Annotated in this window: 54 protein-coding genes, 2 tRNA genes and 1 riboswitch (2 of these 57 only partly in view); of the genes, 25 read left to right on the top strand and 31 right to left on the bottom strand. The window is 64.5% G+C overall.

The features are described from left to right. On the top strand, window positions 1-294 hold the 3' portion of the coding sequence (locus GQ651_RS02575) for a formate/nitrite transporter family protein (protein ID WP_160762648.1). It extends 555 nt beyond the left edge of the window; 294 of the gene's 849 nt are visible here — the last part of the coding sequence; its start codon lies off the left edge, out of view; the stop codon is at window positions 292-294. 4 nt (window positions 295-298) lie between these two features. On the opposite strand, the gene GQ651_RS02570 is transcribed toward GQ651_RS02575, so the two are convergent. The 4 genes from GQ651_RS02570 to GQ651_RS02555 form a co-directional block, all read right to left on the bottom strand. Beyond that, window positions 299-868 (bottom strand): hemerythrin domain-containing protein, encoded by a 570-nt coding sequence (locus GQ651_RS02570; protein ID WP_160762647.1) that lies wholly within the window; start codon window positions 866-868, stop codon window positions 299-301. A gap of 338 nt (window positions 869-1,206) precedes the next feature. Continuing rightward, entirely contained in the window at window positions 1,207-1,911 is a 705-nt protein-coding gene (locus GQ651_RS02565; protein WP_160762646.1) for a response regulator, read from the bottom strand. A 44-nt stretch (window positions 1,912-1,955) separates the two neighbouring features. Next, window positions 1,956-2,423 (bottom strand): response regulator, encoded by a 468-nt coding sequence (locus tag GQ651_RS02560; RefSeq protein ID WP_160762645.1) that lies wholly within the window; start codon window positions 2,421-2,423, stop codon window positions 1,956-1,958. Continuing rightward, window positions 2,420-4,300 carry a sensor histidine kinase gene (locus GQ651_RS02555; RefSeq protein WP_160762644.1) on the bottom strand — a complete coding sequence of 627 codons (1,881 nt, stop codon included), beginning with the start codon at window positions 4,298-4,300 and terminating at the stop codon, window positions 2,420-2,422. The genes GQ651_RS02560 and GQ651_RS02555 overlap by 4 nt, the downstream gene beginning before the upstream one ends. 105 nt (window positions 4,301-4,405) lie before the next feature. On the opposite strand from GQ651_RS02555, the gene GQ651_RS02550 reads away from it, so the two are divergent. The 5 genes from GQ651_RS02550 (at window position 4,406) to GQ651_RS02530 (ending at window position 9,780) form a co-directional block, all read left to right on the top strand. Continuing rightward, on the top strand, window positions 4,406-5,860 hold the full coding sequence (locus tag GQ651_RS02550) for an extracellular solute-binding protein (protein ID WP_160762643.1): 1,455 nt from the start codon (window positions 4,406-4,408) through the stop codon (window positions 5,858-5,860). Between the two features lie 22 nt (window positions 5,861-5,882). Beyond that, window positions 5,883-6,608, top strand: a complete 726-nt coding sequence (locus GQ651_RS02545; protein ID WP_160762642.1) for a sensor histidine kinase — start codon at window positions 5,883-5,885, stop codon at window positions 6,606-6,608. 67 nt (window positions 6,609-6,675) lie between these two features. Beyond that, window positions 6,676-7,377, top strand: a complete 702-nt coding sequence (rpe, locus tag GQ651_RS02540) for a ribulose-phosphate 3-epimerase (RefSeq protein WP_319637295.1) — start codon at window positions 6,676-6,678, stop codon at window positions 7,375-7,377. 89 nt (window positions 7,378-7,466) lie between these two features. After that, complete coding sequence (locus GQ651_RS02535) at window positions 7,467-8,243, top strand: prepilin peptidase (protein ID WP_160762640.1); 777 nt, start codon at window positions 7,467-7,469, stop codon at window positions 8,241-8,243. Beyond that, a complete protein-coding gene (locus tag GQ651_RS02530; RefSeq protein WP_160762639.1) occupies window positions 8,233-9,780 on the top strand; it encodes a hypothetical protein in 1,548 nt (515 codons plus the stop codon). The genes GQ651_RS02535 and GQ651_RS02530 overlap by 11 nt, the downstream gene beginning before the upstream one ends. Before the next feature lie 32 nt (window positions 9,781-9,812). On the opposite strand, the gene GQ651_RS02525 is transcribed toward GQ651_RS02530, so the two are convergent. Further along, window positions 9,813-9,899: transfer RNA gene (locus tag GQ651_RS02525), tRNA-Leu, on the bottom strand. 157 nt (window positions 9,900-10,056) lie between these two features. Between GQ651_RS02525 and lipB the strand changes: the two genes are divergently transcribed. From lipB to GQ651_RS02500, 5 genes are all read left to right on the top strand, one after another. After that, on the top strand, window positions 10,057-10,707 hold the full coding sequence (gene lipB, locus GQ651_RS02520; protein ID WP_160762638.1) for a lipoyl(octanoyl) transferase LipB: 651 nt from the start codon (window positions 10,057-10,059) through the stop codon (window positions 10,705-10,707). Then, window positions 10,704-11,525 carry a transglutaminase-like domain-containing protein gene (locus GQ651_RS02515; RefSeq protein WP_160762637.1) on the top strand — a complete coding sequence of 274 codons (822 nt, stop codon included), beginning with the start codon at window positions 10,704-10,706 and terminating at the stop codon, window positions 11,523-11,525. Before lipB ends, GQ651_RS02515 begins: the two co-directional genes overlap by 4 nt. A gap of 276 nt (window positions 11,526-11,801) precedes the next feature. Continuing rightward, window positions 11,802-13,475, top strand: coding sequence for a cytochrome c oxidase subunit I (gene ctaD, locus GQ651_RS02510; RefSeq protein WP_160762636.1), 1,674 nt, complete (start codon window positions 11,802-11,804; stop codon window positions 13,473-13,475). After that, window positions 13,472-13,888 carry a hypothetical protein gene (locus GQ651_RS02505; protein WP_160762635.1) on the top strand — a complete coding sequence of 139 codons (417 nt, stop codon included), beginning with the start codon at window positions 13,472-13,474 and terminating at the stop codon, window positions 13,886-13,888. The genes ctaD and GQ651_RS02505 overlap by 4 nt, the downstream gene beginning before the upstream one ends. A 149-nt stretch (window positions 13,889-14,037) precedes the next feature. Further along, window positions 14,038-14,514, top strand: coding sequence for a DUF2244 domain-containing protein (locus GQ651_RS02500; RefSeq protein WP_160762634.1), 477 nt, complete (start codon window positions 14,038-14,040; stop codon window positions 14,512-14,514). 6 nt (window positions 14,515-14,520) lie between these two features. Here the strand turns inward: GQ651_RS02500 and GQ651_RS02495 are convergent, their stop codons facing one another. Continuing rightward, window positions 14,521-14,988, bottom strand: a complete 468-nt coding sequence (locus GQ651_RS02495) for a GatB/YqeY domain-containing protein (RefSeq protein WP_160762633.1) — start codon at window positions 14,986-14,988, stop codon at window positions 14,521-14,523. A gap of 183 nt (window positions 14,989-15,171) precedes the next feature. Between GQ651_RS02495 and carA the strand changes: the two genes are divergently transcribed. Both carA and GQ651_RS02485 read left to right on the top strand, forming a co-directional pair. Beyond that, entirely contained in the window at window positions 15,172-16,335 is a 1,164-nt protein-coding gene (gene carA / locus GQ651_RS02490; RefSeq protein WP_160762632.1) for a glutamine-hydrolyzing carbamoyl-phosphate synthase small subunit, read from the top strand. A gap of 61 nt (window positions 16,336-16,396) precedes the next feature. Beyond that, window positions 16,397-16,603, top strand: coding sequence for a GspE/PulE/PilB domain-containing protein (locus GQ651_RS02485; protein WP_160762631.1), 207 nt, complete (start codon window positions 16,397-16,399; stop codon window positions 16,601-16,603). Window positions 16,604-16,627: 24 nt separating this feature from the next. Here GQ651_RS02485 and GQ651_RS02480 read toward each other — a convergent pair whose 3' ends face one another. Further along, on the bottom strand, window positions 16,628-17,299 hold the full coding sequence (locus GQ651_RS02480; protein ID WP_160762630.1) for a GntR family transcriptional regulator: 672 nt from the start codon (window positions 17,297-17,299) through the stop codon (window positions 16,628-16,630). 99 nt (window positions 17,300-17,398) lie between these two features. On the opposite strand from GQ651_RS02480, the gene GQ651_RS02475 reads away from it, so the two are divergent. Both GQ651_RS02475 and GQ651_RS02470 read left to right on the top strand, forming a co-directional pair. Next, complete coding sequence (locus tag GQ651_RS02475; RefSeq protein ID WP_160762629.1) at window positions 17,399-18,043, top strand: pyrimidine 5'-nucleotidase; 645 nt, start codon at window positions 17,399-17,401, stop codon at window positions 18,041-18,043. 54 nt (window positions 18,044-18,097) lie between these two features. Next, window positions 18,098-19,288, top strand: a complete 1,191-nt coding sequence (locus tag GQ651_RS02470) for an FAD-dependent monooxygenase (protein WP_160762628.1) — start codon at window positions 18,098-18,100, stop codon at window positions 19,286-19,288. Here the strand turns inward: GQ651_RS02470 and GQ651_RS02465 are convergent. From GQ651_RS02465 to GQ651_RS02455, 3 genes are read right to left on the bottom strand one after another with little or no spacing between them, the layout of a single operon-like run. Next, the gene (locus GQ651_RS02465) at window positions 19,285-20,424 is read right to left on the bottom strand and encodes an aminotransferase class V-fold PLP-dependent enzyme (RefSeq protein ID WP_160762627.1); all 1,140 of its coding nucleotides are present in this window, start codon (window positions 20,422-20,424) and stop codon (window positions 19,285-19,287) included. The two genes, GQ651_RS02470 and GQ651_RS02465, sit on opposite strands and share 4 nt — an antisense overlap. Before the next feature lie 56 nt (window positions 20,425-20,480). After that, the gene (locus GQ651_RS02460; RefSeq protein ID WP_160762626.1) at window positions 20,481-20,963 is read right to left on the bottom strand and encodes an Lrp/AsnC family transcriptional regulator; all 483 of its coding nucleotides are present in this window, start codon (window positions 20,961-20,963) and stop codon (window positions 20,481-20,483) included. Next, the gene (locus tag GQ651_RS02455; RefSeq protein WP_160762625.1) at window positions 20,960-21,415 is read right to left on the bottom strand and encodes an Lrp/AsnC family transcriptional regulator; all 456 of its coding nucleotides are present in this window, start codon (window positions 21,413-21,415) and stop codon (window positions 20,960-20,962) included. Before GQ651_RS02455 ends, GQ651_RS02460 begins: the two co-directional genes overlap by 4 nt. Window positions 21,416-21,551: 136 nt before the next feature. Here GQ651_RS02455 and ilvC point away from each other — a divergent pair, with 136 nt between their 5' ends. From ilvC to GQ651_RS02440, 3 genes are all read left to right on the top strand, one after another. Continuing rightward, window positions 21,552-22,574 carry a ketol-acid reductoisomerase gene (gene ilvC / locus GQ651_RS02450; protein WP_160762624.1) on the top strand — a complete coding sequence of 341 codons (1,023 nt, stop codon included), beginning with the start codon at window positions 21,552-21,554 and terminating at the stop codon, window positions 22,572-22,574. Between the two features lie 82 nt (window positions 22,575-22,656). Next, entirely contained in the window at window positions 22,657-23,580 is a 924-nt protein-coding gene (locus tag GQ651_RS02445; RefSeq protein WP_160762623.1) for a DMT family transporter, read from the top strand. 51 nt (window positions 23,581-23,631) lie between these two features. Continuing rightward, the gene (locus tag GQ651_RS02440; RefSeq protein ID WP_160762622.1) at window positions 23,632-24,564 is read left to right on the top strand and encodes a DMT family transporter; all 933 of its coding nucleotides are present in this window, start codon (window positions 23,632-23,634) and stop codon (window positions 24,562-24,564) included. Here the strand turns inward: GQ651_RS02440 and glmM are convergent. The 6 genes from glmM to GQ651_RS02410 all read right to left on the bottom strand — a co-directional run bounded on the left by glmM (window position 24,561) and on the right by GQ651_RS02410 (window position 33,202). Continuing rightward, window positions 24,561-25,904, bottom strand: a complete 1,344-nt coding sequence (gene glmM, locus GQ651_RS02435) for a phosphoglucosamine mutase (RefSeq protein WP_160763918.1) — start codon at window positions 25,902-25,904, stop codon at window positions 24,561-24,563. The two genes, GQ651_RS02440 and glmM, sit on opposite strands and share 4 nt — an antisense overlap. Before the next feature lie 112 nt (window positions 25,905-26,016). Continuing rightward, complete coding sequence (locus GQ651_RS02430) at window positions 26,017-26,697, bottom strand: cell wall hydrolase (protein WP_160762621.1); 681 nt, start codon at window positions 26,695-26,697, stop codon at window positions 26,017-26,019. A 188-nt stretch (window positions 26,698-26,885) separates the two neighbouring features. After that, a complete protein-coding gene (locus GQ651_RS02425; protein WP_160762620.1) occupies window positions 26,886-29,432 on the bottom strand; it encodes a putative PEP-binding protein in 2,547 nt (848 codons plus the stop codon). 106 nt (window positions 29,433-29,538) lie between these two features. Beyond that, a complete protein-coding gene (gene glyS / locus GQ651_RS02420; protein ID WP_160762619.1) occupies window positions 29,539-31,689 on the bottom strand; it encodes a glycine--tRNA ligase subunit beta in 2,151 nt (716 codons plus the stop codon). A gap of 36 nt (window positions 31,690-31,725) precedes the next feature. After that, complete coding sequence (locus GQ651_RS02415; protein ID WP_160762618.1) at window positions 31,726-32,244, bottom strand: DUF6446 family protein; 519 nt, start codon at window positions 32,242-32,244, stop codon at window positions 31,726-31,728. A 31-nt stretch (window positions 32,245-32,275) separates the two neighbouring features. Further along, window positions 32,276-33,202: a glycine--tRNA ligase subunit alpha gene (locus GQ651_RS02410; RefSeq protein ID WP_160762617.1), complete on the bottom strand. Its 927-nt coding sequence runs from the start codon at window positions 33,200-33,202 to the stop codon at window positions 32,276-32,278. A gap of 133 nt (window positions 33,203-33,335) precedes the next feature. Between GQ651_RS02410 and GQ651_RS02405 the strand changes: the two genes are divergently transcribed. Continuing rightward, on the top strand, window positions 33,336-35,030 hold the full coding sequence (locus GQ651_RS02405; RefSeq protein ID WP_160762616.1) for a serine protease: 1,695 nt from the start codon (window positions 33,336-33,338) through the stop codon (window positions 35,028-35,030). Between the two features lie 55 nt (window positions 35,031-35,085). On the opposite strand, the gene GQ651_RS02400 is transcribed toward GQ651_RS02405, so the two are convergent. The 6 genes from GQ651_RS02400 to speB form a co-directional block, all read right to left on the bottom strand. Beyond that, window positions 35,086-36,471 (bottom strand): TrkH family potassium uptake protein, encoded by a 1,386-nt coding sequence (locus tag GQ651_RS02400; RefSeq protein ID WP_160763917.1) that lies wholly within the window; start codon window positions 36,469-36,471, stop codon window positions 35,086-35,088. Window positions 36,472-36,566: 95 nt separating this feature from the next. Further along, window positions 36,567-37,157 (bottom strand): DUF6151 family protein, encoded by a 591-nt coding sequence (locus tag GQ651_RS02395; protein WP_160762615.1) that lies wholly within the window; start codon window positions 37,155-37,157, stop codon window positions 36,567-36,569. Window positions 37,158-37,527: 370 nt separating this feature from the next. Then, entirely contained in the window at window positions 37,528-38,628 is a 1,101-nt protein-coding gene (gene folE2 / locus GQ651_RS02390) for a GTP cyclohydrolase FolE2 (RefSeq protein WP_160762614.1), read from the bottom strand. 94 nt (window positions 38,629-38,722) lie between these two features. After that, on the bottom strand, window positions 38,723-39,454 hold the full coding sequence (locus GQ651_RS02385) for a glutamine amidotransferase (protein WP_160762613.1): 732 nt from the start codon (window positions 39,452-39,454) through the stop codon (window positions 38,723-38,725). Then, window positions 39,451-40,632: an O-succinylhomoserine sulfhydrylase gene (metZ, locus tag GQ651_RS02380; RefSeq protein ID WP_160762612.1), complete on the bottom strand. Its 1,182-nt coding sequence runs from the start codon at window positions 40,630-40,632 to the stop codon at window positions 39,451-39,453. The genes GQ651_RS02385 and metZ overlap by 4 nt, the downstream gene beginning before the upstream one ends. Window positions 40,633-40,683: 51 nt before the next feature. Continuing rightward, window positions 40,684-40,762, bottom strand: a riboswitch (SAM riboswitch). Window positions 40,763-40,959: 197 nt separating this feature from the next. Next, window positions 40,960-41,907 carry an agmatinase gene (gene speB / locus GQ651_RS02375; protein ID WP_160762611.1) on the bottom strand — a complete coding sequence of 316 codons (948 nt, stop codon included), beginning with the start codon at window positions 41,905-41,907 and terminating at the stop codon, window positions 40,960-40,962. 119 nt (window positions 41,908-42,026) lie between these two features. Here speB and GQ651_RS02370 point away from each other — a divergent pair, with 119 nt between their 5' ends. Both GQ651_RS02370 and GQ651_RS02365 read left to right on the top strand, forming a co-directional pair. Then, complete coding sequence (locus GQ651_RS02370) at window positions 42,027-42,740, top strand: glutathione S-transferase family protein (protein ID WP_160762610.1); 714 nt, start codon at window positions 42,027-42,029, stop codon at window positions 42,738-42,740. 60 nt (window positions 42,741-42,800) lie between these two features. Next, a complete protein-coding gene (locus GQ651_RS02365; RefSeq protein WP_160762609.1) occupies window positions 42,801-43,094 on the top strand; it encodes a PilZ domain-containing protein in 294 nt (97 codons plus the stop codon). A 27-nt stretch (window positions 43,095-43,121) separates the two neighbouring features. Here the strand turns inward: GQ651_RS02365 and GQ651_RS02360 are convergent, their stop codons facing one another. The 5 genes from GQ651_RS02360 to GQ651_RS02340 all read right to left on the bottom strand — a co-directional run bounded on the left by GQ651_RS02360 (window position 43,122) and on the right by GQ651_RS02340 (window position 48,952). Then, on the bottom strand, window positions 43,122-44,072 hold the full coding sequence (locus tag GQ651_RS02360) for a homocysteine S-methyltransferase family protein (RefSeq protein WP_160762608.1): 951 nt from the start codon (window positions 44,070-44,072) through the stop codon (window positions 43,122-43,124). 72 nt (window positions 44,073-44,144) lie between these two features. After that, complete coding sequence (locus GQ651_RS02355; protein ID WP_160762607.1) at window positions 44,145-44,753, bottom strand: inner membrane-spanning protein YciB; 609 nt, start codon at window positions 44,751-44,753, stop codon at window positions 44,145-44,147. 80 nt (window positions 44,754-44,833) lie between these two features. Then, entirely contained in the window at window positions 44,834-45,733 is a 900-nt protein-coding gene (locus GQ651_RS02350; RefSeq protein ID WP_160762606.1) for an EamA family transporter, read from the bottom strand. A 31-nt stretch (window positions 45,734-45,764) separates the two neighbouring features. Next, window positions 45,765-47,057: a signal recognition particle-docking protein FtsY gene (gene ftsY, locus GQ651_RS02345; protein ID WP_160762605.1), complete on the bottom strand. Its 1,293-nt coding sequence runs from the start codon at window positions 47,055-47,057 to the stop codon at window positions 45,765-45,767. Window positions 47,058-47,266: 209 nt separating this feature from the next. Next, window positions 47,267-48,952 carry an NAD(P)H-dependent oxidoreductase subunit E gene (locus GQ651_RS02340; protein ID WP_160762604.1) on the bottom strand — a complete coding sequence of 562 codons (1,686 nt, stop codon included), beginning with the start codon at window positions 48,950-48,952 and terminating at the stop codon, window positions 47,267-47,269. A gap of 134 nt (window positions 48,953-49,086) precedes the next feature. Here GQ651_RS02340 and GQ651_RS02335 point away from each other — a divergent pair, with 134 nt between their 5' ends. Continuing rightward, a complete protein-coding gene (locus GQ651_RS02335; protein ID WP_160762603.1) occupies window positions 49,087-49,482 on the top strand; it encodes a hypothetical protein in 396 nt (131 codons plus the stop codon). 35 nt (window positions 49,483-49,517) lie between these two features. On the opposite strand, the gene xseA is transcribed toward GQ651_RS02335, so the two are convergent. Then, window positions 49,518-51,062 carry an exodeoxyribonuclease VII large subunit gene (gene xseA / locus GQ651_RS02330; protein ID WP_160762602.1) on the bottom strand — a complete coding sequence of 515 codons (1,545 nt, stop codon included), beginning with the start codon at window positions 51,060-51,062 and terminating at the stop codon, window positions 49,518-49,520. A gap of 96 nt (window positions 51,063-51,158) precedes the next feature. Between xseA and purD the strand changes: the two genes are divergently transcribed. From purD to GQ651_RS02315, 3 genes are all read left to right on the top strand, one after another. Further along, window positions 51,159-52,427: a phosphoribosylamine--glycine ligase gene (purD, locus tag GQ651_RS02325; protein WP_160762601.1), complete on the top strand. Its 1,269-nt coding sequence runs from the start codon at window positions 51,159-51,161 to the stop codon at window positions 52,425-52,427. Window positions 52,428-52,590: 163 nt separating this feature from the next. After that, window positions 52,591-53,991 (top strand): FAD-binding oxidoreductase, encoded by a 1,401-nt coding sequence (locus GQ651_RS02320; RefSeq protein ID WP_160762600.1) that lies wholly within the window; start codon window positions 52,591-52,593, stop codon window positions 53,989-53,991. Further along, window positions 53,988-54,731, top strand: coding sequence for a glycosyltransferase family 25 protein (locus GQ651_RS02315; RefSeq protein ID WP_160762599.1), 744 nt, complete (start codon window positions 53,988-53,990; stop codon window positions 54,729-54,731). Before GQ651_RS02320 ends, GQ651_RS02315 begins: the two co-directional genes overlap by 4 nt. A gap of 10 nt (window positions 54,732-54,741) precedes the next feature. Here the strand turns inward: GQ651_RS02315 and GQ651_RS02310 are convergent, their stop codons facing one another. The 3 genes from GQ651_RS02310 to GQ651_RS02300 form a co-directional block, all read right to left on the bottom strand. Beyond that, on the bottom strand, window positions 54,742-55,008 hold the full coding sequence (locus tag GQ651_RS02310; protein ID WP_160762598.1) for a hypothetical protein: 267 nt from the start codon (window positions 55,006-55,008) through the stop codon (window positions 54,742-54,744). Window positions 55,009-55,128: 120 nt separating this feature from the next. After that, window positions 55,129-55,205: transfer RNA gene (locus tag GQ651_RS02305), tRNA-Pro, on the bottom strand. Between the two features lie 15 nt (window positions 55,206-55,220). Further along, window positions 55,221-56,200 carry the 3' portion of a DMT family transporter gene (locus tag GQ651_RS02300; RefSeq protein ID WP_160762597.1) on the bottom strand. The gene runs 25 nt beyond the window's last position, so the window shows 980 of its 1,005 coding nt (coding positions 26-1,005); its start codon lies beyond the right edge, outside the window; it ends in the stop codon at window positions 55,221-55,223.

Below are 56,200 nucleotides of genomic sequence, written 5' to 3'. Positions count from 1 at the left end.
ATTCCCGCGGGTATCTTGGTCGCAGCGCTGGTCTGGTCGATGCCTCAGGCGTCGGGAACACGTTTCTTCGTGATCCTTGCCTTCACCTGGCTGATCGCCGCGGGCGACTTCACCCACATCATCGCGGGTTCGGTCGAGATGGCGTATATGCTGGTCAGCGGAAACATCGGTCTGCCGGCGGCTCTGAGCGGCTTCTTTTTCCCCACCCTGATGGGCAATATCGTTGGCGGCACCGCCATCTTCACGATGATCGCTTATGGTCAGGTCGTGGACGAGTTGCCCCCGGAGGAATGATCCGTCAGACGAGGCCCGCCGGGGCGTATTTAAGCAGAATGGGCACGACAAGGTCTTCTTCGTCTTCGAGGTGCCGGTTGAGAAAGCGTTCGGACGTCTCGAGCACTTTCTCCATCGCTGCGGCCGCGTCCTTGTCCGCCTGCCCCGCAACCGTCGCCTGAATCAGAGCGTTTGCGGCGGTTGCAAAATCGTTCAGGTGGCCGTCAATCGCGTGATGATCGCGGTCGAGGATGTCGAAGCCGCGGCTCAACCGGTTATCCAGCGAGATGAGCTGCGGGAAATAGTGATGGTCTTCGATGGAGTGATGACCGTGAAGCTCATTCAGGAACATGCCACCATAGCGTGACAGGCGCGCGGCATGGTTTTTTGCGTCCAGCCGGTCATCGAGTCGATTGCGCATATCCTCCTGCATGCTTCCGAGAAGCCGGCGGAACATGAGATGACGGTCGAGCCAGAAACGGATCAGGCCGCTGAAATTCGGATCCGCCTCCCAGGCGTCGCGCGGATATTGTTCGAGGAGAACGCGCAGCGCATCTGGAAGCGCGTCGCGGGTGGCGAGATCGGTTGCCGTCATCGGTCTTTCCTTCTTCCGGCCGGAAACAGAGCGATACCGTTTTCCGGGCGCCCGCACCACGCACCATTCTTGTGCGGAAAAGATGACCTGACCGGCTGCCAGAGAAGACCTTCACGCCAGGCGCTGCAGTGCCATGCGCAGGTTAGAGCGGATCCGTTCGGGAGCAAGCAGGCGTTTTATCGTCGGAGAACGTGAAGATGGTCCCCTGCGCAAGAGCGATGTTCGATCGTTCCAGACAGTTCGCTCTGTCGGTCCGGGCGGAGCGACCCAAGACGAGCCGCGCCGAGGGTCAGCAGACGAGAACGCGCGCCCGCACTTTGCCAGTTCCGGCATGAAGATCAGTGCAGGCGGCGCTTTTCAGAATTGAACCCGGCGAGGTAGGACTGAAATTCTTCGAGAAACTCCCAGAGCCGCGTGGAATTCGCCTCAAGCCGGTCGAGGTCTTCCGGCAGGATGGGGTCGGGCGACACTGCCTTGTGACGGAGCCCACGCGTATGGCGCAACATGGACGACAGGATCGTGCGCATCTCGGCGCCAGAACCGATGGCGAAGCGCGCCAGCGCCACCTGAAGCGCCGACGGCTCCTGGGGTTCCTCGGGAGCAGCAGCAGATCGGCTGAGCGCGCCCAGGACCGCACGGGACATCATGTCGGGGCCCATCATGTCCTTGATGAGGAAGTCACGGCACCCCGCTTTCATGGCGTCGATGGCAACCTGTATCTGGCCTTCCCCCGCCACCATGATCGACGCCGCACGCTTCTGGTTCGGATGGCGCTTCAGCATTTCGAGTGCGATCAATCCATCCCCCTGAACCAGCCGGTAGTCCAGAAAGAACAGGTCATAGACGGCCTGGTCGATCTTCGATGCGAATTCGGCGATGGTCGACACCTCGGTAAAGGAGATCTCGATATCGGCCTCGCGGCAGAGTCGCTGGATGCGGCGACGGTCGACAGCGTTATCGTCGAGAATGACTGCGCGGATGGCCGCCGTGCTGAGCGGGCTGGGTCGTACTTCCTGACTATTCTGGGCGATCTGGTCCGTCATTCTGTCTCCTTTCTTCCGGCGAAATCCGGCTGCACCTGAGAAAATCAAACAACTCTCAATTCCATGAGTCTCGGCGGTGTCGAGCCCGGCAGGCGGACGACCATCATGTAGGCCTTGAGCATGCCGAGCGCGGATTTCAGCGTTTCGTAAGCGTTGTCCTTGACGATGTAGCCCGCGATATTCTTCGCATATGCGGCAGCAATATCGGTCGGCGCGTCGCTTGTGGTGACGACGAAAATCACCGCGTCATGCAAAGACGAATCCTTCCGGATCTCTTCCAGAAACTGAAGACCGCCCATCCGTGGCATGTTCAGATCAAGCGTCACCACATAGGGTTTCTCGATCCCGTCAGCGCCACCATCGCGCAGTTTTTCAAGCGCCTCGACGCCGTTTCGCGCCACTTCGACCGGGTTGGCGAGGTCTAGTTTGCGGATCGCGCGTTTCATTCCCATGATCGCTACATCGTCATCATCGACAATCAGGAAGGTGACACGATCCCCACGTCTGCTCATGCTGCGGCTTCCCCGATTGAAGGTGTTCTACTCTCATCAACCGGCATAGGAGAAATCGGTATACGAAGGATGAAGACCGAACCCCTTGATTGCTCGGGGTTTGAGACAAGTTCGATCTGCCCGTCCAGCTGACCGATCAGACGCTCGACCATGGCAAGCCCCAGCCCACTGCCTTCGACCCGGTCGCGGCTTTGAAGCGTGCTGAACAACTCGAAGATCTGGTCCTGGTACTGGATCGGTATGCCGGGCCCGTCATCCTCGACCTCGAGCAGGAGGCGGTTGTCCATCAAACGCGAGGTGACACGCACCATTTTCGCGTCGCGATCATGGTGCTTTATTGCGTTGCTGACGAGGTTCAGAAGAATGGTGCGCACCGGCGTCTCTGGCACCCAGACCTGTTGATCGCCTTCGAACAGCAAGGTCACATCGTGGTCATCACCCAACATGTCACGAATGTCGATCAACATGGTCTCGAGATCGACAGAGGTCGCACTGTAGCCGGTCGCCCCGGCGCGGGCATAGTCCAGCAGATCGCTGAGAAGCTGAGACAGCCGGTCGGTCCGACCGCGGATCAGGTCGAGATTTTCAAGCGCCGCTTCAGGCAATCCCTCGGCGTGGTCCTCGATCGTCCATTCGACGAGGTCGCTTATCGCCCGGAGGGGAGAGCGCAGATCATGCGACGCGGCATAGGCGAATTGAGCCAAATCCTCGTTTGATCGCCTCAGCTCGCGCGCGTTCGTCCGAAAGACCTCCAGCGCTTCGGTGACCCGGCCCAGTTCGTCATTACCCGCTTTGATTCTGAGGGGGGCAAGATCGCCCTTGGCGATACGCAAAACCTCATCGGTCAGACGCTCAAGCCGACCGCTGATGCGCTTTGTGAAGATCAGCCACACGGCCAGCACGATGCCCAGACCGATGCCGGCATTCAGGATGATCTCGTCGAAGATCTGCCCCCGCGCGTCGGACGCCGCCTTCGTGTAGACCTCGGCGATATCTGTCTGGCTGGCTTCACCATAGCGCGCGAGAACAGACCCCACGGCGGCAATCGCGACGGACACTTCCGCTTCGCTTTTTCTGGCGCCTGCCTGCACAGAAATCATACGCTCGGTCATCTGAAAAAGCCCGTCAGGCCCGGACACGCGCACCCTGATGTCGCCAAGGATTTCTGCGATGGGACCCTTTGCAGCAGTGCCTGGCAATCGTGACAACGCGCGGACGCTGCCGTTCAGGATCTGACCGAGGTCTGTCAGAACTTCCAGTGCGTGTGGCGCGGTCTCGGCTGTGCCGAGGTCGTCGATGCGGTCAAGAAGCGCGGCCATTTGCATGCGGAACCGGAAGCGTCGCTCGAAATCGTCACCCGCGCCGACGCCGTCCCGCTGACTGGTCAGCAGGTCGGCTTCGAACGGAAGAACCAGACCGCGCAATCGCGTCGCGTCGCTTGCAAGGGCGCGTTTCAAGTCGGCCATGCGACTGGCAAGGGTTATGGCGGTTTCATAACCGTCGAGTTGTTCGGTGAGTGCCAACTGCAGACCGGCAAGACGATTGCCAAGCTCCGCTCCAGTCGAGTCCGACGATCGCAACGTCCGAGAAACCGAGGATATCTCGCCGAGGACATCGTCGATATCGGCCCGGATCCTTGCGATTTCCGCAAGGTCCATGGCCGCCAACAGATCCTGCTCGATCAATTCGACGCGGCGCGTGGCGTTCGACAACCGCTGAATATCCTGGATCGTCGTTTCAACGCGCGCCCCGAGATCGAGAAACACCCGCGCCGAATTGTGCAGATGGCTGACACGCTCGAGCGATTGCAGTCCCATCACAAGAGCGAGCGGCAACAGCAGCAGGCTGATGCTTGTTCTGATCGAGATCGACCGCATTTGTCCCCCGGTTCCAGGCATTTCACACAATGGACCGGTCCGGATTTACCATGAGTTAAAGCTTGTCGGTTTTGTTGCGGCGCCAGGGGCTAGGAGAATCCTGAGATGCCGGAACCGACGACTACGCTTTCGCGCCGCACGCTATTGGGGGCAGGCCTTGCCTCGTTCTGCACCCCGGCCTTTGCCGAAATGAGGGATGGGACGCATTTCGCGATCGCTGATCTCGTGCGTGGCGCGCCGGAGGCCATTGGAAGACCGTTGCGGATCGTCTTGCCCGCCGGCAGCGCGGCCAATCTCGTTCCCGTGGCACGGCAATTCACCGACCTGACCGGTATCGATGTCGAGCTCGATCCGGCCGGCGTACACGATGTGGCGTCGAATGTCCTGATCGCACATCTCGAAGAGGTGCATCGGTACGACTTCGCACTTCCAGCGACCTATGACATTCCCGACCTCGTGGCTGCCGGTGCCCTCGTCCCGATGGACGATATCGAACTGCCTGGCCGCGTTCCCCCGTCTGCCGCCGCGATCTATAGCGAAGGGGACAGCTTCGACGGAAAACATTATGGATATCAGACGGATGGGGACACGTATCTGGTCTTCCTCAACCGAAACATTCTCGAGGATCGGGCGATCGCGGATGGCTATGAGGATGCGTATGGCGCGCGCTTTGCGGCACCTGAAAGCTGGGGCGAATTCGACCGGCAGGTCGCATATGTATCGTCTTCGCCGGGGGATGCCTTCGGGGCACTTCTCCCAAGGGCCCCCGGTTATGTGGAATGGGAATTCTGGCTGCGCTTTCTCGCGAAAGGGGTCTGGCCCTTCTCTCCCGAATTTCGCCCGCAGATCGCGGGTGACGCGGGCGTAGAAGCGCTCGAAGACATGCTCGCGCTGTCGCCCTTCCTCGCACCCGATGCATCGAGTCACCGTGGCCTCAGCGGAAACTGGCAGAGTTTCCAGACTCTGCCGATCTACATGACGTTCGGCTGGGGGGGCGCGCAGAAGCTCATGAACCAGCCGGGCAAACCGCTTCACGGCCGCCTGTCCCACGCGGTGATTCCCGGTGGCGACGGTCCGAACACCCCAGCCGCGTTGCCTTGCTTCAACTGGGGATGGTCCTATTCGGTTGTCAGCCGGACGGAGATGCCGGCAGTCGCCAAAGCCTTCGCCCTCTTCGCGGTGTCATCCTCGGTTTCGACGGATGCAGTCAGACAGGCCGACGGGTTCTTCGATCCGTTTCGCGACGAGCATTACCGCGACCCGGACATCCGCGCGATTTACGGCGACGCATTTCTCGAAACCCACCGGGCGTCGCTCGCCAATGCCATTCCCGACCTCTACATCGCCGATCGCGGTGCTTTCTTCTCGACCCTCGGCATGTGGCTTCGCCTTGTGCTCGACGGTGTCGTCCCTCCGGCCGAGGGCCTGACGCGCGTGTCTCAGCAATGGGAACTGCTCACGGACAGGCTCGACCGGGCGAAGCAGGCCGAGCGTTGGCTAAGCCTGCGCCGGAAATTTCCCGACCGCGTAGCGGCCAATCTTCGCGACCTCGTCGCCTGAAACCATCGACAGGAGACCCGCCATGCACGCACTCGACATCCGCGTCACGCCGGACGGCGACGAAATCGACGACATCGTCTACCGAATCTCGCACGATCTGAGGGCGTCGGTACGCGCGCTGCGCGAGCTTCCGGTCTGGTTGAGCGAGGATCTGTCCGAACAGGGCATCCGGCTCGAGGGCGAACCGAAGGATACTCTGAACCTCATGCAAAGCCACGCCATTCGTCTGGACAACATGCTGGACGGACTTCTGGCCTATTCGCGGGTCGGACGGCTTCAGGACATGGTCAAGGCCAATCCGCAAACCATCTTCAACTCGGTTCTGGCCGAATTGTCGCCCGGCGACGCGCCCCGGTTCTTTGCACAGTTCAACCCCGTCGCCCTGAGAATCGGGTCCAGCGACGTCGCCCGCATCTTCCAGATCCTCCTGTCGAACGCGCTAAGACATGCCGGAGAGACACCGAAGATCGAGATCACCTCCTGCAAAAGCGGCGATGTCTGGGAGCTTCTGGTCTCGGATGACGGCCCCGGAATTCCAGATGCCGACAAAGAGCGGGTCTTCCGACCCATGGTGAAACTGGTATCACGAGACGAGGATGACGGCGGCGGCATGGGCCTCGCCATCCTGCGGAAGATCGTCGAGAATTACGGCGGCTCGGTGCATGTCGAAGACCGCCTGCGCCGGGGCGGGGTCACTTTCCGTCTCCGCCTGCCGGTTCTGGATTATTCCGGCGTCGACATGGTCTGAAATCCTATGGCAGTCCCCGCCTCGGGGGGGTAAACCCGCCCTGCAGACCGCCAAGGGGGACGCCGTCGTGACCAATTCACATCCGATCCGTATCGCTCCATCCATTCTTGCCGCCGATTTCGCGAATTTCGGCGCAGAATGTCGTGCCGCAGAGGACGCGGGCGCCGACTGGATCCATGTCGACGTGATGGACGGGCATTTCGTCCCCAACCTGACCTTCGGCCCCGCCATGTGCAAAGCGCTTCGTCCGCATATCAGGGGCACAATGGACGTCCACCTCATGATCGCGCCCGTCGATCCCTACATTCAGGCCTTCGCCGATGCGGGCGCCGACGTGCTGACGGCCCATGTCGAGGCCGGCCCACACATCCACCGCACGCTTCAGGCGATCCGGGCGGCCGGCGTGAAGGCCGGTGTCGCGCTCAACCCCGGCACACCGGCCAGTGCGGCTCAACCGCTTCTCGACATGGTGGACCTGATCTGCGTGATGACCGTGAACCCCGGCTTCGGCGGACAGAGCTTCATCGCCTCGCAGCTTCAGACCATCCGCGACGTGAAAGCGATGATCGGCGACCGGCCGATCCATATCGAGGTGGATGGCGGCGTCGACACCAAGACCGCGCCGGACGTGGCACGGGCGGGCGCGGACGTTCTGGTCGCGGGCTCGGCGGTGTTCCGGGGCGGCTCGGTCGAGGCACCGGACGCCTATGGTGCGAACATCGTAGCCATCCGGGCCGCCGCCGAGTCCGCGCGCGGTGAAATGGCCTGAGGCCGGCGAAGGCGCTCTTGCTTTTGGGCAACGTCCGGACCGCTTGAGCGCCGCGCCGCTTGACCCAACGGGCAGCCAACGGACAACTGGTGCGCAGTTCAAACCGCGACATCGAGCAGCAAACGGTGCCTCTGGAGAATTTCGCCATCGCCGCCGCCATCACGCTGGCGGTCCTGTCGCCCATGACGGGCAGCTTTCTGAAATGCTGGGCCGACCGTGCGGCGATCGGCCAGCGCGTGTCCGATGGCCGGTCCTATTGCGACAATTGCGGCAAGACGCTTGGTGCGATTGACCTCGTGCCAGTCCTCTCCTGGCTCTGGCAGGGCGGCAAAAGCCGGTGCTGCGCGATGCCGATCAGTCCGACGCTCTTGACCGCCGAGATCACAGCCCTGCTTTTGGCCGTCTGGGCCTTGCTGGTTCTGCCTCAGTCCGCATGGCTTCCGGCGATGATCGTCGCCTGGTGCCTGCAGGCCATCGCCCTTCTCGCAGTGCCGGCGACGCAAACGGCAAGCCGGATCACAGCTGTTCTCGTCCTCGGCATTATTCTCTGGGCCAGCTTCGGCGCGCCCGTCGCATCCATGGCTCTGGTGGGCGCAGGCGTGGGCGCCGGGCTTCTCCTGATCGCGCGGGTATTGGCGCCTGCGCATTGGCCCGCCACGCTTATCCTGCCCGCGGGCGGGGCACTTCTGGGTCCGGCGCTGATCTTCGCGGCGGCGCTGCTCGGGCTGGTATTTGCCGCGCTCCACCGGTTGTATTCCCGCACAGTCGCGAAACGCGCCGTGCCGCTTGCGACTTCGGTTGCCATTGGGACAGCGGGCGGCGTCTGGGTGCTCTGGCTGCACGGGAGCTCACTTCTTGGCGGATAGGTCGGTGCCGCGCCAATCAGCGACCGCATCGCTTGTCGCCGCGGCGCTGGCCTTTGTGCTGCTCGCCGTTCTCGTCTCCACTCAAAGCCGCGCGGGCTGCGTGTGCCTCGAGTCATTCGGTGTCGACACTCTCTTCATCCTAGACATCCTGTCGCGCGTCTCGGTGGGCGAGACGCCACATGTCGATTTCACAACCCCAATCGGGGCACTGCCCTTCTGGGCCGTTGGACGCGGCGGTGGCCCGCTGCCCGACGATTTCATCCTGATGCAGGGCGTCTTCACCGCCTTTGTCATGGGCGCGGGTGCGTGGCTGGCATTGTCACGGCTGGGTCCGTTTGCGACGCTCACCCTCCTCTGCTCGGTGGCGGTCCTTGGCACATCGCTCACATCGAGCGCGGATCCCGGCGTCACCATGGCGCTTTATTACAACCGATGGGGTTGGATCGCGGCGCTTGTCCTTGCGGTCAGCGTTGCCGTCCCGCCGACGAGGCCGAACCGCCCCTGGGCGGATGGCCTCTGCTTCGGCACCCTCGCCCTTGCGCTCCTTCTGACCAAGATCACCTTCTTCGTCGCCGTTAGCCCGCTCGCCGCAATTGTCCTGCTCTCAAGGCGCGACTGGGTGCGCTTCACCGCCGCAGCGGTCAGCTTTGCGGCTGGCATGGCGATTGTCGCCCTCCTTGCGGGTACAGAGTTCTGGCCCGCCTATCTGGACGACCTGATCTGGGTCGCGACGAACCCGATCCGCCTGACGCCCGGCGTATCTGCAGCCGACATTCTGTCCGCGCCCGAGGTCTGGGCTGCCGCGGCGGCTGTTCTTCTGGCATTCCGTTTCCGGGGCCCTGCCACCGGCACGTTGGCGCTTCTGGCGGCTGGCGCGGCGCTCTTCATCCAGCTTCAGAATTTCGGCGCTGCTCCGCTTTGGACGATCGGGGCGGTGACTTTGTCACTGGTGCTGGTCAAAATCGCCCGCTCTAAGGTCGAAAGCCTGAGCTGGGGCGCAGCGGCGATCGTTTTCGGGGGCTTCGCGCTCTTGCAACTGACGCCGATGGTTCTTGGCACCATCAGGACCGTGGACACCGCCAAGAGCGACGCGTTCGTCCCGATGCTTCCCGGGGTGGCACGTCTCGACGGGTTGCGCGTCCCTGCCTTTCACATCGGCCCGATTGTCAGATCACCCAGCTCGGACGGCGCACCCGTCCCGATCCAGTCCGAGAGTTGCCTCGTGACCGGCGGCTATATCGGTCACCTGACGGACGTCGCGGAAACGCTGGCCCATGTTCCCGGCCCGGTCTTCGTCGCAGACGCGCAATCGCCCTATTGGATGGTGAACGGTCAGCCACCCCTGCCCGGCGCAGCACCCTGGAACTATGCGTCGTTGAAGGGCCTCGAGCACGCCACCCATATCGCGGTGCCTACCTGCGCCTTCAAGCCGAGCTACCAGCGCGCCCTTCTTCGCCGCATCGACACCGAGGGTTTGTTGCTGGAAGAGGTCTACAGAACCGAGGCAGCGACGCTTTACAGCTTTAGGCGGCCCTGACGGGCCACGCCTGATCTCTATGTCGGAAAAAATGGTGCGGTCGAGAAGACTCGAACTTCCACGGGAGTTACCCCACAGCGACCTCAACGCTGCGCGTCTACCAATTCCGCCACGACCGCACTGTCTGTGACTTGGTGCGGCGTCTCTTAGCGGCGTCTTTGGCGGATGTGAAGGGGGATTTGTCGGGAATTTCCGAAATCGTCATCGGCGCATCTCCTTGACCGTCAATGGCGAACCATGGCACGGCCTCTGAGTGGCTGAACCCCGGGACTGAACATGGTCGACTGGCGGACATCCGAAGGGCTGACGGACTATGAATTCGCTCTCCGCGAGATGGAGGCGCGGGCCGAAGCCATTCGCGCCGGCACTGCGAACGAGGCGATCTGGCTGGTCGAGCATCCGCCGCTCTATACTGCCGGCACCTCGGCCAGTCCCGCCGATCTGACCGACCCGGACCGCTTTCCCGTCTACGAGGCGCGGCGCGGCGGGCAATACACCTATCACGGACCGGGGCAGCGTGTGGCCTACGCCATGCTGGATGTCGACGCACGCGGGCGCGACATTCGCCGCTTTGTCGCCTCGATGGAGGAATGGGTGATCCTGACGCTGGCCGAGTTCAACGTGACCGGCGAGCGCCGTCAGGGGCGCGTCGGCGTCTGGGTCGTGCGCCCCGACAAACCGGCCAACCCCGACGGCAGCCCGCGCGAGGACAAGATCGCCGCCATCGGGATCAGGCTGAAGAAATGGGTCAGTTTCCACGGGCTGTCGATCAATGTCGAACCCGATCTCGGGCATTTCGACGGCATCGTCCCCTGCGGTATCAGGGAACACGGAGTGACCAGCCTCGTTGACCTCGGGTTGCCGGTGACAATGGAGGACGTGGACGTGGCCTTGAAGAGAACTTTTCCGCTGGCGTTCGACGCATGAGCCGGTCTGACGCCGGGGGCGAGCGTCCTAAGGGTGCCAGCGGTGGCCGGGTGGTCGAGATCGACGTGCACATGGTCTACGACGTCGATCTGCCGACCGACATGATCCTGCAGATCGAGGCGGCGGAAGGCGAAGGCCAGACGATCCTGTCCCAGTCGCTGAGCCTTTCGGGCGCAGAGGCGGAAGCCCACGGCACCGGAGAGGCCGGCATCGGCAGACGCAGCCGGTTCATCGTGTCCGACCGCCTGACATGCCGCTACAAGGCCCAGGTCGAGATCACCCGGCCCTCCCCGCGCCTCCGCCGACTTGCAGGCACCCCACTGACCGACCTGCCCGGCGACACGATCCGTTACCTCATGCCGTCGCGCTATTCGGTCCCGAGCGACTTTGCCGCCACAGACGACACCCTCTTCGGCCAGAAGTCGGGCGGCGCCTTCATCGCGGCAGCAAGCGACTGGATATCCGAAAACATCACTTACAGCCCGGGCGCCAGCACGCCCGACACCACCGCCGCAGATACCTTCATGCGCCGCGAGGGCATCTGCCGCGACTTCGCTCATGTGCTGATCTCGATGGCCCGTGCCCGGGGCATCCCGGCGCGATTCGTGGCCTGCTACGATCCCGGCGTGGAGCCGCCGGATTTCCATGCGGTCGCCCAGGTCTGGCTGGACGGCGGCTGGCATCTGGTCGATCCGACCGGCATGGCCTCGCCCGAAAGCATCGCGATCATCGGCGTCGGACTGGACGCGGCCGAGGTCTCGTTTCTGACGGTTTTTGGCCGAACCGAGCTGGTCAAACAGCGCGTCACTGTAAGCTGACCCGCTGCCCAGGACCGAATCGTCTCTTGCGAAAATTCAATGATGGAGGGATCGCAAGGCCCTGATTTCAGACACTTATGGCGCCTTTCGCATGTCTTTTTGCGCGCCGTTCGGTACGATTCTCCGAAACGGGGTCGACCGGTCCGAGTGAGACAATTTTACCTGCCCCAAAGCCCACTTCCGGCATTGCCCATGCGGGGCCACCCCTTTAGAACCGGGTGAAAGAAATTGGGCCGGTATTCCCCGGCCCCAAAGACTAGGGACTCAGGAGGCTCCATGGCCGACGCAGCAGCACACGGGCATGAGGGGCATGACGAACGCGGGTTCTTCACCCGCTGGTTCATGTCCACCAACCACAAAGACATCGGTATTCTTTACCTGTTCACTTCCGGGATCGTCGGTTTCATCGCCGTCGCCTTCACCGTTTACATGCGGCTGGAGCTCAAGGACCCGGGCGTTCAGTACATGTGTATGGAAGGCGCACGCTTCATCGCGGACAGTGCCGCCGCCTGTACGCCGAACGGTCATCTCTGGAACGTCCTGATCACGGGTCACGGCATCCTGATGATGTTCTTCGTGGTGATCCCGGCGCTTTTCGGCGGTTTCGGCAACTACTTCATGCCGCTCCATATCGGTGCGCCGGACATGGCCTTCCCGCGGATGAACAACCTCAGCTACTGGCTCTATGTCGCCGGTACTTCGCTGGCCGTCGCCAGCGTCATCAGCCCCGGTGGCAACGGTCAGCTGGGTTCGGGCGTGGGCTGGGTGCTCTATCCGCCCCTGTCGACGACGGAACAGGGCTGGTCCATGGACCTCGCCATCTTCGCGGTGCACCTCTCGGGCGCGTCGTCGATCCTTGGCGCGATCAACATGATCACCACCTTCCTGAACATGCGCGCACCGGGCATGACGCTCTTCAAGGTGCCGCTCTTCGCGTGGTCGATCTTCGTGACCGCATGGCTGATCCTTCTGGCGCTGCCGGTTCTGGCTGGCGCGATCACCATGCTCCTGACCGACCGGAACTTCGGCACGACCTTTTTCGATCCGGCTGGCGGCGGTGACCCGATCCTCTACCAGCACATCCTCTGGTTCTTCGGTCACCCCGAGGTCTACATCATCATCCTGCCGGGCTTCGGTCTGATCAGCCACGTGATCGCGACGTTCTCGCGCAAGCCCATCTTCGGTTACCTGCCGATGGTCTGGGCGATGATCGCGATCGGCGCGCTCGGCTTCGTCGTGTGGGCACACCACATGTACACCGTTGGCATGAGCCTTACCCAGCAGACCTACTTCATGCTGGCCACCATGGTCATCGCGGTTCCCACAGGCGTGAAAATCTTCTCGTGGATCGCCACGATGTGGGGCGGCTCGGTCGAATTCAAGACGCCGATGCTCTGGGCCTTCGGCTTCCTCTTCCTCTTCACCGTGGGCGGCGTGACGGGCATTGTGCTCAGCCAGGCCGCCGTGGACCGCGCCTATCACGACACCTATTACGTGGTCGCGCACTTCCACTACGTCATGAGCCTAGGCGCCGTCTTCTGCATCTTCGCAGGCGTCTACTTCTGGATGGGCAAGATGTCGGGCCGCCAGTACCCGGAATTCTGGGGCAAGGTGCACTTCTGGATGATGTTCATCGGCTCGAACCTGACCTTCTTCCCCCAGCACTTCCTGGGCCGTCAGGGCATGCCGCGCCGCTACATCGACTATCCGGAAGCCTACGCGCTCTGGAACGAGGTTTCGACCTGGGGCGCCTTCCTGTCCTTCGCGTCGTTCCTGCTCTTCATCGGGATCGTGGCCTACACCCTCCTGTACGGCAAGAAGGTCACCGAGAAGAACCTCTGGAACGAGCATGCCGACACGCTGGAGTGGACCCTGCCAACCCCGCCGCCGGAGCACACTTTTGAAACGCTCCCGAAGCGTGAGGACTGGGATCGCGGACACGCGCATTGATCCGGACCGAACAAACAGGAAAGGGCCCCGCACTCGCCGGGGCCCTTTTTCTTTCGGGGTGTGACGACCCCTCGCCGTTCCACGACACATATTACGTCGTCACGCGACCGATAGAGCTGCTGACAGGCTATCTGCTGATCCTCTGCCTCATCCTGGCGGCATGGTGGGTTATCCTCCGCTTCGCGCAACACATGCCCAAACGCGGCCTCACTCTCGTTCTCGCATTACTGGCCGGCGGCTTCCTTCTTTCGGCCCTCCCGACACTCATGCTCGTCACCGGCGTTCTCTGGCCCTCAGTGACGGTCATTCTGCAACTGGCGGGCCTCGGGGGCGCTCTCATCCTGCTCGCACTCGCAGCAACCGCTGTCGTGTTCGTCTGGACAGTCATCCATGCCCTCTCCCGGCGAGGCTGACGCCCGCCCCATTATCGGCCCCGAAATATCCCGGGGGAAGTCCCGCAAGGGATTGGGGGCAGAGCCCCCTGAAAAATCCAGTGCGCGCGCAAGCGCGCTCCGCTGGATTGGGTCTTGAGATCGCGGGCACGGGACATATCATCACTGTCATGCCCTACCACTGGTCCGAATCCTCTACCGAGACCCGCCTGACGCTCTGGCCCCACCAGTCGCTGACGCCGCAAGGCTTCACGTGGTTTATCGGCCTGACGGCGGCGATGCTCGCCATGCCGCTCATCGCGGTTCTGGGCTCGCCCGTGGTCTGGGTTCTGATGGTGTTCTTCCTGGCGGCGCTATGGGCCGTTTGGCGCGCCATCGCGGCGAACCAGCGCCACCGCTCGACCACCGAGGCGCTCACGCTTCAGGGAGAGACGGTGCACCTTGCCCACCGGCCCGCTGCGGGCCCTGCCCTGACATGGGAAGCGAACCCCTACTGGGTCAGCGTGCATCTTCGTCAGGACGGTCCTGTCGAAAACTACCTGACCCTGAGGGGCAACGGGCGCGAAGTGGAACTCGGCGCCTTTCTGACGCCCGGGGAACGCGCCGATCTCTACGAGGAACTGTCGGTGGCCTTCGCCCGCCGATAAGGCACGTCAGCTCAGCTGCGCCTTCACCATCGGGCCGACCTTGCCGAAATCCATCTGGCCGGTGTAGCGCCCTTTCAGAACGCCCATCACTTTGCCCATGTCCCGGATCGAGGTCGCCCCGGCCTCGTCGATCGCCGCGGCGACTGCCTTGTCGGTTTCTTCTTCCGAAAGCTGGCGCGGCAGGAATTCCTCGATCACCGAGATTTCGTTCCGCTCGGCCTCGGCCAGCTCAAGGCGCCCGCCCTCTTCATAGGCACGCGCGCTCTCCTGGCGCTGTTTCACCATCTTTCCAAGGATTTGCAGGATTTCCCCGTCCGAGACGCCAGCCTCTCCGCCATCGCCGCCCTCGGCGCGTTTGGCGATATCCCTGTCCTTGATGGCGGCATTGATCAGCCGCAGCGTCGACAGGCGCTTGGCATCCTTGTCGCGCATGGCACTCTTCAGCGCCTCGCCAATTCGGTCCCGCAATTCCATGTCCGTCTCATCCCTAACGACCAGAGCCCGGACCATAGCGAATTGGCAAAGGCTCGGCAACTCGTCTCACGCAGCGTAAGTCTTTGTTTTGAATTGAAAACACAAATCGTCCGATCCCTTGACCCGCCCCGCTCTTGGGCGTAAACCCCTGACCGTTTACCCAGAGCGCGAGGAGCAAGGCACATGACGGACACAACATCCAGACCCACTGCCTGCCTCGTTCTTGCCGATGGCACGATCTTCTACGGCAAGGGCTTCGGGGCGACCGGCGTGACGGTCGCCGAACTCTGCTTCAACACCGCCATGACCGGTTATCAGGAGATCATGACCGACCCCTCCTATGCCGGTCAGGTCGTGACCTTCACCTTTCCTCATGTCGGCAATGTCGGCGTAAACCCCGAAGACGACGAAACCGGCGATCCGGTGGCCGAAGGGCTGGTGGTGAAATGGGACCCGACCGAACCGTCGAACTGGCGCGCCGCCGGTCCTCTGGACGAATGGCTCAAGCGCCGGGGCCGGATCGGCATGGGCGATCTCGACACTCGCCGGCTGACCCGCGCCATCCGGCAGCAGGGCGCACCCCATGTGGCGCTTGCCCATGACCCGGACGGCAATTTCGATATCTCGGACCTTCTTGCCAAGGCACGGGGCTTTCGGGGGCTTGTGGGTTTGGACCTGGCCAAGGACGTCACCTGCGCGCAGTCCTACAACTGGGACGAGATGCGGTGGGCTTGGCCCGAAGGCTACACCCGTCAGACCGCCGCGCGGCACAAGGTCGTCGCTATCGACTATGGCGCGAAGCGGAACATCCTGCGCTGCCTTGCCTCGGCGGGCTGCGACGTGACCGTGCTGCCCGCGACCGCCACGGCGGAAGAGGTCATGGCGCACGATCCTGACGGCGTGTTTCTGTCGAACGGCCCCGGCGACCCGGCGGCCACAGGCGATTACGCTGTGCCGATGATCCGCGAGATCCTCGACAAGACGCAGTTGCCCGTCTTCGGCATCTGCCTCGGGCACCAGATGCTGGCCCTCGCGCTTGGTGCACAGACGGTCAAGATGAACCACGGCCATCATGGCGCGAACCATCCGGTCAAGGATGTCGAGACCGGCAAGGTCGAGATCACCTCGATGAACCATGGCTTCACCGTCGACAGCCAGACCCTGCCTACGGGCGTCATGGAAACCCATGTCTCGCTCTTCGACGGGTCGAACTGCGGTATTCGCATGACCGACCGCCCGGTCTTCTCGGTGCAGTACCACCCCGAGGCCAGCCCAGGGCCGATGGACAGTTATTACCTGTTCGAACGTTTCGCGGATGCCATGGACCGGGCGAAGGCGCCCGCTTAACCGCGACTTAACCATCCTGCTCTATCCATCGTCGCCAGAGATTTCGACCGCGACGCAGATAATGGGCAACGACCTGAACGAGCAGAGACCTGACCCGCGCCTGGTGGACCTCATCGGCGCGGGTTTCATCCGAAAGCACGGGATCGTCCCGCTCAGGCGTGTGGGTGCGCTGACGCTGGTCGCCGCCCCCGACATGTGGGCACGGCTTGAGACGGTCGACCGGCTTGAAGAATGCCTTGGCCCCGTTACCTTCGTCGATCTGAAATAGGTGAGATTACCCGGCGCGCCGCCCCTAGTCGACCGCAGCCCCGTCATTCTGAGCCGCCTTGTCGGCGTCCTGTCTGAGGCGTGCCTCGAACGCGCGGCTGATATGCCCCTTAAGCTCGGAATAGGCGCGGTCCCCGTCGCCAGCGGCGATGGCATCCACGATCGAGGCATGTTCGGCCAACGCGATCTCGCTCCGCCCCTCTGCCGAAAGCGACGTCGTCGCCATCAGCGCCATCGACCGGTAGACGAGGTCCAGCTGCTGCACGAGGTAGCGGTTATGCGAGGCCAAGTGAACCTGCCGGTGAAACCGGCGGTTCGTCCGTGACAGCGCCGCCGGATTGCCGACGCGCGCTCGGTCCTCTTCCACCATGGCTTTCAGAAGACGCACCTCTTCATCCGTCGCGTGCCGCGCCGCCAGCCGCGCGGCCAGCCCTTCAAGCTCGGAGCGCACGACGTAAAGCTCGGCCATCTGGTTGTGATCGAGCGAGGCGACGATCAAGGACCGCCCGTCCCGCGCCAGAAGGCTTTGCGTCTCGAGTCGTTGCAAGGCCTCGCGGATGGGTGTGCGGCTGACGCCGAAACGCTCGGCCAGTTCGCTTTCGACCAGCCGGTCGCCGGGGCGGTAGGTGCCGATGTCGATGGCGTTGAGGATCAGCGAATAGGCATCCTTCTGCCCGTTTTGCCGCGTGTCTGCCATGGGTGTCTCCGCTTGTCCCTGACCGAGTTATGGCCCCTCGCCCCCCTTGAGACAAGCGGGAGGCTTGCGGGCGTCTTGCGGCCTCGTTATGCGCATCCCATGCCCAAGCACCTCTTTTCACATGTCGAGACATGGGTCTTCGATCTGGACAACACGCTCTACCCGCCCGAAGCCCGGCTCTTCGACCAGATTGATATTCGCATGACCGACTGGGTCGAACGCGAGCTTGGCGTCGCGCGGGACGAGGCCGACAGGCTGCGCCACCACTATTGGGCGACTTACGGGACCACGCTTGCCGGGCTGATGGAAGTCCACGGCGTCGACCCGGACCCGTTTCTGGTCGATGTGCACGAGATTTCGCTCGATAACTTGACGGTGGATGCCGCCTTGGTCAATGCCATCGCCGCCCTGCCCGGACGCCGCATCGTCTACACCAACGGGTCCGAGCCCTATGCCCGCCGGGTCATCGCCGCGCGCGGTCTCGACGGGCTCTTCGATGCGGTCTACGGGGTCGAACACGCCGGCTATCACCCGAAACCCCGACGCGAGGCGTTCAATGCCGTTTTCGGGCAGGACGGGCTGACCCCCGCCAAGGCAGCCATGTTCGAGGATGACGCGCGGAACCTCCGCGCACCGCATGAGATGGGCCTGCGGACCGTTCATGTCGCGCCAGAGGCCACCGGGGACCCGTTCATCCACCACCATACCGACGATCTGGCGCGCTTCCTGTCGCAGGTGGTCTGAACCCCCTTTCCGACGCCCCCCGAGACCACTAGCTCTTAGGGGCGGAGGAGCACCATGCAGCAGACCGACATCTTCATCTCCGGCGGCGGGATCGCCGGGCTGGTCACGGCAGCGGGCTTTGCCGATCTGGGCTACCGCGTGACGCTGGCCGATCCGGCGCCGCCGCCCGAGACCTCCGAGGCCGAGGGGTCGGACCTGCGCTCGACCGCCTATCTTGCGCCAGCCTGCGCGCTTCTGGACCGGCTCGGGCTCTGGGGTGGCCTTCTGCCCCGCGCGACACCGCTCGAGACGCTTCAGGTGATCGACAGCGCAGGCGACCCGCCCGAGGCGAAGACCGTCCGCGCCTTTCAAGCCGCCGACCTTGGCGAGCCGGCCTTTGGATGGAACCTTCCCAATTGGCTGACGCGGAAGCTGCTTGCGGACCTGCTCGCCGCGCGCGAAGGCGTCGATCTGCGCTTCGGCACAGGTTTCTCTGACATCCTGACCCGCGACCGCGAGGCCATCGTTACGCTGAGCGACGGGGCGCGGCTTCGCTGCCGGCTTGCCGTCGCAGCGGACGGTCGCGCCTCGCCCCTCCGCGAGGCGGTCGGGATAGACACGGACCTTACCCGCTACGGGCAAAAGGCGCTGGCCTTCGTGGTGGGCCATGACCTGCCGCATGAGAATGTCTCGACCGAGATCTACCTCTCCGGCGGTGCTTTCACCCTCGTGCCCCTGCCGGATCACGAAGGGCGCGGCGCGTCCGCCGTGGTCTGGATGAATGACGGCCCCGTTGCAGCCGAGCTCATGGCACTCTCGCCCGAAGACTTTGCCGCCGCTGCGACGCAACGCTCCACCGGCATTCTGGGTGACCTGACGCTGATCTCGAAGCGCGCGGCATGGCCCGTGGTCACGCAGCGCGCCCGCGCGCTGACCGCCGAGCGCACCGCCATCGTGGCCGAGGCCGCCCATGTGTTGCCGCCCATCGGGGCGCAGGGGCTGAACACGTCGCTTCATGATGTGGCGGCGCTTCTGGATATTGCGCGGGATGCGCCGGACAGTGTCGGCGACCGCGCCTATCTCGCCGCCTTCGAGAAACGCCGCGCGCACGACATCCATGCCCGCGCGCAGGCCATCGACCTTTTCAATCGTGTCTGCAAGTCGGACGCCGCGCCCGTTCAGGCGCTCAGGTCACTTGGGCTGAAGGCGGTGCACGACATCGCGCCGCTCAGACACGGCGTGATGCGTGCAGGCCTCGGGCGCTAGGCCGCCCGACCCGTCACCTTGTTCAGAACAGCTTCCAGCCTGCCGACGCTCGCGTCGACATCCATCAGCTTGTCCAAACCGAACAGACCGATCCGGAAGCTGGAATAGTCGTCCCCCTCACCCACCATCAAAGGCACGCCGGCGGCGATCTGCACCCCCTCGGCGGCAAAGGCCTTGCCCGTCTTGAGGTCGGGGTCCTGCGTAAAGGACACGACAACGCCCGGCGCGCCGAAGCCGTCAGCAGCGACAGATGTAAAGCCGCGCTCGGCCAAGGCCGCGCGGACGCGGTCGCCCTGCTCCCACTGCGCGGCCTTCACACGCTCGAAGCCGTAGTCCTTCGTCTCCAGCATCGTATCGCGGAACCCGCGAAGCGCATCGGTGGGCATGGTTGCGTGATAGGCATGGCCGCCGTTTTCATAGGCTTCCATGATCGACAGCCATTTGCCCAGATCGACCGCAAAGCTGGACGATTGCCGTTCCTTCGCGCGATCGCGCGCGGCCTCCGACATCATCACAAGGCCCGCAGACGGCGAGGCCGACCAACCCTTTTGCGGCGCCGAGATCAGGACGTCGACGCCAAGCGCCTTCATGTCGACCCAGGCGCATCCGGACGCGATACAGTCCAGAACGAACAGCCCGCCCACCTCGTGGACCGCTGCGGCGACCTTGGCGATATAATCGTCGGGCAGGATCATGCCCGCAGAGGTTTCCACATGCGGCGCAAAGACGGCGGCCGGGCGGACCTCGCGAATCTTGGCCACGACCTCGTCCACGGGAGCGGGCGCGAAGGGCGCTTCCGGGCCGTTTCCGGTCCGCCGGGCCATCATCACATGCTCATGCTCGGGCAGCTTGGCGGCCTCGAAAATCTGCGTCCAGCGATAGGAAAACCAGCCGTTCCGGATCACCATCACGGTCTCGCCTTCGGCGAACTGGCGCGCAACGGCTTCCATCCCGTAGGTACCGCCACCCGGGACAAGGGCCACGGCATCGGCATTGTAGACCTCCTTCAGAAGGCCCGAGATATCGCGCATTACCTCCTGAAAGGCGGCGCTCATGTGGTTGAGCGAGCGGTCGGTGAAGACCACCGAGAATTCCAGCAGGCCGTCGGGGTCGATATCGGGATTGAGTGCTGTCATGGGGTCACCTTTCCTGTTGCAGAAGGCGTAGCGCGGCAGAGGCGCGGATGCAAAGCCTATGCGGGCGGCCGTGCCGCGCCTGTGCCAAGGGGGCCGGGCCGCCGCTCTTCGCTCAAAAGGACGTTCGCCTCGACCTCGCCCACACCCGGCAGCGTCATGATCCGGCGCCGGAGAATCCGCTCGAAATCGCTGATGTCGCGGGCCACGACGCGCAGGCGATAGTCATACAGGCCAAGCACATGGTGCACCGACTGCACCTCGGGTATCGCGGTGATGGCGCGCTCGAAATCCGTAAGGCTGACGCGCCCCTTGGTGGCGAGTTTGACGCCGAGGAATACGGTGACGCCAAAACCGAGCGCGTCGAGGTCCAGCTCCACCCGCCGCCCGGCAAGGACGCCCGCCTCCTGCAGGCGGCTCACACGTCGCCAGGCTGCGGGTTGCGACAGCCCCACCTCGCGGCCGATCGCGCCCGCCGAGAGCGTGGCATCGGCCTGCAGAAGGCGAAGGATCGCGCGGTCGGTATCGTCGAGCGCGATCACAGGGGCAGCCCCGCCTCGGTCTTGACGGCGGCCACCGTCATCAGCGCCTCGATATCGGCGATGTGCGGCAGCGTCAGAATGCGGTCGCGGTAGATCTCCTGATAATGCGCCATGTCTCGCGCGATGACGACAAGGCGGAGGTCGACGCGGCCCAGAAAGGTCTGAATCTCGGTCACCTCAGGCACGTCGCGCGCCGCCGCGATCATCTCGTCAAAGGCGCGGGGTGCGGTCTTCTCCAGCGTCAGCCTTAGCGACACCTCGACCTCGTAGCCGAGCGCACGCCAGTCGATCTCGGCATGCTGGCCTTTGAGCACCCCGGTATCGCGCAATCGGTCGAGCCGCCGACCCAGCGTGGCCGCTGTCATGCCCGTCCGCTCTGCTAGTTCGGCGGCGGATGCCTGCGGGTCGGCCAGCAGGTGTCGCAGGATACGTCTGTCAGAGTCCTTGAGCATGAATTTATCGATATATCCTATTTAAACGAATGAACAGTGCGAACTTAATCGGAATAATCGCCAAAACGAAAATCTCAACGTGGCGAAACAGCTAGGTTGCGCAGCAATCGAAACGCCTTAGGGAAGGACTAAAAACATGCGCGTTTACTATGACCGCGATTGCGACATCAACCTGATCAAGGACAAGAAGGTCGCCATCCTCGGCTATGGCAGCCAGGGCCATGCCCACGCCCTCAACCTGCGGGACTCCGGCGCCAAGAACCTTGTCGTCGCGCTTCGCGAAGGCTCGCCGTCGGCCAAGAAAGCCGAAGGCGAAGGCCTGCAAGTCATGGGCATCGCCGAGGCCGCCGCATGGTGCGACCTGATGATGTTCACCATGCCCGACGAGCTTCAGGCAGAGACCTATAAGAAATACGTCCACGACAACCTCAAGGACGGCGCGGCGATCGCCTTTGCCCACGGCCTGAACGTGCATTTCGGCCTGATCGAGCCGAAGCCCGGCGTTGACGTCATCATGATGGCGCCCAAGGGCCCCGGCCACACCGTGCGCGGCGAATACGTCAAGGGCGGCGGTGTGCCGTGTCTCGTGGCGGTCGATCAGGACGCCTCCGGCAAGGCGTTGGAAATCGGCCTCTCCTACTGCTCCGCCATCGGCGGCGGCCGCTCGGGCATTATCGAGACCAACTTCAAGGAAGAGTGCGAAACCGACCTCTTCGGCGAGCAGGCGGTTCTCTGTGGCGGTCTGGTCGAGCTGATCCGCTGCGGCTTCGAGACGCTGGTCGAAGCGGGCTACGCCCCGGAGATGGCCTATTTCGAGTGCCTCCACGAAGTGAAGCTGATCGTCGACCTGATCTATGAGGGCGGCATCGCGAATATGAACTACTCGATTTCGAACACCGCCGAGTATGGCGAGTATGTCTCGGGCCCCCGCGTTCTGCCCTACGACGAGACCAAGGCACGGATGAAGGACATCCTGACCGACATTCAGAAAGGCGTCTTCGTGCGTGATTTCATGCAGGAAAACGCAGTCGGACAGCCCTTCTTCAAGTCGACCCGCCGCATCAACGACGCACACCAGATCGAAGAAGTGGGCGAGAAGCTGCGCGGCATGATGCCGTGGATCGGCTCGGGCAAGCTGGTCGACAAGGCCAAGAACTAAGCCAACCGGCTTATGCGGTCCCCGGACTTCTGGGGGCCGCATTTCGCTTGACGGCAGGCAGCCTTCCTGCCGCATTACCCCCATGACGGACATTCGGACAGCAGACGCGCCGGGCGCGCAGAACTGGGCGCTGCTAATCACGCTGAGCCTGATCTGGGGCACTTCCTTCATGTCCGTGCGCGTGGCGCTTGACGGTATCGGCCCGATGTGGGTCGCGACAGGGCGCACGCTGATCGCGGCCGTCTGCCTTCTGATCGCGGGGCGCTTCATCGGACAGGGCTTGAGCACGCTCGGTTCGGTGCGCGCTTGGGTCTATGCTGCTGGCTTCGGCATCTTCGCGGCGGCGCTTCCCTTTTCGCTTCTCTCGTGGGGCCAGCAGCATGTCCCGTCGGCCTTCGCCGGTGTCTCGATGGGAACCGTTCCGCTGCTGACGCTGCTTCTGGCCGCGTTCTTCACCTCCGAGGCCGGGATCGGCCCGCGCCGCTTCGCCGGGATCGCCCTTGGCTTCTGCGGCCTGTTCGCGCTGGTGGGTCCGGGCGCCTTCGGGGGCGACAGTGCGCTCGTCCAATGGGGGCGCGTGGCCTGCGCGTCCTCCGCCGTCTGCTACGCGATCAGCAATATCCTTGGCCGCCTTGCCCCTCCCATGCCGCCCATCGCAATGGCGACCGTTGCGATGCTTGTCTCCACTGTTGTCCTGCTGCCCATCGCGGTCCTGACCGAGGGCGCGCCGCGCGTCGACAGTCAACTCTCGCTTATGGCGCTTCTTTGGGTCGGGCTTGGTCCGACCGCGCTTGCCGGGTTCCTGCAGCTTATCGTGCTGCAATCGGCCGGGCCGCTTTTTCTGAGCCTTGTCAGCTACATGGTGCCGATGTGGTCGGTGATTTTCGGCATCGCGATCCTGTCGGAGCAACTCTCCATAGGCACGTTCATCGCGCTTGGTCTGATCCTGTCGGGCATCGCCGTCGCCCAGAGCCGTCAAATCGTGGCCGCGTTCCGGCGCGTATGATAACGGACAGTTTCCGCTTCTGTCCAAAGAGAGGGCGGCGTAAGAAAACGCATGAGTGACACGACCCCGATCCGCCCCGGCGCCCTCAACTGGGCCCTCCTGAACCTTCTCAGCCTTGTTTGGGGGACAGCCTTCCTGTCCATCGGCATCAGCCTTGAGAGCCTGCCGCCCCTGACGACAGCGGCGGCGCGGGTCAGCGTCGCGGCGCTGGTCCTCGTGGCGCTTCTTCCGGTGTTCGGTGCTTCCCTCAGGGACATCCCAAGCGCCCGCGCCCTGCTCTTTGCGGTTCTGGCAGGCGTTATCGGTTACTCTCTGCCCTTCGCGCTCCTTGCCTGGGGCCAGCAATTCGTGCCCTCGGCAGTTGCGGGCGTGGCTATGGGGTCGGTGCCGCTTCTGCTTGTGCCGCTGGTCTTTATCTTTTCGCCCGAGGAAGGCATCGGACCTCGACGCATCATCGGCCTGATCCTCGGTTTCATCGGCCTTTTGCTGATCGTCGGGCCTGGCGCTCTTCCGGCGGGCGGCGACGGGGCGGGCTGGACATTCGGCGCGCTGGCCTGCGTGGGCGCGGCCTTTTCCTATGCCGTTGCCTCCATCCTGACCCGCCGCGCGCCAAAGGTGCCGATGATGGTCTTCGCCGCGGTTTCGATGCTGGCCGGGGCCGTGGTGATCCTGCCCATCGCGCTTCTGACCGACGGCGTGCCGTCGGATGTCAGTACAAGGTCGCTCGTCGCCGCGATCTATCTGGGCGTCTTCCCGACCGCCATGGCCGGCGCGCTCAGGGTCCATATCATCCGCACCGCCGGATCGCTCTTCATGTCGATCGCCGCGTTCCTCGTACCGCTCTGGGCGGTGATCTTCGGCGTCGTGCTGATGGGCGAGGACCTGCCGCCTCAACTCTTCGTCGCGCTGGCACTGATCCTGGCGGGCATCGCCGTGGCGCAGAGCGGTCAGATACGACAGATTTTCGGGCGAAAGGCCGTTTAGGCCGCGCGCTCGACCTCGGCCACGATGCCGTCAACGACCTGAACCAGCACGCCTTCATCCTCGCATTCGGCCATCACGCGGACCAGAGGCTCGGTCCCGGATTTCCGGATCAGGAGACGGCCCATGCCTTGAAGCCGCGCCTCGGCATCCGCAATGGCGGATTGCACCGACGCCGCCGACAACGGGTCTGCGCCTGCGTCGAAGCGCACGTTCTTCAGAAGCTGCGGCACCGGCTCGAAGCTCTTGGCGAGCGCGCTGGCGGGCTGACCGGTGCGGGTCATCTCGGCCAGGAAATGGAGCCCTGCGAGTAGACCGTCGCCGGTGGTCGCGTGGTCGGTCATAACGATATGGCCCGACTGCTCGCCGCCCAGGTTGTAGCCGCCGGCCCGCATGGTCTCGACCACGTAGCGGTCGCCCACAGCGGTACGCTCGAGACGGAGACCCCGTCCGCCGAGAAACCGCTCAAGCCCGAGATTGGACATGACCGTCGCGACGAGCGCCCCACCCGAGAGCCTCCCCTCCTCGGCCCAGCGGCCCGCGAAGAGCGCCATGATCTGGTCGCCATCGGCCACCTGACCGTTCTCGTCGAGGATCATCACGCGGTCCGCGTCACCATCGAGGCAAACGCCCACATCCGCGCCATGGGCCACCACCGCTTCGGCGGCACGGGCCGTGTCGGTCGAACCGCAGCCCTTGTTGATGTTGAGACCGTTGGGCTCGACGCCGACGGGGATGACTTCGGCCCCAAGCTCCCACAGCACATTCGGGGCGGCTTTGTAAGCAGCACCATTGGCGCAATCGATCACGACCTTGAGACCTTCGAGCGTCAGGTCCGACGGGAAGCTCGACTTGATCCGCTCGACATAACGGAAGAGCGCGTCGTCGATCCGCTTGGCACGTCCGATGTTCTCGGCGGCGGCAGGCTGCACGTCTCCTGCAAGGATCGCTTCGATCTCGGATTCCGCCTCATCCGACAGCTTGAAGCCGTCAGGGCCGAAGAACTTGATACCGTTATCCTGATGCGGGTTGTGGCTGGCCGAGATCATCACGCCTACATCGGCGCGCATCGAGCGCACCATCATGCCTACCGCCGGCGTCGGCACCGGCCCCAGCAAGAGCACGTTCATCCCTGTGGATGTGAAGCCCGCCGTCAGCGCGTTCTCGAACATGTAGCCCGACAGGCGCGTGTCCTTGCCGATCACCACCCGATGCGCGGGCGATCCGTCGCGCCGAAAATAGCGCCCTGCCGCCGCCCCGAGGCGCAGCGCGGTGTCCGCCGTCATGGGATAGGAGTTCGCGCGACCCCGAACACCGTCCGTTCCGAAAAGCTTGCGTGCCATGTTCTCGTCCGACCTGCTCATTCTTGGTTGCGCTTGGTCTACCATGAAAAGCCAGGCCATGCTCAAATGAAAAAGGCGGCCCCGAGGCCGCCCTGAGCGAAGTCTCGCGCGATCAGCCCTGCGCGCTGCGGCTCGGCTCGCGGTAGAAGTGGTGATAGCCGATGGTCGTCGTCCGCGGGAAGATATCCGCCCAGTTCGGGTTGACCGACTTCGTATGGTAATGCGTGGCGCCCTGCGTCAGCGTGCGGGGTGCGCCGTCCAGCATGATGCGCGCCACCTTGCCGACCTTGCGGAAGGCGGCAGGTTCGCGGATCGTCTCGGGCTGCCCGTCGCAGGTATAGGTGAACTGGCAGCGATACCGCTCGCCGGTACCCTGGTTGACCACGCCGCAGACGCTGCTCGGGTAGCGCGGATCGTCGACGCGGTTCAGGATCACCTCGGCCACGCCGAAGATCCCCTTCACGCTTTCGCCGCGCGCCTCGAAGTAGAGCGCCTCCGAGAGGCACGCCCATTCGTCGCCACCTTTCGCGACAGGCAGGCTGCGGAGATATCTCTCGGTCATACGGTCGGCCATGGTCACGTCGCCCTCGGGCGCGCGAACGAGACCGCTCATCCGATCACGGCTGATCGACGACAGCGCCTTGCGCTCGGCACCGAAGAGCGAGCTGAGGCGCTCGTCCAGAGCGATGCCCGGGTTCGAAGACGTGCCAAGGGTCACATCGGCCAGTGCGGCGGTACCACAGGCTATGGCGGCAACGATGGACGCTGCCCGGATAACGGGTTTCAGTGTCATGGAGCCCCCTCCAAATATGTCAAAATGACCCTTCTGGGCCGGGATTTGGTGCGGGGATAAACAAATCTGAGCCAAAAGGTCCACCCCGCCCCCAGGGACAGAGTGTTGAAATAGGTGGATATAATAGGCCAGTTTCCGCGCATAGGCGCTCAAGAAACAGGCAAATCAATGAAATATAGGATAAAAAGCTACTGGCCTTCGGAGAGCGCCAGATGTGCGGCAGCTAGTCGCGCCACGGGAACCCGGAAGGGTGAACAGCTCACATAGTCGAATCCCGCCGCCCGGCAGAAGGCGATTGATTCCGCGTCGCCCCCATGTTCGCCGCAGAGCGACAGGATGATGTCCGACCGACACGCGCGGCCCCTTTCCGCCCCGATCCTGAGAAGCTCGCCCACCCCTTCGAAATCCAGCCGGTGAAACGGATCCTCTGGATAGACACCCTGCTGGACGTAGGCGTTCATGAACCGGCCCGCGTCATCGCGCGAAAGGCCATAGGTCATCTGCGTCAGATCGTTGGTGCCGAAGGACAGGAAAGCCGCGTGTTGCGCGATATCCTGCGCCCGAAGAGCGGCGCGGGGCGTCTCGACCATGACCCCCAGCCGATAGTCGAACTCTGCGCCCATTTCGGTCCGGACGGCGGCGGCAATCGCGTCGACGCGCATTTTGACCAGCTCGACCTCGCGCCGCGCCGAGACGAGCGGGATCATGATCTCGGGGACGATCGGCTCGCGGCCCTTCCTGCTTGCCGCGATGGTGGCGAGAAAGATCGCGCGGGCCTGCGCCTCGTAGATTTCCGGCATCGTCACGCCAAGTCGGACCCCGCGCATCCCCAGCATCGGGTTGAACTCGGCGAGCGCCTCGACCCGGCGGGTGACGGCGGCCAATGGCAATTGCAGCGCGTCGGCAAGCTCGCGCATCCCCTCTCGGTTCGACGGCAGGAACTCGTGCAGCGGCGGATCGAAGAGGCGGATGCAGACCGGCTTGCCTTCCATGATGCGGAAGAGCTCGGTAAAGTCCTTGACCTGCATCGGGATCAGCCGTTCCAGCGACGCCGCCCGGTCCTCTGCCGTGTTCGCGAAGATCATCTCGCGCATCACGGTCAGGCGGTCGGCCTCGAAGAACATATGTTCGGTCCGGCAGAGGCCGATGCCCTCGGCCTCGAATGCGCGGGCGACCTCGGCTTCGGCGGGCGTGTCGGCATTGGCGCGTACGCCGATGTCGCGCGCGGCGTCCGCCCAGCCGAGAAGCGTTCGGAACGCATCGTCGAGCGCCGGCTCCAGCAGATGCGGCGCGCCCATCAGAAGCTGCCCGCTGGTGCCGTCGAGCGTGACGGTATCGCCCTCGCCCAGCCTCAGCCCGTCCTTGAACTGAATGGCGCGGTCCTTGCGGTCGATGACGATGTCCCGCGCGCTAACAACGCAAGGCAGACCAAGACCCCGCGCGATCACCGCCGCGTGGCTCGTCATGCCGCCCCGCTCGGTCAGGACGCCGACCGAGGCGTGCATTCCCCGGATATCGCCGGGCGAGGTCTCGCGCCGGACAAGGATACAGGGTTCGCCCCGCGCGGCATAACTTTGAGCGGTGGCCGAGTCGAAGACCAGCTTGCCGGTGGCCGCCCCGGGACTGGCGGCGATCCCGTCGGCCAGCATCGTGCGCGGTGCTGCAGGGTCGATCTGACGGTGCAGAAGCTCGTTCAGGCTGCGCGGTTCGATCCGCAGAACCGCCTCTTCGGGGGTGATCACGCCATCCTCTGCCAGCGCGACCGCGATCCTGAGCGCGGCGCGGCTGCTGCGCGGGATGCGTACGGCGTCGAGGACCGAAAGTCTGCCACCGTCCAGAGTGAACTCGATCTGCATTTCCTCGCGGAGCCGCGTCCTGCAAATGCCGCCGAACCGGATCAGGTCGGCGAATGCCGCGGGGCACAGCTCTTCCAGGGAGATGCCGCGCGGATCGCGGGTCAGGTAGGCGGCCTGCGCCTCGGGGTCGAGCGCCTCGCGGCCCTGGCTCTGGCTTTTGTAACGCCCGGTGACCTGGGGCAGCCCGGTCTCGGGCGAGGCGAACTGGATCACACCCGAGCCGGACTCTGCCGGGCCGAAGCCCGGCGCCATCGCCTGCACCACAAGGCCAAGACCGGCATCCGCCGGGGCGCCGCGCGCCTGCCGCAAAAGCCGGGCCGATGTCCCCTCCCACGCCCGTGCCATGGCGCGCAGCACGTCTGCCAGTTGCCGCGCCGGGTCTTGCGGGAAAGGCTCGTCGGTTTCCTCTTCGTAGGCATCGAGCATGGCCGAGACGGATTCCTCGGTCACATCGCCGTTGGCCTCGAACATGTCCGGGTCGAGCCGCGCCACCTGCACCGCATAGGTCTGGATGAAGCGCGCGAACAGCCGGTCCGCCGCCTCGTAGCCCAGAAGGTTCGCGAATTCGGCGTGGCGCGCCTCGTTCATGCCGATGTTCAGAATGGCGCCGGGTCCGCCCCAGTCGGGGTCCTCGGAGGACGGCCGCACCGACACCAGCGGCGCGGGTCCGAAATGCGCCATGAGCGCGTCGGTGTCGATACGCTCGCCGGCGGCGATGGCGCGGACGGTCGCGAAGGACAGCGCGGCGGTCTTGGGGACCGGCATTTCGAGCCGGATCAGCCGCTGCAGACACTTCGCACGCCCCCCATGGGTCGCCACGGCAACCGGGGCGACGGGGTCGAGGACGATAAAGTCCGCTATTTCAATGTGTTTCTGCACTGCGGCGATTCCTTTGTGCCAGAATACGCCGCAAGGCTGTCCAATCAAGAAGTGTCAGGTGCATGTGACACATCGCGCGGGGCGCGTTGCCCCTGCGTCACCGCCCTCAGCCGCCTTCGATCCGGGTCAGATCGGCCACCGCAAGGCAGGCCGCGCTGATCCGGTGAAGCAGGTTCAGGCGGTTACGCCGGATCATCTGATTGTCGGAATTCACCTGCACCGCCTCGAAGAAGGCGTCGATGGGCGCGCGCAGGCCTGCGAGCGCCGACATGGCGGCAGCGAAATCCTCGGCGTCCATCGCGGGCGCGATCCGCTCTTCGGCGGCGTCGAGCGCTGTAAACAGCGCGCGTTCCTCGTTCGTCTCGGCCAGTTTCGGGTCGGGGCCGAAGGAGTATTCGACGCCGTCCTTCTCCTCGGCCTGACGCAGGATGTTGTGCGCGCGCTTGAAGCCCGAAAGCAGGTTCTCGCCGTCCTCGGTCGTCAGGAAGGCCGACAGCGCCTCGGCCCGCTTGACCAGAAGCGTCAGGTCATCGGCCCCGGGCATGGCGAGCGAGGCATCGATCACGTCATGCCGGATGCCCCGGTCACGGAGGAATACCTTGAGGCGGTCGTGGAGGAAGGCGAGCACGCTACGCCCGATCGCCCAAGCCGATCCGGTCTTCTGGGACAATACCTCTTCCATTGAAAGCCGCTCGGGGAACCTTTCGTCGCCGTGGTACTCCGGCTCAGGATGCGGAGTTGCACCCGCTTCGAGGACGGGTGTGAGGGGCAGTCTAAGGTGATTCTCCAACACCAACCGAATAACCCCCAACGCCGCCCGACGCAGCGCATAGGGGTCTTTCGAGCCGGTCGGTTTCTCGTCGATGGCCCAGAAGCCAGTCAGCGTGTCGATCTTGTCGGCCAGTGCCACGGCGACGGAAAGCGGCGCGGTGGGCACGTCGTCGGACGGCCCGAGCGGCTGGTAATGCTCGCGCGCGACGGCGGCGACCTCGTCCGGATGACCCGCCGCCTTGGCGTAGTACTCGCCCATGACGCCCTGAAGCTCGGGGAATTCGTAGACCATTTCGGAGGACAGATCCGCCTTGGCGATCCGCGCAGCCGTCTCGGCCTGATCGGGGTCGGCGCCCACAACCGGCGCAATCTCGCGGGCGAGTGCGGCGATGCGGTCGATCCGCTCGGCCTGAGAGCCCAGTTTCGCGTGGAAGGTGACGTTACCCAGTTGCGTGAGCCACGGCGCCATCGCCGCGTCCTTCGCCACGCGCAGATCGTTTTCCCAGAAGAACTTGGCGTCCGACAGGCGCGCCGACAGCACCTTCTTGTTGCCGGCAAGGATCGTGGTGCCGTTATCCTCGGTCTCGCGGTTGGCGACAGTCACGAAACGGACGATGCGGCCCGTCTTGTCGCGGACGCTGAAGAACTTCTGGTGCTCCTTCATCGAGGTCTGAAGCACCTCTGGCGGCAGGTCGAGGAACGTCTCGCCGATCTCGCCCATCAGCACCACGGGCCATTCCACCAGCCCCGCGACCTCGGCCAGAAGTCCTTTGTCCTCAACTACTTCCAGACCTTGCGCGAAAGCGGCCTGGGTGGCGTCGTGCCAGATCGTTTCGGCCCGCTCTTCCGCCGACAGGATCACATGCGCGCGCTTCAGCTTGGCGGCGTAATCCTCGAATCCGTGCACCTGCACCCGCATCGGATGCATGAAGCGGTGGCCGGTGGTCATGTCGGTCGAGCGGATGCCGTCCACGTCCATCTCGACGATCCGGGCCTCGCCGTTCTCGCTCAGAATGCAGAGAATGTGATGGAGGGGGCGGACCCAGCGGAGGCTCCCCGCACCCCAGCGCATCGACTTGGGCCAGGGAAAGTTGCGGATCGCGCTTTCCAGCACGTCGGCCACGATCTCGTCGGCCTTGCGGCCCGGCGTCTCGATGGTGGCGAACCAGACCTGCCCCTTCTTGTCGTCGCGCGCTTCCAGGTCTTCGCGCTTGAGGCCTGTCGAGCGCAAGAAGCCCTCCAGCGCCTTTTCCGGCGCATCCGTCCGCGGCCCTTTACGTTCCTCGCGGCGGGTCGGGCTTTCGCCGGTCAGCCCCTCGACGGCCAGCGTCAGGCGGCGCGGCGTGGCAAAGGCCTCGGCGGCGGCATAGGTCAGACCCGCCTCGACCAGACCGTCGGTCATCAGGCGCTTCAGGTCCGCCGCCGCACGCGCCTGCATGCGGGCCGGGATTTCCTCGGAGAAGAGCTCGATCAGAAGATCAGGCATTGTGCTGTCCTGTCAGGTCTGGGTCGGTTGCATGGGTCATCGGGGCGCCTCGGGGCAGCCCTCGGGCGCGGGGCGGCCATCGAAGACCTCTTCCCCGCAAGCGTTGATCTGGTGCCAGACGAAGCCCCGGCCATCGTCGGTAATGGCGACGATCCGGTCGATGCCGTAGGTGATGTTGGCCGTCCCGAGAAAGGCAAGCGCCCGTCCCTCTTCCAGGGCCGCGCCCACGGCGTCAGCGTCGAAGCAGTCGAACCACTCGGGCGCATTGAGAGGCACCGCCTCGTCATAGAGCACGTAAGTCTCGGTCAGCATCGCCTGACTCATGGGTGTCTCGAAGCAGGCACGGTAGCGGAGCGGCGAGGAATCGGCATCGATGGCCTTGATGTTTTCCGACAAGATGGGTTCCGGCTGGCCGCCGGAAACGGTCGTCAGTTGCACATTCTCGACATCGGCGCTCACGTCCTCGTAAAAGGCGTAAACCTGCAAGTAATACATCGCGGCACCCGCGATGAGGCCGGACAGTACCAGCGCGCCACCGATCACCTTGCCGTTCATCGCGGCACCAGCGTATGCGTCGCGGCCCGTATCATGCGGCAGCCCCTGCGGCAGAGGTCGTCACGAAGGCGTCCGCGCAGGCCTTGGCCAATGCCCGGACACGGCCGATATAGGCCTGACGCTCGGTGACCGAGATCACGCCCCGCGCGTCCAGCAGGTTGAAGACATGGCTCGCCTTGATGCACTGGTCATAGGCGGCGTGGGCCATGACGATGCGCTTGCCGGTCTTGGGGTCCACCTCGGGCGCGGCAAGGATGCGGTGGCACTCGGCTTCGGAATCCTCGAAATGGCGCAGCAACACATCCGTGTCGGCAATGTCGAAATTCCAGCGCGAGTATTCTTCCTCGGTCTGGCGGAAGACGTCGCCATAGGTCAGCGGGATCGGCGATTGCGGGTCGTTGAACGGCATGTCCATGACGTGATCGACGCCGAGAACATACATCGCCAGCCGCTCGAGCCCGTAGGTCAGCTCGCCCGAGACCGGCTTGCAATCATGCCCGCCCACCTGCTGGAAATAGGTGAACTGGCTCACTTCCATCCCGTCGCACCAGACTTCCCAGCCAAGGCCCCAGGCGCCGAGGGTCGGGCTCTCCCAGTCATCCTCGACGAAGCGGATATCGTGGAGTGCCATGTCGATCCCGATGGCTTCGAGCGAACCGAGATACAGCTCCTGCAGGTCCGGCGGCGACGGTTTGATCAGCACCTGGTACTGGTAATAGTGCTGCAGGCGGTTCGGGTTTTCGCCGTAGCGGCCGTCGGTCGGGCGGCGAGACGGCTGAACATAGGCGGCCGCCCACGGCTTGGAGCCGAGCGCGCGAAGCGTCGTCGCCGGGTGGAATGTACCCGCGCCCACCTCCATGTCGTAAGGCTGCATGATCGCGCAGCCCTTCGAGGCCCAGTAGGACTGAAGGCGCAGGATGATTTCCTGAAAACTCTTCGGCTGGCTTGTATCGGCCATCTCGGCATCCCTTGAAAAATCGCGTTCTCAATAGGCAACAGGCCAGTGAGGGTCAACGCGCGCCCGCTCGAATTCGCGTGCAGTCGCCTGCCCTTTTGATATCACGGTCCGAACCGACGCGAACGGGACCGATATGAGACGATTTTTCGGGGCAGTTGCCCTTTTTGCCGCTATCGCAGCCGGGCACCCCGCCCTGGCGCAGGACACCACCGCCTGGATCCAGATCGAAGCACGCCCGACAGAGGGTCAGGCGCTGGAGCGCGCCGAGATTTACGCCGCGCGACTTCCCGATGTGAACGGGTTCGCCCTGTCCTCGGGCTGGTTCGCCATCACGCTTGGCCCCTACCCCGAGGGCGAGGCCCGCGCGCGCCTTGCCGCGCTTCGAGGCAGCGCCGCCATTCCGGGCGACAGTTTCCTGGCCGACGGGCGCGGCTATGGCGCGCGGTTCTTCGGCGGCGGCGCAGCCGCTCTGCAGCCTGCGCCTTCGGCAGAGCCGCTTCCCGAACCGGAACCGGGCGAACAGACCGTGACAGAGGCGCGCAACGCCGAACGCGCGCTGACCCGCGACGACCGCGAAGAGGTGCAGATCGCGCTTCGGGCAGCGGGCTTCTACAACTCGATCATCGATGCCGATTTCGGCTCGGGCACGCGTCGCGCCATGGCCGACTGGCAGGCGGCGAACGGATTCGAGGCGACGGGCGTTCTGACGACGCTTCAGCGCCGCGACCTCGTCGGTACTTACCGCGACGCGCTGGCCGCTCTCGACCTGTCGCCGGTCGAGGATCTTCGCGCCGGTATCGCCGCCACCCTGCCCCTCGGCCGGGTGACGTTCGAACGATACGAGCCTCCCTTTGCCCATTTCACCGGAGAGGACGGTGCACGGGTCCTGCTGATCAGCCAGAGCGGGGACGCGGCCACGCTTGCGGGGCTCTACGAGGTTCTCCAAACGCTCGAGATCATGCCGCTTGACGGACCGCGCAACCTGAGACGGGGCGAGTTCACCATAGACGGCCAGAACTACAGCATCCGAAGCCACGCCTATGCGCGTCAGGCGGACGGTGCGGTGAAGGGCTATGTCGTCGTCTGGCCCACAGACGAGGCTTATGCGGCCCAGCTTGCGATCACCGCGCTCGAACAGTCGTTCCGCACGCTCGACGGCGTGCTTCCGGACGAGGTGAACGGACCGCAAAGCGTGGACCTGCTTTCGGGACTGGCGATTCGGCAACCGGCGGCGACAGCCTCGGGCTTCTACGTCTCGCGTGGCGGTGACGTCCTGACCTCGGCGCATGCGGTTGCCGGGTGCGCGCGCGTCGAGATCGAGAACGATCTTTCCGCCACCGTTGTCGCGACGGATGAGGCACTCGGCCTCGCCCTGCTCCGGCCGGAGGGTCCGATCGCGCCCATGGCATACGCGCGCCTTGCATCCGCCGAGCCGCGCCTGTCGAGCGATATCGCGGTCGCGGGCTACAGCTTCGGCGGCGTCCTGACCGCGCCATCGGTGACTTTCGGCACGCTCGAGGACGTGCGCGGCCTCGATGGTGACGAAAGCCTGCACCGCCTCGCCGTCGCGGCGAGGGACGGCGATGCCGGGGGACCGGTTCTGGACGATGCGGGACGTGTCGCGGGGCTGCTTTTGCCGCCTGCCGAAGATGCCCGGCAATTGCCCGAGGGCGTGGTTTTTGCGCGCGACACTGGCGGGATCGCTGGCTTCCTTGAGGCTCAGGGTATCGTCTCACCATCCGAAGACAGCGCGGCAGATAGCATGGCGCCCGAAGACCTCACGCAACGGGCGCGCGACATGACCGTTCTGGTGACCTGCTGGAACTGAGGCGCAAATCTCCTTTCGGGAGATTTGAGGCATTTCTTCCCAAGAAATGCGCGCCTCAGGACCGCCAGAAGCGCGCGGTGAAGATGACGAGCACCACCATCAGCTCGAGCCGGCCCACGAGCATTCCCGCGGTGAGAAGCCATTTGGCGGTGTCGCTGAGCGTCGCATAATTCCCTGCGGGACCGATAATGTCGCCCAGTCCCGGACCGATATTCGCGAGTGCCGCCGCCGCGCCGGATACCGATGTCACGAAATCGAGCCCGGTGGCCGACAGCAGCACCGTCAGGATGCCGAGGCTCACGACGAACATCGTGACGAAGGCCATCACCGACGAGATCACATCCTCGCCGACGCTCCGGCCTTCGTACTTCAGGGTGAAGACGCCGTGGGGCGAGTGGATGCGGCGGATCTGGGTCTCGATCGCGCGGAACAGAAGCTGGTAGCGGAAGATCTTGACCGAACAACAGGTCGAGCCGGCGCACCCGCCCACAAGTCCGATGAAAAAGAACACCACCACCGGAACCGGTCCCCAGAGCTGATAGTCCACGCTCGCATAGCCGGTGCCGGTAATGATCGATGTGACGTTGAAGATCGCTTCGCGGAAGCTGTGCTCGGGATTGTCGCCGTTCACGATCATCCTGTACCCTGTCAGGAAGATCACGAGGCCTGTGACAACGATCAGGAAAACGCGAATCTGGCTGTCGGAGAAGAGCGGGCGCGCGGTGCCGGTCATCAGCTGGACGTAGCGGACGAAGGGCAGGCTCGCCAGGATCATGAAGATCGCGGCGATATATTCCGGCGGCCCCTGGAAGGCGCCGAAAGACGCGTCGCGCGTCGAGAAGCCGCCGGTGGAGATCGAGGTCAGCGCATGGTTGAGCGCATCGAAAAAGCCCATGCCGACGCCTATATAGCAGAGAGTGCAGACGACCGTGAGGATCACATAGACGATGGAGATGCGGCTCGCGATTTCGGCGGCGCGGGGCAGCACCTTGCCCGACGTGTCGAAAGCCTCGGAGCGGAAGATCTGCATGCCCCCGACCCTGAGTTCCGGCAGGAAGGCCATGGCGACCACGATTATGCCGATGCCGCCGAACCATTGCAGCATGGAGCGCCAGAGCAAGAGCCCCTCGGGCAGATCGTCGAGCCCGTTGAAGACCGTTGCCCCGGTGGTGGTCAGCCCCGACATGGCCTCGAAATACGCGTCGGTGACGCTGGCCTCTGTTGCACCGACCACGAAGGGAATGGCCCCGAAAAAGGGCAGCACGACCCAGACACCGGTGGTCAGAAGGAAGGTCTGCTGGATCGACAGCCGCTCGCCCACGGCATTGGCCGAGGCGAGCGCCACGAGACCGCCGGTCAGGCAGGTCAGCAGACCGGCCTCGAAAAACACCCCGGCATGACCGTTTCCGGCCATCAGGTCCATGACCAGCGGGATCACCATCGTCGCGCCGAAAGCGGCCACCAGAAGGCCGATCACATAGCCCACGGCGCGGAAGCCGAAGCCGGTACGGTGGCGCTCGCGGCCGATCACCCTGCTCAAACGGTCTGCTCCGCGTCATAGGCGCGGCTGCGCTCCTCCGCGTCGAGCGTGCGGGGCTCAGACAAAGGCGCGCCCGATCCGTCGAAGAAGGGTGCCTTCCGCCAGCCTCCGGTCAAGTAGGACGACAGAACCCGCCGGCCGAACTCGGCATAGAGCCTGCCCATGCCACCGCCTTCGCGCTCGACATAGCCTATGGCGTCGCGGCGGAACGCCTGTACCGCCACGGGGCCGAGTGCGGCCGGGTCCTCGAAACGGAGCGACATCATCGTCGCGAAAGGAAGCGCGCGGCTCGACCACGTGTTGGCGACCGGCGTATCACAGCAGCCCGCGTACCAGCGGAACGGGCCTTTCTCGCTCAGGCGAAGAACGCGAAGATGTGCGGCGCCCGCCTCGATCCGGACCTGCTGGGGCGCGACCTGATAAAGGTCGCTGCCGCCCTGCGCATCGAGCATCGCGGTCTTGCCAAGGGCACGCGCGAAGGCCTGGCAATCCTTGCAATAACACATCGCCCGCGTGCCGCCGCCCGTCTCGACGGTCAGCCGGAATGCACCGCAGTCACAGGACCAGTTTTGCGCCCTCTTCGTCATGGCGGCGAGGTTAATGAGGTCTGAACGGGACGGAAAGCGGCTTCTGTCGGAAAATCGGAGGTTTGCGCCATGCTGCGCATGTCGCCGTGGGCCGCTTCGCGGCGATTTGTGCCTCCGGCGGGAGTATTTTCGCCAAGAAGAACGCGAATGCCTGTTCAGAAATCCACCGAGTCTTTCAAGAGCAGGGAGGCACACAAAAGGGAACTGCCGTTATATTGGGCCTGCGCCGGGGCTCCGCCCGTTCGGCCCTTCAAAGGTCCACCGGACCCTTGACCACCTTTCAGGTGGACCGGGCCTGTGCCGGGGCTCCGCCCGTTCGGCCCTTCAAAGGTCCACCGGACCCTTGACCACCTTTCAGGTGGACCGGGCCTCACCCTCGGTGGATCAGGGATTCGAAGAAGCGCGGGTCCAAGGACACATTGTCAAAGGTTTCGCCCTCGGTCAGGACCGAGACTGCGTCGTGGCTGTGCAGGCTTTCCTGATGGCTCGCCACCACGCGGAAATCGCCCACGCGTTCATCGCCCTGAAGCGTCTCGGAAAAAAGCCGGGCCGCATCCTCGACGAAAATCGGGTTGGCTGCGTTCAGCTCGGCAAAGGCCTGCTCGTCCTCGCGTTTGACCATGACCTGCGTCTCGGTCGCAACGGCCTTCCGCGCCAGTGCCACCGCATCCTCGAACCACAGCGTCGGCGCGTCCGGGTCGATCACCATCGAGAGCCGCGCAACCGAGCGCTGCGAATGGGGCGTGGCCAACTGTCCGCGGGTGCGGCGCGCGTGCTCGCTCAGCTCCAGAGAGCACGGGCACGTGGAGGAGTAGACATAGTCGAGATGAAGGATGCGGGTCCGTGTCCCGCCTTCGTCCACGACCTCCAGCGCGATGTCGTAATACTGCCAGCCACTCAGCCCAGAGCGCAGGCTTTCCATCTGCATCGGGTAGGCAAACCGCATCTGGATGCGGGCATCAAAGCTCTCAAGGTCGGACTTGTAGTCATCCAGAGCCGCTTCGATCACCTCGAAGCTGAACGTCTTCTCGGAGTGGGCATAGAACGACCGCATAATGCGGCTCATGTTGATACCCTTCTTATCGGCATCAAGCGAAACGGTGCCCGTCACCGACGTATCAAGCGTCCTCGACCCGCCGTCCTTCGTGCGGAAGGCCACCGGCAGGCGGAAATTCGAGATACCCACATGCTGGATGCGCCGATGTGCGCCTTTGATCAGGCTCTCGGGGCCGTTCTGAAGGTCTGGCAAGGTGGCCCGATAGTCCTCGTCGGCCTCGAATTCCTCGGGATAGCTGCGGGCGAGCGACGGGTAACTCACCGCCTCTCCCCGGAGAAGGCGCGCCACCTCGGGATCGAGCGTTTCGAAGTCTTCCGCGTCGGCCGTTTCGGCATAAGAGCGCAGCAGCGCAAGCGCTTGCCGGGCATCCTCGCGCGTCAGTTCACGGTCGAGATTGCGGATTTGAATGTTCATTGCCCGTCTCCTTGCAGGAACCGCGTAGGTAAGCCTTCCGACGCGTATGTCCAATTTCTTCACGCAAGGTTTACGAATGGCCTGCCCCGACGGATCACCCGTAGCGGGTTACAAAACGCCGCAGGATGCGCTCGGGCTGGGTGACGTCGCTGTCCATCACACGACGGGTCAGGGCCTCGGCTTCGGATGGATCGAAATAGCCGCGGTTCTTGTAGATGCGGATACGGTCGGCAAAGACCTGTCCGTCGGCTTCGGGGTGGAACTGGGTCGCGTAGACGTTCTGCCCGTGCCGGATCATCTGGAATGGGCAGGGACCGGACGCCATCAGGTGCACGGTGCCCTCGGGCAGGGCCTGAACGGCCTCCTTATGTCCGACCAGCGTGTCGAAGACCGGCGGCAAACCTTCAAGAAGCGGGTCCCTTGCCCCCTCCTCGGTCACCCGGCATTCGACCGGCCCGACCGGCTCGCCATAGCGCGCCTTGGACACTTCGGCGCCCAGGTGGTGCGCCAGAATGCCGATCCCGTAGCAGCAGCCGAGAAAGGGCATGTCGCGCGACGTGATCTCGGGCATGATCGACAGGCAATCCGCCTCGACCCGCGCCTCGATGGGGTCCTTTTCGGCGGGGTCATCGCTGACGCAGCCGGGGCCACCGCCCACGATAACGCCGGCATAGTCGTCGAGCGCGAGCGCCGGCAACGGTGCCTGATCCAGTCTGATCCGGCGCACGCGGTCAGGCGCAAGACCGCCCTTCTTCAGGAACGCCTCGTATTCGCCATCGGCGGCCTCGTCCTCGGGGCGAAGCTGGATCACGAGGAAGGGTTTCATGCCCCGTCAAGCGCCCGCGCGATATCCGCGATCAGATCCTCCGTCGCCTCGATCCCGACCGAGAGCCGGACCAGCCCGTCCCCGATCCCGAGCGCATCGCGCTGCTCTTGTGTCAGGCGCTGATGCGTCGTCGTGGCGGGATGGGTGATGATGGACTTCGCATCGCCGAGGTTGTTCGAGATCGTCACGATGTCGAGCCCGTTCAGGAAGCGGAACGCCGCCTCGCGGCCGCCCTTGAGGTCGAGCGATACGACCGTGCCGCCCCGCTCCATCTGCGCCGCAGCGACAGCGTGCTGTGGATGCGAGGCCAGTTCCGGGTAGAGAACGCGGGCGAGCTTCTCGTGGCCCTCGAAGCGCTCGGCGATCGCGCGCGCGCTATCGGCCTGTGCGCGGACCCGAAGATCAAGCGTTTCCAGACCCTTGAGCAGGACCCAGGCTGTGAACGGGCTCATCGCGCCGCCGGTATGCTTGATGTAGGGCTCGGCGGTCTTTCGGATGAATTCCTTCGTGCCGAGGATGACACCGCCCAGCACCCGCCCCTGCCCGTCGATATGCTTGGTGGCGGAATAGACGACCACATCGGCGCCGAGCGCCATGGCATTGTTGAAGACCGGCGTGGCAAAGACGTTGTCGACGACGACGGTGGCGCCCACCCCATGCGCGATCTCGGCGACCGCTTTCAGGTCGATCACTTCAAGCGTCGGGTTCGAGACGGTCTCGAGGAAGACGGCGCGGGTATCGGGGCGCATAGCGGCGCGCCACTGGTCCAGATCGGTGCCGTCGACAAAGGTCACCTCGACCCCATAGCGGGTCAGAACCTCTTCCAGAATGTACAGGCAAGAGCCAAAGAGGGCGCGGGACGAGACCACATGATCGCCGGCCTTCAGCATCGCGGTCAGCGCGGCATTGACCGCTGCCATGCCACTTGCCGTTGCGAACGCGTCTTCTGCCCCTTCAAGCGCGGCGATGCGTTCCTCGAACATTGCGACGGTAGGGTTGCCGTAGCGGGCATAGATGAACTCGTCCTCGCCCGCGGCCTCGAAGCGCGCGGCCGCCGCTTCGGCAGTGTCATAGACAAAGCCCTGTGTGAGAAAGATCGCCTCCGACACCTCGCCATATTGCGAGCGGCGCGTCCCGGCATGGACAAGTTTCGTTCTTTTGTTCCAGTCGTCCGACATGAAAGGGAACCCCCTCCAATAAAAAAGCCCCCACCGCATGAGCGCCGGGGGCGATTGCCGTCCCTGACCTCTTTAGCGGAATGTTTAACGTGGCCCGCAATCCGGTGTACAAATCGCCACTCAACGTCGCTACGCCCTGCCGCGCGTCCCGTCAAGACGCCGCTGCGCGCAGGGCCTCATCGGCAGACGCCGCCAAAGCGCTTTCTTCTTGGCAGAAATACTCCCAGGGGGAGCGCGAGGGGGCGGGACGCCCCCTCGCCCCGGTCGGATGCCCGCGGCATCCGATTACCGCGATCGGCGCAGCCGAGCGCAACCCGATCGCGGCGCTCAGCGCCTTGCGTGAAAGACCCGCCCGATCACGTTCAGAAGAACCTGCGCCGCAAGAATAGCCGTCGTGCCCGTCCGGTCGTAATCCGGCGCCACCTCGACAAGATCGATGCCCACGATCTCGCCCCGCTTGGCCAGCCCCGCCAGAAGTTCCAGCACCTCGTAATAGAGAAACCCGCCATGTGACGGCGTCCCCGTCCCGGGTGCGATGGACGGGTCGAACCCGTCGATGTCGATGGTGAGGTAGTACCGTTTGCCCTCAGGGATGCGCGCCAGCACGGCTTCGGTCCCGAGCGCCCGGATTTGCCTGACCGACAGGATGTCCGAGCCGCGCGCCCGCGCATCCTCATAGCCTTCCCGTGCCGTGGACGAGACGTTCCTTATGCCGAACTGCGAGAGGCCTTCGACATGCGCCTCCTCGGACGCGCGCCGCATCGGGTTTCCGTGGCCGTGACGCACCCCGTGGCGCTCGTCCACGAAATCGAGATGGGCGTCGATCTGGACGATATGGATCGGCGCCTCGTCGCGAAAGGCGCGGATACAGGGGATATTGACGGAATGGTCGCCGCCCAGCACCACCGGAAGGGCGCCCGCGTCGAGGATCGCGCGCACGCCAGCCTCGATATTCGCGTGGCTCGTCTCGGTGTCGGTGTGAATGATATCGGCATCCCCGAGATCGACCATCCGAACCCCGTCGAGATAGGTCACGTCATCCTCGTGATCGTAGGCGCCCGCGTGACCGAAGGAGAAGAGCGTCGAGGCATCGCGAATGGCACGTGGCCCGAACCGCGCGCCCGGCCGCCACTGGGTGCCGAAATCGAAGGGCGCGCCCAGGATCGCCACATCGGCGTCGATCGCATTCCAGTCCGGCACGTAGGGCGACTTGGCGAATGTCGCGATCCCCACGAAGGGCAGGTTCAGCCTGCCTGTCTCGTATCCATGCGCCATCCGATGCCTCCCGCGTTTTTGCCAGATTACCAATCCCACACGTTTTGGCGAGCGGCACTTGCATCCGCCGCGCCCCGCCCCACTATCAGAAGGGCGCAGCGAACAGGACCGAACCGACCATGACCGCCACGATCGAGCTTTACTACTGGCCCACACCAAACGGCTGGAAAGTCAGCATCGCCCTTGAAGAAATGGGCCTGCCCTACACCGTCAAGCTCGTCGATATCGGAAAGGGCGAGCAGCGTGCGCCGGAGTTTCTGAAGCTCTCCCCAAACGGCCGGATGCCCGCCATAGTCGATCCCGAGGGTCCCGACGGTCGCCCGATCTCGATCTTCGAATCCGGTGCGATCCTGCAATATCTCGCCCGCAAGACCGGCACCTTTGGCGGTGCAACCGAGCGTGCGCGCATCGCGGTCGACCAATGGCTGATGTGGCAGATGGGTGCGGTCGGGCCGATGGCCGGTCAGGCACATCACTTTCTGAAATACGCCCCCGGCCTGGAGACGCCACAGGTGCTGCCCTATGCGCAGGACCGCTACCGGAACGAGGTCGGGCGGCTTTACGGCGTGCTCGACCGTCAGCTTGCCCAGAACGAATTCGTGGCAGGCGCCGACTATTCCATTGCCGACATGGCGATCTGGCCCTGGGCGCAGAACTGGAAAGGCCAGGAGCAGACGATCGAAGACAAGCCGCATTTTGCCCGCTGGCTGGACACCGTGGCAAACCGCCCGGCGGTGGTACGGGGCAAAGGGCTTCACGAAGAGCTTCGGAACCGCAAGCTCTCGCCCGAGGAAAAGGCCCGCGCCAACGAGGCGATGTTCGGATATCGCTGAGACGAAACCCGCTGTTAACCCGGCGCCACTAGTTTCCCGGCGAAGGGAAAGAGCGGGCGCATGGACTACAGACCCAACCGTCGGGAAACGCAGGTGACCGTAGGGCTGACGGTGGACGATCTTCTGCTGGAAACATCGCTTCTCGATATCTCGCGCGACGGTGCCAAGATCGCCTGCCCCGAACATCTTCTGCCCGGTACCGCCGTCCGGCTCTGGATCGACGGCGTCGAAGTCAAGGCGCTGGTCCACTGGTCCCGCAAGGGCCATGCGGGCCTGCGCTTCTTCGACCGGCTCGACAGCGCCACTCTTCTGATGGTGGAAAAGGCGGGCGACCGCCTCGCCGCGTTCCGATAGATACGCTCAGCTCACTGGACGACCCGCTCAGACATGCGCCCGGGCCCCGGCAACCTGCCGGGTAATCTCGCCGATATGCCGGCCATCGGTTCCACAGCAGCCGCCCCATACGTTGATATGAGGAAATCGGCGGGCGAGCTCCGCCATCTGGCCGCCCAACTCTTCCGGGTCACCGTCTTCGAGATGACCAAGCTTGCAGAGGTCGAGCGTCTCCATCGCCACCGCATTCGGCATGAACCCTCCGAGGCGCCGGGTCCACGCCCCATCGTCGAGGCCCGGCGTGAACTCCGTGGGGTGCGTGCAGTTGATCATGTAGTAGGCAGGCGCATTCCCGGTCGCGGCGTCGACCTTTCCGATTGCCTCCTCCAGCGATTCGCCGCCCTTGAGCCGCCCGCCCCGCGCCACGAAGAACGAGATCACGACAGGCATCCCCGCAGCCTTGGCCGCGCGAGAAAGGCCGATCGCCTCTTCGACGCTCGAAAAGGTCGCAGCGGTGACAATGTCGGCGCCCGCTTTCTTGAAGGTCGCGATTTGCTCCGCGTGATACTCTTCGGCTTCGGCAGCGTCCGGGGTCCGCCCGACATTATAGGCATCGCCGCGCGGTCCGATTACGCCGCCCACAAGCATAGGCGTCTCGGGGCTCTCGTATTCGCGCGCGAAATCGCGATAAAACTCGATACCACGAATGTTGATCTCTTCCAGAGCCTCGCGGGAAAAGCCGATAAGCTCGCCCCAATCGCGGCTTGCCCGATAATGAAGACCCTCGTTGATCACTCCGAAGCCGTTTCCAACAGCAGCTTCGACCAGCTTCCGGTGATAGTCGGCGAGGCAATCGCGCCCGCGCGGGTCGTTCAGCAACTCGAAGGCGCAGAAATGCCTCAGCTCGAACCCGTCCACATATTGCAGCCAGGTCTCGAAACCGCCGCCGCAAGTCATGTGGCGCCCGTCGAGTTGCGGTAGTCGACCATTTCCCGTCATGATCCGTCCCCCTTGCTTCGGAGGAATACATATCATTTTTGAATGATCATGTCCTTCCGGACGCGCCAGAGGCTATTCCCGCTGGTCCACCGGCTCTTCGATATACCGTTGCAGGCTCAGGATCTGCAGCCAGAGGAAAAGGAACATCGCGATCGGGAATCCGAAGGTCTCGATCTTGACCCACGCATCCGTCGACATGGTCCGCCAGATGACCTCGTTCGCCACCGCGAGTGCCAAAAAAAGACCGGTCAGCCGCCGCGTCAGCTTCATCCAGCCCTCGTCCTGCATGGGCAGAAACTCCGCCATGACCCATGCGAGGTAGGAGCGCCCCTGCAAAAGCCCAATCCCCAGAATTCCAGCAAAGACAGCATAGACGATGGTGGTCTTCATCTTGAAGAACCGCTCGTCGTTCATCCAGACGGTCAGCCCCCCGAACACGACCACCATGACCGCCGTGAAAACCTGCATCCGGCTGAGCTTGCCCGTCAGCATCCAGAGCACAGCGATCGACACCAGCAGGATCGGAACGAAGATACCGGCGGCGACGATGAACCCGTCATATTCTGTCCCGCCGATCGCATAGGTCTCGTCGCGCATGTAAAGATAGGCGACAAAGAACAAGAGCGGCGGTCCCAGATCCAGTGTCTGCTTCAGCCAGCCGGGTATCGTCTTTTCACTCATCCATCATGCCTCATTATCGGCCCCCAAATATCCCGGGGGAGCGGCCACGGGCCGCGGGGGCAGAGCCCCCAAGACCACGCTCAGCCGCCCATTTCAACTATTACCGCCCCGAGCGCGATCAAGGCCATCAGCGACAGGCGCCGGGGCCCGACCTTTTCGCCTAGCATCAGCCAGCCGATAAGCGCCGCGAACACGACCGAGGTCTCGCGCAGCACCGCCGCCTCGCCCACCTTGTCGAGACGCGTGGCGAGCAGAATGCCACCGAAGCTGAAATAGGCGGTGACGGCTCCCTGAACGCCGAGGATCGCGTGCCGCTTCAGCGGGCGCGGCAGCCGCCCCCGGTGCCGGGCGAGGTAGATCGCCGGAAAGGCCAGACCGTCGAGAAAGAAGAACCACGCGAGGAAGGCAAATGGGTTCTCGAAGGCGCGGATCACATAGGCGTCCCATGTTGTATAGGCCGCGACGAACCCGCCGGTGATCACCGCCAGCCCAAGCGCCATCGGAAGCCGTGCCCTGTCCAGCGTCACGTGCTTCAGGTTATAGAGCGCCAGCCCCAGTATGCCCGCCACCAGAGCCGCCACCCCCAGCCACTGTACCGCTGAGAAGACCTCTCCGAAGAGAAGCCCCGCTCCGAAGACCGTAAAGACCGGTCCCGTCCCCCGCACCACCGGATAGACGACCGTATAGGCGCCCACGCTGTACGCCGCCGCCTGCATTGCCTTGTAGCCAAGGTGGATGACCCAGGCGATCGCCAGAAGCGGCCAGAGCGCGGGGTCGGGCGTGCCAAAGTAAAACAGAGCGAATGGTGCCGCCATCGCAGCATAGGTGGCGTCGATGACCGAACGCGCGGTCCAAGGGTCGGTGACACGCTTCTGCAACGCCCCGAAGAGCGCGTGGAGAAATGCCGCCTGTACGGCGAGGATCAGCGCCAGCGTTTCGCCGGATGGCGTACCCTCCAGCGACAGAATCCAGTCGCTCATCGCATCCCGGCCCGGTGGCGCGGGTGGCGCCTCACGCGTCGAGCCCCGTGAGCGCAGCGGCGAACTCGCGCGGATCGAAGGGCTGCAGATCGTCGATCTGCTCGCCCACACCGATCGCGTGGATCGGCAGGCCGAACCGGTCTGCCAGCGCAACCAGAACGCCCCCTTTGGCGGTGCCGTCGAGCTTCGTCATGACAAGACCCGAGACATCCGCGATTTTCTGGAAGGTCTCGACCTGGCTCAGCGCGTTCTGCCCCGTCGTGGCATCCAGCACCAGAAGCGTGTTCTGCGGCGCCTCCGGGTCGCGCTTGCGGATGACGCGCACGATCTTGGCAAGCTCCTCCATCAGGTCGGCGCGGTTCTGGAGCCGACCGGCGGTGTCGATCATCAACAGATCGGCCCCCTCGGCCTCGGCCTTCTGATGAGCCTCGAAGGCGAGCGAGGCCGGATCCGACCCCTCTGGCGCCGTCAGGACCGGCACGCCTGCGCGCTCGCCCCAGACCTGAAGTTGTTCGACCGCCGCCGCGCGGAACGTATCGCCCGCGGCGATCACCACGCTTTTGCCCGCGGCGCGGAACTGGCTCGCCAGCTTGCCGATGGTCGTGGTCTTGCCCGATCCATTGACGCCGACCACCAGCACGACCTGCGGCTTTTTCGGATAAAGCGGCATCGGCTTCGCGACAGGTTCCATGATCCGCGCGATCTCGGTCGCCATGATCTCTTTCAGTTCCTCGGTCGAAAAGCGCCGCCCGAACCGTCCCTCGGCCATGTTGGCTGTGACCCGCGCGGCGGTCTCGACGCCCATGTCGGCCGTGATCAGCAAGTCCTCGATGCGCTCAAGCATGTCGTCATCAAGTTCGCGCCGCACCACGCTCTTCGCTTCGCCACGTCCCAGAAGCCGCCCGAGAAAACCGGGGCGCGCGACAGGTGCAGTTGCCGGCGCCGCCGCCTCGATAACGCGCGCGATCTCAGGCTCAGGCTCAGGCTCAGGCTCAGGCTCAGGCTCAGGCTCAGGCTCAGGCTCAGGCTCAGGCTCAGGCTCAGGCTCAGGCTCAGGCTCAGGCTCAGGCTCAGGAAGGTGCAACTCCGTCACCGGGTCCTCGGCAAGCTCTTCCGGCCCACGTTCCGGCACTTCCGGCAACTCGGGGGGAAGCTCCAGCTCGGGTTGCTCCGCAGGGGTCTCTTCCGGAACCTCGGGCAGGTCCACGGGAAGCGGCTCGGCAGCCTCTTCGACGCCGCCGTCTTCCACGATCGCATCGAGACCCTCGTCGATCTTCGACGATGACTTGAAAAGCCGCTCTTTCAGTTTCGAGAAAAATGCCATTCCGCCTCCAGCGCCCTTGCTGATCACTTACGCATTTGCGCCCGAGGATGGAAGACCGGGCGCCGCGCGCGTGGCAGTTGGCGGGATACGAGTATTTTTGCCAAGAAGAAGGACAATTTGATTCAAATTTGCGCTTCTTCTGTTCCGAAATACTCCGGGGTGAGCCGCCGACAGGCGGCGAGTGGCAGAGCCCCTGCCCCGGCGGATCGTCAGATTTCGTTGGCGAAATGCTTCATCGTCAGCCGGATCGGGTTCGGCGCCGCCTGACCCAGACCGCAAATCGAGGCATCCGCCATCGCCTGACAAAGGTCTTCGAGGAGCGGCTGATCCCAGCGGTCGGCCTGCATCAGCTTGACCGCCTTCTCGCAGCCGACGCGGCAGGGCGTGCACTGACCGCAGCTTTCATCCTCGAAGAAGCGGAGCATGTTGAGCGCCGCGGCACGGGCGCTGTCGCTGTCTGACAGGACCACGACGGCAGCCGAGCCGATGAAGCTGCCATGGGGCTGCAACGTGTCGAAATCGAGCGGCACATCGTCCAAGGTTGCGGGCAGAAGGCCCGAGGACGGGCCTCCGGGCTGGTACGCCTTGAAGACATGTCCTGCAGCCATACCGCCCGCCGCCCCGATGATGTCGGTGATCGTCGATCCCGCAGGCAGCAGATAGACACCTGGCTCCGCCACACGACCCGAGACGGAATAGCTTCTGAGGCCCTTGCGCCCGTTCTTTTCCGTGCCGGACAACACCTCCGGTCCGTCGCGGCAGACCCGCGCAACCCAGTGGAGCGTTTCGACATTGTGGACCAGCGTGGGCCGGCCGAAGAGACCGACCTGAGCGACGAAGGGCGGGCGGTGCCGTGGCAGGCCGCGCTTGCCCTCGATCGACTCGATCATCGCGCTTTCCTCGCCGCAGATATACGCGCCCGCGCCCCGGCGCAGGTCGATATAGCCCGGCTCGACGAGACCCGCGGTCTCAAGTGCCGCGATCTCGCGGCGGAGGATCCCTAGAACGGCGGGGTATTCGTCGCGTATGTAGATGAATGCGCGCTCGGCCTCGACCGCCCAGGCGGCGATCAGCATCCCTTCAAGGAAAAGATGCGGCACGCGTTCCAGGTAGTATCGGTCCTTGAACGTGCCTGGCTCGCCCTCGTCCCCGTTGACCGCCAGGTATCGCGGACCGGGATTGGTGCGAACGAAGCCCCATTTCTTGCCCGACGGGAAGCCCGCGCCACCGAGGCCGCGAAGCCCGCTTGCCAGAACACGATCCTGCACCTCTTCCCAGTCGCCGCCATCACGCAGGTTGAGAAGTGTCTCGTAACCTCCTGACCGACGGTATGTTTCCAGGGATTCATAGTCCGGCATATGGGCGTGAGTATCACCCGCCGCGATCGCCGCGCGCACCTTTTCCGGTGTCGCGTGGTCGATATGGTTGTGGCCGAGTTCCAGCACGGGCGCGGTGTCACAGCGCCCCATGCAAGGCGCACGAAGGACCCGCACCTCGGCCGGGTCGAGTCCGTCTTCCAGCGCCTTCTTCAGCGCCGCGGCACCCGCCAGTTCGCAGGACAGCGAGTCGCAGACCCGGATCGTCAGGGCTGGTGGCGGGGCCTCGCCTTCCTTCACGACGTCGAAATGCGCGTAAAATGTCGCGACCTCATAGACCTCGGCCTGCGCAAGGCGCATTTCTTCGGCAAGCGCCCTCAGATGCGCCGCCGAAAGGCTGCCATGCGCGTCTTGGATCAGATGCAGATGCTCGATCAGAAGGTCGCGCCGGCGCGGGCGATCCCCAAGAAGAGCGCGGACCTCGGCCAGCGCGGCGTCGTCCAGTTGCCTGCCCTTCGGCGTCGCGCGGCCCTTGCCGCGCCCGTCGCGATATTTCGCCTTGTCGGTATCGAGCGCCATAGCCCTGTCTTCCTGATCCGGTTCCTCGCAGGACACTAGCCCCGCGCCGCGCACGTCACCACACCAAAACCGACGCGTGAGAGGCGGATTGCGGAGCGCTGGCATCCGCCGTGACCTCGTGCGACACTCGGTTCATGTTCAGGCTCTGCCTCACCCTGCTCGTTCTTGCCCTGCCCGCATGGGCCGCCGACCCTCCAATGAGTGCGGAGGCTTTCGAGCGCCACACCACCGGCAAGACACTGTCCTACGCCTCGCCCATGGGCCCGTTTGGCGCCGAGGACTACCTGCCGGACCGCCGCGTGCGCTGGTCCTATCTGGACGGAGAATGCCTTGATGGCCACTGGTATCCCGAGGGCGATCGGATCTGTTTCGTCTACGAGGGGCTGAGCGCGCCGCAGTGCTGGAGTTTCTACCTGCGGGGCGGTCGCCTGATGGCCATGTTCGAGAACGACCCGACCTCGACCACGCTCTACGAGACCGCCGAGATGAGCGAGCCGCTTCTCTGCCTTGGGCCGAAAATCGGCGTCTGATCGCGTCGCCCGCGTGGCGAGACCCGCCCGGAGCGCTAGAACAGGCTGCCCTGCTCGGGCGGCTTCGCCTTGCCCTTCGGACGCGCCGCGCCGCCCGCCTGTGCCTCGACACGACCATCCCGGAATTCGATCTCGATCCGCCCGGCCGCCCGCGCAGCCTCGGCGTCGGTGACGACCGCGTCGCCCGCTCGCACCACCGCGTATCCCCGCTGAAGCGTCTCCTTGTAGCCAAGGGTTTGCCGCATCCGGTCGAGCGCATCGAGCCGATCCGAGAGCTTGGCAAGGCGGGCGCGATACGTGGTCTCAAGTCGCGGCGAAATGCGTTCCAGATCAACGCGTTGCCGCGCCACCCTCTCGGCCAGCGGCGCGGGCCGCAAACGCCGCCCAAGCGCTTCCAGCCGTTCCGCGCCCTGACGAATTCCGCGCGTCAAACCGGGCGCAAGACGGGCCTCCCAGGTGGCAAGCCTGTCCCTGTCGGTCCTGATCCGGGCGCTCAGCACCGACGGGCGCAGCGCCCCTCCCATCCGGGCCAGATCCGCACCCCGCCGATCCACCAGCCGCAACAACGCTGTCGGCAATGCCGCCTCTGCCCGGTCCAGCCGCTGACGCGGCTCGGACAAAAGCGCCTCGGGGCGCGGCAGGATGCGCGACAGGTCCGTCAGCCTCTGCCGCCGGTCGGCAATGCCCCGTCCAAGCGCGCGGCTGAGGCGCGCCTCCTGCCCATCGACCCAGGCCAGCAGTTCCAGCCGCACGGGTACCGCCATCTCGGCGGCGGCGGTAGGCGTCGGCGCGCGGCGGTCCGAGACATAGTCGATCAGCGTCGTGTCCGTTTCGTGGCCGACGGCGGAAATCAGGGGAATACCGCTTTCGGCGGCGGCACGGGCGACGATCTCCTCGTTGAACCCCCAAAGGTCCTCGATCGAGCCACCGCCCCGCGCCACGATGATCACGTCGGGACGCGGAAGCGCACCGCCCGGCGTCAGTGCGTTGAAGCCCCGGATCGCATTCGCCACCTCGGGTGCGCAGTTCTGGCCCTGAACCGCCACGGGCCAGATCAATACCTTGCGGGGAAACCGGTCGCGCAGCCGGTGCAGGATATCGCGGATCACCGCTCCGGAAGGTGAGGTCACGACGCCGATGATCTCGGGCAGATACGGCAGAGGCTTTTTTCGCGCCGGGTCGAACAGACCTTCTGCCTCAAGCGCCTTCTTGCGCTTCTCCAGCATCGCCATCAGGGCGCCGACACCCGCGACGGTGACCTCTTCAACGTTCAGGTTGTACTTGGACTGCGCCCCGAAGGTGGTGAGCCGCCCGGTGACGACAACTTCCAGCCCCTCTTCCGGCATCACCGACAGGTTGGCGAGTTGCCCCTTCCACGTGGTGCAGGCCAGCACGTTCCGGTCATCTTTCACGTCGTAGTACAGATGCCCCGACCGCGCCCGGAACACGCGCCCCACCTCGCCCCGCACACGGACGCGGCCGAACTCGCCCTCGATCACGCGCTTCACCGCTCCCGAGATCTCGGACACAGTGTATTCATGGGCGTTCTGGCCGGGCGTCGGGTCGTCGATCAGGTCCATTCGCATTCGCTCCGGCGGCCGGGGACTGCTCTTCGCCTTGCCCTCGCCGCTCTTTCTTGGTGTATCCGTCTCAGGCTAACAGACGGGGCAGCGGACATGAATATCCTCATTCTGGGCGGCGGCGGGCGGGAACACGCGCTGGCCTGGGCAGTGATGCAGAACCCGAAATGCGACCGGCTGATCGTGGCGCCCGGAAATGCCGGGATTGCAGAGATTGCCGAATGCGCCAGCATCGACATCGAGGATGGCGGAACCGTCGCGACCTTTGCCGAAGAGAATGCCGTCGATTTCGTCATCATCGGCCCCGAAGCGCCACTCGCGACTGGCGTGGCCGACGATCTTCGCGCCGCAGGCATCCTGGTCTTCGGACCCTCAGCCGCGGCCGCCCGGCTCGAATCGTCCAAAAGCTTCACCAAGGAGGTCTGCGACGCCGCCGGCGCGCCCACCGCCGCCTGGGCGCGATTCACCGACGCCGCCAGCGCCCGCGCCCATGTGGCAAGGGAAGGCGCCCCCATCGTGGTCAAGGCCGACGGTCTCGCTGCCGGCAAGGGCGTCGTCGTCGCCATGACCGAGGCCGAGGCGACGGCCGCCATCGACGACATGTTCGGCGGCGCCTTCGGCGATGCGGGCGCCGAGGTGGTGCTGGAAGAGTTCATGGAGGGAGAAGAGGCCAGCTTCTTCGTCCTGTGCGACGGCGAGACGGCGCTGCCCATCGGCACGGCGCAGGATCACAAACGCGTCGGCGAAGGCGACACCGGCCCGAACACCGGCGGCATGGGTGCCTACTCGCCCGCACCGGTCCTGACGGACGAAGTCGCCGCAAAGGCGCTCGACCAGATCGTGCGCCCGACACTGGCCGAGATGGTCCGGCGCGGGATGCCCTATCAGGGCGTGCTTTATGCCGGCCTGATGATCCGGGACGACGCGCCGCGCCTCGTCGAATACAACGTCCGCTTCGGCGACCCGGAATGCCAGGTGCTGATGATGCGCCTGGGCGCCCAGGCGCTCGACCTGATGCTCGCCGCCGCCGAAGGCCGTCTGGCCGAGGCGCAGGTCAACTGGGCCGACGATCACGCCATGACGGTCGTGCTTGCCGCCAAAGGTTACCCCGGCGCCTATGAGAAGGGCAGCGTCATCAGCGGTCTCGACGACCTGCCGCAGGACAGCCGCAATCAGGTGTTCCACGCCGGCACGAGGGAAGCGGGCGGCAAGATCACCGCATCCGGCGGCCGGGTCCTCAACGTGACGGCACGCGGTACGACGCTGGCCGAGGCACGCGATCGTGCCTATGCTGCGGTCGACCGGATCGACTGGGCGCAAGGGTTCTGCCGGCGGGATATCGGCTGGCGTGCGCTCGACCGATGACGCGCCCGGCCTTCTTCTGTTCAAAAATACTCCGGGGAGGGCCGCGCGCCAGCGCGGACCGGGGCGGAGCCCCTTCGCGCGGCAGAGCCGCGCCCACCGCGACGCGTGGCACACGCGGCGCAATGCCCCTTGCCACGGGGACGGTCCGGAGAAAGACTTCGACATGACCGACCGCCTGCCCCTTCCCGTCCGAGACGCCGACGCGACGGCCACCATCACCGGCATTCTGAAGCAGCGTTTCGGAGACCGCGCCGAAACGGGCGATAGCCTCCGGCGCCAACACGCCCACACTACGACCTGGATTGGCAATCAGCCCCCGGACATCGTTGTCTGGCCCGAGACCACCGCAGAAGTCTCCGAAATCGTCGCCCTTGCCCATCACCACCGCGTGCCGGTCATCCCCTTCGGCACCGGCACCTCGCTTGAGGGGCAAGTGAATGCGCCTGCGGGGGGCATCTCCATCGATTTCGCCCGCATGAACAAGGTGCTGGCCGTCCACCCGGAGGATCTCGACTGCGTGGTGCAGCCCGGCATCACGCGTGTCGCGCTCAACACCTATCTCAGGGACACCGGTCTCTTCTTTCCCATCGACCCCGGTGCCGATGCCTCGATCGGCGGCATGGCGGCGACCCGCGCCAGCGGCACGAACGCGGTGCGCTACGGCACGATGAAGGACAATATCCTGTCGCTGGAAGCCGTGCTTGCCGATGGCAGCGTCATCCGAACCGGACAGCGCGCGAAAAAGTCCTCCGCCGGCTACGACCTCACCCGGCTCATGATCGGCGCCGAGGGCACGCTCGGTATCATCACCGAACTCACGCTCCGTCTTCACGGCATCCCCGAGGCGATCTCATCCGCCGTCTGTTCCTTTCCCACCGTCGAGGCCGCCTGCCAAGCGGTGATTATGACCGTGCAGATGGGCCTGCCCGTGGCCCGGATCGAGCTTCTGGACGAAGTGCAGGTCCGCGCGTGCAACGGGCATTCAGGGCTGACCCTCCCCGAGACACCGCTTCTCCTCTTGGAATTCCACGGGACGGATGCGGGCGTCCGCGAACAGGCCGAGACCTTCGGCAGCATCGCAGAGGAAACCGGTGGCACCGGCTTCGAATGGACAACCTCGCCCGAAGAGCGGACGAGGCTCTGGCAGGCGCGGCACGACGCCTATTGGGCGGCCCTCACTCTTCGTCCCGGCGCGAGCCCTTTCGTCACCGATACCTGCGTGCCGATCTCGCGACTGGCCGACTGCATGGCGGCCACGAGGGAAAAACTCACCGAGACCGGTTTCATCGCGCCTATTGTCGGCCATGTCGGCGACGGTAATTTCCACACGCTCCTTCTGGTCGACATGGAGAGTGTGGACGAAGTCGAGAAAGCCAAAGCCTTCGTCAGCTGGCTCAGCCGCCTCGCCATCGAGAATGACGGCACCTGCACCGGCGAACACGGGGTCGGACAAGGCAAGAAGCCCTATCTCGACGAGGAACTCGGCGGCGCGGTCGATGCCATGGTCGCGATCAAGGCCGCGCTCGACCCGCGGAACATCCTGAACCCCGGCAAGATCCTGTGACCTTCGGCTGGCCGATCTTCGTGATTTCCCTCTCCGATGCGACCGGGCGGCGAGCCTCGATCTCGTCGGCGCTTGCGGAGCGCGGGCTGGACTTCACCTTCATCGACGCAGTGGACGGCCGGCGCGGGCTCTCGCCCGATGCCGAGGCGATGATCGACCGCCCCGGCACGATCAGGGCCTCGGGGCGGCCGATGGCCGACACCGAATACGGCTGCGCGCTGAGCCATATGGGGGTCTACCGCCGGATCGTCGACGACGGCCTGCCCGGCGCGCTGGTGCTGGAAGACGACGCCATCCTGACCCCGCTTTTCGACGAATTCCTCGCAGCAGACGGGCATCTGGCCGGTGACCTCGTGCAGCTCGACCATCTGCACGGAGATATCTGGCGCGCGGAGCGGCCCCGCGCGCTGACCGATACGTTGCGACTGGCCCGCGCGGCGCGAAACGCCAGTCTGACAACCGGCTACACGATCAGCCGGAAAGGTGCGCGCTATTTCCTCGAGCATGGCCTGCCTCTGACCCGTCCCGCTGACTGGCCTGCGGACCCTGTACCGCTGGACGCGCTCCTCTGCGTGCCCCGCGCGGTCGATCACCCGCCCTTCGACGGCACGTCGAACATTGAAATCGCCCGCGCCAAGCTGAAGGCGGCCGAGCAGAACGGCCCGCGCGCCCTGAGGTTTCTCAAAGCGTCCTACTGGCGGCGCTGGTGGTTCAAGCGGCGGACGAAACGGGTGTCGTGACGACGGCTTTTCAGACCCTGTCCGAGCCCATCATATGAACGCCGAAATCGGAAAGAAGCTTCGCAGGCGCAGAGATACGGGGGTTGGAGAGCGCCCCCGGAACTGACGCCACATAACTGAAAACCGGCGCTCCCAGCATCGCTGAATAAAGCCCGATGGAACTGATGCCGACCAGAAAGGTCATTGTGTCATCAGACGAAGCGAGATGCTCAAGGCACGTGTTGGCAGGAAGAACGCGCAGCCCCACATCTCTCTTTTCCGACAGTATTTCCATCAACTCAGGATCTCCTGCCGCCTGAACGCGATGCGGTTTGATTGCAATCGAACAGCCCCCTCGAGTCCGCGTACAGCCTCGGCAATGGCCCGCAGACGATCAAGTCCGACATTTCCGATGATCTGGTCGGAGTGAGAGGATTCGAACCTCCGACCCCTGCCTCCCGAAGACAGTGCTCTACCAGGCTGAGCTACACTCCGACCGTGACGGGCGGATTACTTGGTGTCGGGAGCCTTTGCAAGGGCTTCGTAACCCGGAAGAACACGATCGGCCCGCGCGCGCAGCATCGCGCTGACACGGGGGGTTGTGCCGGTCTCGGGCCGGGACCGTGTCCGCAGGACAGGCGTATTGGCCGAGACGCCGGCGAGGCTTTCCCTCAGAACGACATAGACGCCGGCGAAGACGATGACCGCAACGCCGATCCATGTAGCGCCGTCGGGGAACTCGTCGAAGAAAAGCAGCCCGAAAATGGCCGCCCAGATGATCTGCGAATACTGCATCGGAGCCACCACGGCGGCATCGCCGGCCCTGTAGGCGAAAATCATGCAGGTGGCTCCGGCAAAGCCGAAGGCCGCGATGAGCGCCAGCGCGCCAAGGTGATGGATGGGCATCGGAACATAGACGAAGGGCAGGATCGCCCCCATGACAGCCACATTGGCCAGCATCGGGAACAGAACCATGACGGCAGTTCGCTCCTCGCCTCCGATCTTGCGGGCGATGACCGAAGACAGCGCCGACCCGCAGGCCGCCGTCAGCCCCGCGATATGGCCAAGCGTCACCGGCTCCGCACCCGGCCGAAGGACGATCATCACCCCCGTCAGACCCAGAACAACGGCAATCCAGCGGTGAAAGCCCACCTTCTCGCCCAGAATGGGGATCGACAGGACCGTGATCAGAAGAGGTGCGGCGAAGATGAACGCATAGACCTGCGCCAGCGGCAGAACGGAAAAGGCGTAAAAGGCGGAAACGCCGGTCAACAGCGCGGCGCAGGTTCGCAAGGCCACCCACCATGGATGCACCGGTCGGAGCGTCCCCGGTGTCCGGTCCGTGATCAGCATCAGCGTCGCCAGGGGAAAGCCCAGAAGTGCCGAGAAGAACAGGATCTGGAAAGGCGCATATATACCGCCAAGGGCCTTGATCAGCACGTCATGGGTCGAAAACACGGCGAATCCCGCCAGCGCGAACCCCACACCTT

It is taken from the genome of Kangsaoukella pontilimi, from assembly GCF_009830125.1.
Classification (GTDB): Bacteria; Pseudomonadota; Alphaproteobacteria; order Rhodobacterales; family Rhodobacteraceae; genus Kangsaoukella; species Kangsaoukella pontilimi.
Note: the sequence above shows the minus strand (reverse complement) of the source record. Positions and strands in the feature narration are given on the sequence as shown.

Excerpts from the sequence above, each read along its gene's own strand:
- GQ651_RS02570 (WP_160762647.1), bottom strand. The coding sequence starts at position 868 with ATGACGGCAACCGATCTCGCCACCCGCGACGCGCTTCCAGATGCGCTG.
- GQ651_RS02565 (WP_160762646.1), bottom strand. The coding sequence starts at position 1,911 with ATGACGGACCAGATCGCCCAGAATAGTCAGGAAGTACGACCCAGCCCG.
- GQ651_RS02560 (WP_160762645.1), bottom strand. The coding sequence starts at position 2,423 with ATGAGCAGACGTGGGGATCGTGTCACCTTCCTGATTGTCGATGATGAC.
- GQ651_RS02555 (WP_160762644.1), bottom strand. The coding sequence starts at position 4,300 with ATGCGGTCGATCTCGATCAGAACAAGCATCAGCCTGCTGCTGTTGCCG.
- GQ651_RS02550 (WP_160762643.1), top strand. The coding sequence starts at position 4,406 with ATGCCGGAACCGACGACTACGCTTTCGCGCCGCACGCTATTGGGGGCA.
- GQ651_RS02545 (WP_160762642.1), top strand. The coding sequence starts at position 5,883 with ATGCACGCACTCGACATCCGCGTCACGCCGGACGGCGACGAAATCGAC.
- lipB (WP_160762638.1), top strand. The coding sequence starts at position 10,057 with ATGGTCGACTGGCGGACATCCGAAGGGCTGACGGACTATGAATTCGCT.
- GQ651_RS02515 (WP_160762637.1), top strand. The coding sequence starts at position 10,704 with ATGAGCCGGTCTGACGCCGGGGGCGAGCGTCCTAAGGGTGCCAGCGGT.
- ctaD (WP_160762636.1), top strand. The coding sequence starts at position 11,802 with ATGGCCGACGCAGCAGCACACGGGCATGAGGGGCATGACGAACGCGGG.
- GQ651_RS02500 (WP_160762634.1), top strand. The coding sequence starts at position 14,038 with ATGCCCTACCACTGGTCCGAATCCTCTACCGAGACCCGCCTGACGCTC.
- GQ651_RS02495 (WP_160762633.1), bottom strand. The coding sequence starts at position 14,988 with ATGGAATTGCGGGACCGAATTGGCGAGGCGCTGAAGAGTGCCATGCGC.
- carA (WP_160762632.1), top strand. The coding sequence starts at position 15,172 with ATGACGGACACAACATCCAGACCCACTGCCTGCCTCGTTCTTGCCGAT.
- GQ651_RS02485 (WP_160762631.1), top strand. The coding sequence starts at position 16,397 with ATGGGCAACGACCTGAACGAGCAGAGACCTGACCCGCGCCTGGTGGAC.
- GQ651_RS02480 (WP_160762630.1), bottom strand. The coding sequence starts at position 17,299 with ATGGCAGACACGCGGCAAAACGGGCAGAAGGATGCCTATTCGCTGATC.
- GQ651_RS02475 (WP_160762629.1), top strand. The coding sequence starts at position 17,399 with ATGCCCAAGCACCTCTTTTCACATGTCGAGACATGGGTCTTCGATCTG.
- GQ651_RS02470 (WP_160762628.1), top strand. The coding sequence starts at position 18,098 with ATGCAGCAGACCGACATCTTCATCTCCGGCGGCGGGATCGCCGGGCTG.
- GQ651_RS02465 (WP_160762627.1), bottom strand. The coding sequence starts at position 20,424 with ATGACAGCACTCAATCCCGATATCGACCCCGACGGCCTGCTGGAATTC.
- GQ651_RS02455 (WP_160762625.1), bottom strand. The coding sequence starts at position 21,415 with ATGCTCAAGGACTCTGACAGACGTATCCTGCGACACCTGCTGGCCGAC.
- ilvC (WP_160762624.1), top strand. The coding sequence starts at position 21,552 with ATGCGCGTTTACTATGACCGCGATTGCGACATCAACCTGATCAAGGAC.
- GQ651_RS02445 (WP_160762623.1), top strand. The coding sequence starts at position 22,657 with ATGACGGACATTCGGACAGCAGACGCGCCGGGCGCGCAGAACTGGGCG.
- GQ651_RS02440 (WP_160762622.1), top strand. The coding sequence starts at position 23,632 with ATGAGTGACACGACCCCGATCCGCCCCGGCGCCCTCAACTGGGCCCTC.
- glmM (WP_160763918.1), bottom strand. The coding sequence starts at position 25,904 with ATGGCACGCAAGCTTTTCGGAACGGACGGTGTTCGGGGTCGCGCGAAC.
- GQ651_RS02430 (WP_160762621.1), bottom strand. The coding sequence starts at position 26,697 with ATGACACTGAAACCCGTTATCCGGGCAGCGTCCATCGTTGCCGCCATA.
- glyS (WP_160762619.1), bottom strand. The coding sequence starts at position 31,689 with ATGCCTGATCTTCTGATCGAGCTCTTCTCCGAGGAAATCCCGGCCCGC.
- GQ651_RS02415 (WP_160762618.1), bottom strand. The coding sequence starts at position 32,244 with ATGAACGGCAAGGTGATCGGTGGCGCGCTGGTACTGTCCGGCCTCATC.
- GQ651_RS02410 (WP_160762617.1), bottom strand. The coding sequence starts at position 33,202 with ATGGCCGATACAAGCCAGCCGAAGAGTTTTCAGGAAATCATCCTGCGC.
- GQ651_RS02405 (WP_160762616.1), top strand. The coding sequence starts at position 33,336 with ATGAGACGATTTTTCGGGGCAGTTGCCCTTTTTGCCGCTATCGCAGCC.
- GQ651_RS02400 (WP_160763917.1), bottom strand. The coding sequence starts at position 36,471 with ATGGTGATCCCGCTGGTCATGGACCTGATGGCCGGAAACGGTCATGCC.
- GQ651_RS02395 (WP_160762615.1), bottom strand. The coding sequence starts at position 37,157 with ATGACGAAGAGGGCGCAAAACTGGTCCTGTGACTGCGGTGCATTCCGG.
- folE2 (WP_160762614.1), bottom strand. The coding sequence starts at position 38,628 with ATGAACATTCAAATCCGCAATCTCGACCGTGAACTGACGCGCGAGGAT.
- GQ651_RS02385 (WP_160762613.1), bottom strand. The coding sequence starts at position 39,454 with ATGAAACCCTTCCTCGTGATCCAGCTTCGCCCCGAGGACGAGGCCGCC.
- metZ (WP_160762612.1), bottom strand. The coding sequence starts at position 40,632 with ATGTCGGACGACTGGAACAAAAGAACGAAACTTGTCCATGCCGGGACG.
- speB (WP_160762611.1), bottom strand. The coding sequence starts at position 41,907 with ATGGCGCATGGATACGAGACAGGCAGGCTGAACCTGCCCTTCGTGGGG.
- GQ651_RS02370 (WP_160762610.1), top strand. The coding sequence starts at position 42,027 with ATGACCGCCACGATCGAGCTTTACTACTGGCCCACACCAAACGGCTGG.
- GQ651_RS02365 (WP_160762609.1), top strand. The coding sequence starts at position 42,801 with ATGGACTACAGACCCAACCGTCGGGAAACGCAGGTGACCGTAGGGCTG.
- GQ651_RS02360 (WP_160762608.1), bottom strand. The coding sequence starts at position 44,072 with ATGACGGGAAATGGTCGACTACCGCAACTCGACGGGCGCCACATGACT.
- GQ651_RS02355 (WP_160762607.1), bottom strand. The coding sequence starts at position 44,753 with ATGAGTGAAAAGACGATACCCGGCTGGCTGAAGCAGACACTGGATCTG.
- GQ651_RS02350 (WP_160762606.1), bottom strand. The coding sequence starts at position 45,733 with ATGAGCGACTGGATTCTGTCGCTGGAGGGTACGCCATCCGGCGAAACG.
- ftsY (WP_160762605.1), bottom strand. The coding sequence starts at position 47,057 with ATGGCATTTTTCTCGAAACTGAAAGAGCGGCTTTTCAAGTCATCGTCG.
- GQ651_RS02340 (WP_160762604.1), bottom strand. The coding sequence starts at position 48,952 with ATGGCGCTCGATACCGACAAGGCGAAATATCGCGACGGGCGCGGCAAG.
- GQ651_RS02335 (WP_160762603.1), top strand. The coding sequence starts at position 49,087 with ATGTTCAGGCTCTGCCTCACCCTGCTCGTTCTTGCCCTGCCCGCATGG.
- xseA (WP_160762602.1), bottom strand. The coding sequence starts at position 51,062 with ATGGACCTGATCGACGACCCGACGCCCGGCCAGAACGCCCATGAATAC.
- purD (WP_160762601.1), top strand. The coding sequence starts at position 51,159 with ATGAATATCCTCATTCTGGGCGGCGGCGGGCGGGAACACGCGCTGGCC.
- GQ651_RS02320 (WP_160762600.1), top strand. The coding sequence starts at position 52,591 with ATGACCGACCGCCTGCCCCTTCCCGTCCGAGACGCCGACGCGACGGCC.